Annotated in this window: 49 protein-coding genes and 8 pseudogenes (2 of these 57 cut by a window edge); 28 read left to right on the top strand and 29 right to left on the bottom strand. The window is 62.7% G+C overall.

The annotated features are described in order from the left end of the window. The 7 genes from V4R08_RS17595 to V4R08_RS17565 all read left to right on the top strand — a co-directional run. Positions 1-877, top strand: the 3' portion of a protein-coding gene (locus V4R08_RS17595) for a BilD N-terminal domain-containing protein (protein WP_498038910.1). The gene continues 509 nt to the left of window position 1, outside the view; 877 of the gene's 1,386 nt are visible here — the last part of the coding sequence; its start codon lies off the left edge, out of view; its stop codon occupies positions 875-877. A gap of 267 nt (positions 878-1,144) precedes the next feature. Beyond that, a complete protein-coding gene (locus V4R08_RS17590) occupies positions 1,145-2,413 on the top strand; it encodes a metallophosphoesterase family protein (RefSeq protein ID WP_335580646.1) in 1,269 nt (422 codons plus the stop codon). Between the two features lie 3 nt (positions 2,414-2,416). Then, positions 2,417-5,917, top strand: coding sequence for an ATP-binding protein (locus V4R08_RS17585; RefSeq protein WP_335580645.1), 3,501 nt, complete (start codon positions 2,417-2,419; stop codon positions 5,915-5,917). Between the two features lie 150 nt (positions 5,918-6,067). Continuing rightward, positions 6,068-6,634, top strand: a complete 567-nt coding sequence (locus tag V4R08_RS17580) for a hypothetical protein (RefSeq protein ID WP_335580723.1) — start codon at positions 6,068-6,070, stop codon at positions 6,632-6,634. Beyond that, the gene (locus tag V4R08_RS17575; protein WP_335580644.1) at positions 6,631-7,335 is read left to right on the top strand and encodes a hypothetical protein; all 705 of its coding nucleotides are present in this window, start codon (positions 6,631-6,633) and stop codon (positions 7,333-7,335) included. Before V4R08_RS17580 ends, V4R08_RS17575 begins: the two co-directional genes overlap by 4 nt. Positions 7,336-7,428: 93 nt before the next feature. Then, on the top strand, positions 7,429-8,073 hold the full coding sequence (locus tag V4R08_RS17570; RefSeq protein ID WP_335580643.1) for a hypothetical protein: 645 nt from the start codon (positions 7,429-7,431) through the stop codon (positions 8,071-8,073). 79 nt (positions 8,074-8,152) lie between these two features. After that, entirely contained in the window at positions 8,153-9,139 is a 987-nt protein-coding gene (locus V4R08_RS17565) for a DUF2971 domain-containing protein (RefSeq protein ID WP_335580642.1), read from the top strand. Positions 9,140-9,224: 85 nt separating this feature from the next. Here V4R08_RS17565 and V4R08_RS17560 read toward each other — a convergent pair whose 3' ends face one another. The 7 genes and pseudogenes from V4R08_RS17560 to V4R08_RS17530 form a co-directional block, all read right to left on the bottom strand. Next, complete coding sequence (locus tag V4R08_RS17560; protein WP_335580641.1) at positions 9,225-9,854, bottom strand: DUF5677 domain-containing protein; 630 nt, start codon at positions 9,852-9,854, stop codon at positions 9,225-9,227. A gap of 343 nt (positions 9,855-10,197) precedes the next feature. After that, positions 10,198-10,548, bottom strand: coding sequence for a DUF736 domain-containing protein (locus V4R08_RS17555; RefSeq protein ID WP_335580640.1), 351 nt, complete (start codon positions 10,546-10,548; stop codon positions 10,198-10,200). Positions 10,549-11,168: 620 nt separating this feature from the next. Continuing rightward, positions 11,169-11,468, bottom strand: a pseudogene (locus tag V4R08_RS17550) (zincin-like metallopeptidase domain-containing protein); the annotation flags it as partial. 112 nt (positions 11,469-11,580) lie between these two features. Then, entirely contained in the window at positions 11,581-12,576 is a 996-nt protein-coding gene (locus tag V4R08_RS17545; protein ID WP_335580465.1) for a tyrosine-type recombinase/integrase, read from the bottom strand. Then, a complete protein-coding gene (locus V4R08_RS17540; RefSeq protein ID WP_335580557.1) occupies positions 12,573-13,532 on the bottom strand; it encodes a tyrosine-type recombinase/integrase in 960 nt (319 codons plus the stop codon). Before V4R08_RS17540 ends, V4R08_RS17545 begins: the two co-directional genes overlap by 4 nt. Next, complete coding sequence (locus V4R08_RS17535; RefSeq protein ID WP_335580464.1) at positions 13,532-14,800, bottom strand: site-specific integrase; 1,269 nt, start codon at positions 14,798-14,800, stop codon at positions 13,532-13,534. The genes V4R08_RS17540 and V4R08_RS17535 overlap by 1 nt, the downstream gene beginning before the upstream one ends. Before the next feature lie 169 nt (positions 14,801-14,969). Next, positions 14,970-15,608: pseudogene (locus V4R08_RS17530) on the bottom strand (ArdC family protein); the annotation flags it as partial. A gap of 471 nt (positions 15,609-16,079) precedes the next feature. On the opposite strand from V4R08_RS17530, the gene V4R08_RS17525 reads away from it, so the two are divergent. Together V4R08_RS17525 and V4R08_RS17520 are read left to right on the top strand one after the other, a co-directional pair. Then, positions 16,080-16,868, top strand: a complete 789-nt coding sequence (locus tag V4R08_RS17525) for an alpha/beta fold hydrolase (protein WP_335580639.1) — start codon at positions 16,080-16,082, stop codon at positions 16,866-16,868. 41 nt (positions 16,869-16,909) lie between these two features. Then, a complete protein-coding gene (locus V4R08_RS17520; protein ID WP_335580722.1) occupies positions 16,910-17,980 on the top strand; it encodes a PAS domain-containing sensor histidine kinase in 1,071 nt (356 codons plus the stop codon). Positions 17,981-18,127: 147 nt separating this feature from the next. On the opposite strand, the gene V4R08_RS17515 is transcribed toward V4R08_RS17520, so the two are convergent. The 7 genes from V4R08_RS17515 to V4R08_RS17485 all read right to left on the bottom strand — a co-directional run bounded on the left by V4R08_RS17515 (position 18,128) and on the right by V4R08_RS17485 (position 22,990). Beyond that, positions 18,128-18,715, bottom strand: coding sequence for a hypothetical protein (locus tag V4R08_RS17515; RefSeq protein ID WP_335580638.1), 588 nt, complete (start codon positions 18,713-18,715; stop codon positions 18,128-18,130). Positions 18,716-19,057: 342 nt separating this feature from the next. Then, a complete protein-coding gene (locus V4R08_RS17510) occupies positions 19,058-19,429 on the bottom strand; it encodes a hypothetical protein (RefSeq protein WP_335580637.1) in 372 nt (123 codons plus the stop codon). Beyond that, complete coding sequence (locus V4R08_RS17505; protein WP_044416855.1) at positions 19,426-19,677, bottom strand: hypothetical protein; 252 nt, start codon at positions 19,675-19,677, stop codon at positions 19,426-19,428. The genes V4R08_RS17510 and V4R08_RS17505 overlap by 4 nt, the downstream gene beginning before the upstream one ends. Then, on the bottom strand, positions 19,674-19,877 hold the full coding sequence (locus V4R08_RS17500) for a hypothetical protein (RefSeq protein ID WP_335580636.1): 204 nt from the start codon (positions 19,875-19,877) through the stop codon (positions 19,674-19,676). The genes V4R08_RS17505 and V4R08_RS17500 overlap by 4 nt, the downstream gene beginning before the upstream one ends. 2 nt (positions 19,878-19,879) lie before the next feature. Further along, positions 19,880-20,752 (bottom strand): DUF7007 domain-containing protein, encoded by an 873-nt coding sequence (locus V4R08_RS17495; protein ID WP_335580635.1) that lies wholly within the window; start codon positions 20,750-20,752, stop codon positions 19,880-19,882. Then, positions 20,749-21,225, bottom strand: a complete 477-nt coding sequence (locus V4R08_RS17490; protein WP_335580634.1) for a UCP036055 family protein — start codon at positions 21,223-21,225, stop codon at positions 20,749-20,751. Before V4R08_RS17490 ends, V4R08_RS17495 begins: the two co-directional genes overlap by 4 nt. A gap of 88 nt (positions 21,226-21,313) precedes the next feature. After that, a complete protein-coding gene (locus V4R08_RS17485; RefSeq protein ID WP_335580633.1) occupies positions 21,314-22,990 on the bottom strand; it encodes a ParB N-terminal domain-containing protein in 1,677 nt (558 codons plus the stop codon). A gap of 313 nt (positions 22,991-23,303) precedes the next feature. Here V4R08_RS17485 and V4R08_RS17480 point away from each other — a divergent pair, with 313 nt between their 5' ends. Together V4R08_RS17480 and V4R08_RS17475 are read left to right on the top strand one after the other, a co-directional pair. Then, entirely contained in the window at positions 23,304-23,654 is a 351-nt protein-coding gene (locus V4R08_RS17480; protein WP_335580632.1) for an MbcA/ParS/Xre antitoxin family protein, read from the top strand. Continuing rightward, a complete protein-coding gene (locus tag V4R08_RS17475; protein ID WP_335580631.1) occupies positions 23,654-24,151 on the top strand; it encodes an RES family NAD+ phosphorylase in 498 nt (165 codons plus the stop codon). Before V4R08_RS17480 ends, V4R08_RS17475 begins: the two co-directional genes overlap by 1 nt. A 4-nt stretch (positions 24,152-24,155) precedes the next feature. Here the strand turns inward: V4R08_RS17475 and V4R08_RS17470 are convergent, their stop codons facing one another. From V4R08_RS17470 to V4R08_RS17460, 3 genes are all read right to left on the bottom strand, one after another. Beyond that, positions 24,156-29,258: a helicase-like domain-containing protein gene (locus V4R08_RS17470; protein WP_335580630.1), complete on the bottom strand. Its 5,103-nt coding sequence runs from the start codon at positions 29,256-29,258 to the stop codon at positions 24,156-24,158. Positions 29,259-29,349: 91 nt separating this feature from the next. Continuing rightward, positions 29,350-29,748, bottom strand: coding sequence for a DUF3085 domain-containing protein (locus tag V4R08_RS17465; RefSeq protein ID WP_335580629.1), 399 nt, complete (start codon positions 29,746-29,748; stop codon positions 29,350-29,352). An 11-nt stretch (positions 29,749-29,759) separates the two neighbouring features. Then, positions 29,760-30,359, bottom strand: a complete 600-nt coding sequence (locus V4R08_RS17460; protein WP_335580628.1) for a DUF1419 domain-containing protein — start codon at positions 30,357-30,359, stop codon at positions 29,760-29,762. A 293-nt stretch (positions 30,360-30,652) separates the two neighbouring features. On the opposite strand from V4R08_RS17460, the gene V4R08_RS17455 reads away from it, so the two are divergent. Both V4R08_RS17455 and V4R08_RS17450 read left to right on the top strand, forming a co-directional pair. Continuing rightward, on the top strand, positions 30,653-30,934 hold the full coding sequence (locus V4R08_RS17455) for a metal-sensitive transcriptional regulator (RefSeq protein ID WP_335580627.1): 282 nt from the start codon (positions 30,653-30,655) through the stop codon (positions 30,932-30,934). A 54-nt stretch (positions 30,935-30,988) separates the two neighbouring features. Further along, positions 30,989-31,693 (top strand): annotated as a pseudogene (locus V4R08_RS17450) (MauE/DoxX family redox-associated membrane protein). A 24-nt stretch (positions 31,694-31,717) separates the two neighbouring features. On the opposite strand, the gene V4R08_RS17445 reads toward V4R08_RS17450, so the two are convergent. Beyond that, positions 31,718-32,644, bottom strand: a complete 927-nt coding sequence (locus V4R08_RS17445; protein ID WP_335580721.1) for a DUF3991 and toprim domain-containing protein — start codon at positions 32,642-32,644, stop codon at positions 31,718-31,720. A gap of 407 nt (positions 32,645-33,051) precedes the next feature. On the opposite strand from V4R08_RS17445, the gene V4R08_RS17440 reads away from it, so the two are divergent. From V4R08_RS17440 to V4R08_RS17430, 3 genes and pseudogenes are all read left to right on the top strand, one after another. Continuing rightward, positions 33,052-34,284 (top strand): tyrosine-type recombinase/integrase, encoded by a 1,233-nt coding sequence (locus tag V4R08_RS17440; protein ID WP_335580626.1) that lies wholly within the window; start codon positions 33,052-33,054, stop codon positions 34,282-34,284. Continuing rightward, entirely contained in the window at positions 34,281-35,246 is a 966-nt protein-coding gene (locus tag V4R08_RS17435) for a tyrosine-type recombinase/integrase (RefSeq protein ID WP_335580625.1), read from the top strand. The genes V4R08_RS17440 and V4R08_RS17435 overlap by 4 nt, the downstream gene beginning before the upstream one ends. Then, positions 35,239-36,249 (top strand): annotated as a pseudogene (locus V4R08_RS17430) (tyrosine-type recombinase/integrase). The gene V4R08_RS17435 and the pseudogene V4R08_RS17430 overlap by 8 nt, the downstream one beginning before the upstream one ends. Positions 36,250-36,294: 45 nt before the next feature. Here the strand turns inward: V4R08_RS17430 and V4R08_RS17425 are convergent. Further along, positions 36,295-36,480, bottom strand: a complete 186-nt coding sequence (locus tag V4R08_RS17425) for a hypothetical protein (RefSeq protein ID WP_335580624.1) — start codon at positions 36,478-36,480, stop codon at positions 36,295-36,297. Positions 36,481-36,865: 385 nt separating this feature from the next. Then, positions 36,866-37,570 carry a DUF4336 domain-containing protein gene (locus V4R08_RS17420; protein ID WP_335580623.1) on the bottom strand — a complete coding sequence of 235 codons (705 nt, stop codon included), beginning with the start codon at positions 37,568-37,570 and terminating at the stop codon, positions 36,866-36,868. A gap of 567 nt (positions 37,571-38,137) precedes the next feature. On the opposite strand from V4R08_RS17420, the gene V4R08_RS17415 reads away from it, so the two are divergent. After that, a complete protein-coding gene (locus tag V4R08_RS17415) occupies positions 38,138-38,446 on the top strand; it encodes a transcriptional repressor TraM (protein ID WP_335580622.1) in 309 nt (102 codons plus the stop codon). A gap of 201 nt (positions 38,447-38,647) precedes the next feature. Further along, positions 38,648-39,211 (top strand): acyl-homoserine-lactone synthase, encoded by a 564-nt coding sequence (locus V4R08_RS17410; RefSeq protein ID WP_335580621.1) that lies wholly within the window; start codon positions 38,648-38,650, stop codon positions 39,209-39,211. A 299-nt stretch (positions 39,212-39,510) separates the two neighbouring features. On the opposite strand, the gene istB is transcribed toward V4R08_RS17410, so the two are convergent. Next, a complete protein-coding gene (gene istB, locus V4R08_RS17405; RefSeq protein ID WP_335578154.1) occupies positions 39,511-40,272 on the bottom strand; it encodes an IS21-like element helper ATPase IstB in 762 nt (253 codons plus the stop codon). 15 nt (positions 40,273-40,287) lie between these two features. Then, complete coding sequence (gene istA, locus V4R08_RS17400; RefSeq protein ID WP_335578153.1) at positions 40,288-41,826, bottom strand: IS21 family transposase; 1,539 nt, start codon at positions 41,824-41,826, stop codon at positions 40,288-40,290. A 149-nt stretch (positions 41,827-41,975) separates the two neighbouring features. Here istA and V4R08_RS17395 point away from each other — a divergent pair, with 149 nt between their 5' ends. After that, complete coding sequence (locus V4R08_RS17395) at positions 41,976-42,173, top strand: hypothetical protein (protein ID WP_335580620.1); 198 nt, start codon at positions 41,976-41,978, stop codon at positions 42,171-42,173. A gap of 13 nt (positions 42,174-42,186) precedes the next feature. Here V4R08_RS17395 and V4R08_RS17390 read toward each other — a convergent pair whose 3' ends face one another. Together V4R08_RS17390 and V4R08_RS17385 are read right to left on the bottom strand one after the other, a co-directional pair. Next, entirely contained in the window at positions 42,187-42,879 is a 693-nt protein-coding gene (locus V4R08_RS17390) for an acyltransferase (protein ID WP_335580619.1), read from the bottom strand. Beyond that, entirely contained in the window at positions 42,876-43,364 is a 489-nt protein-coding gene (locus tag V4R08_RS17385) for a hypothetical protein (RefSeq protein ID WP_335580618.1), read from the bottom strand. Before V4R08_RS17385 ends, V4R08_RS17390 begins: the two co-directional genes overlap by 4 nt. A 148-nt stretch (positions 43,365-43,512) precedes the next feature. On the opposite strand from V4R08_RS17385, the gene V4R08_RS17380 reads away from it, so the two are divergent. From V4R08_RS17380 to V4R08_RS17350, 7 genes and pseudogenes are all read left to right on the top strand, one after another. Beyond that, complete coding sequence (locus V4R08_RS17380) at positions 43,513-44,208, top strand: TrbL/VirB6 family protein (protein ID WP_335580617.1); 696 nt, start codon at positions 43,513-43,515, stop codon at positions 44,206-44,208. Next, positions 44,205-44,921 (top strand): VirB8 family type IV secretion system protein, encoded by a 717-nt coding sequence (locus V4R08_RS17375; RefSeq protein ID WP_335580616.1) that lies wholly within the window; start codon positions 44,205-44,207, stop codon positions 44,919-44,921. Before V4R08_RS17380 ends, V4R08_RS17375 begins: the two co-directional genes overlap by 4 nt. After that, positions 44,918-45,721 (top strand): P-type conjugative transfer protein VirB9, encoded by an 804-nt coding sequence (gene virB9 / locus V4R08_RS17370; protein WP_335580615.1) that lies wholly within the window; start codon positions 44,918-44,920, stop codon positions 45,719-45,721. Before V4R08_RS17375 ends, virB9 begins: the two co-directional genes overlap by 4 nt. 6 nt (positions 45,722-45,727) lie before the next feature. Beyond that, positions 45,728-47,074, top strand: coding sequence for a type IV secretion system protein VirB10 (virB10, locus tag V4R08_RS17365; protein ID WP_335580614.1), 1,347 nt, complete (start codon positions 45,728-45,730; stop codon positions 47,072-47,074). Further along, complete coding sequence (gene virB11 / locus V4R08_RS17360; RefSeq protein WP_335580613.1) at positions 47,037-48,095, top strand: P-type DNA transfer ATPase VirB11; 1,059 nt, start codon at positions 47,037-47,039, stop codon at positions 48,093-48,095. Before virB10 ends, virB11 begins: the two co-directional genes overlap by 38 nt. Continuing rightward, the gene (locus V4R08_RS17355) at positions 48,073-50,217 is read left to right on the top strand and encodes a type IV secretory system conjugative DNA transfer family protein (protein ID WP_335580612.1); all 2,145 of its coding nucleotides are present in this window, start codon (positions 48,073-48,075) and stop codon (positions 50,215-50,217) included. Before virB11 ends, V4R08_RS17355 begins: the two co-directional genes overlap by 23 nt. Before the next feature lie 125 nt (positions 50,218-50,342). After that, a pseudogene (locus tag V4R08_RS17350) lies at positions 50,343-50,507 on the top strand (phosphoketolase family protein); the annotation flags it as partial. A 246-nt stretch (positions 50,508-50,753) separates the two neighbouring features. On the opposite strand, the pseudogene V4R08_RS17345 reads toward V4R08_RS17350, so the two are convergent. After that, positions 50,754-51,304: pseudogene (locus V4R08_RS17345) on the bottom strand (GNAT family N-acetyltransferase); the annotation flags it as partial. A gap of 477 nt (positions 51,305-51,781) precedes the next feature. After that, positions 51,782-52,804, bottom strand: coding sequence for an IS110 family RNA-guided transposase (locus V4R08_RS17340; RefSeq protein WP_335578010.1), 1,023 nt, complete (start codon positions 52,802-52,804; stop codon positions 51,782-51,784). Between the two features lie 113 nt (positions 52,805-52,917). On the opposite strand from V4R08_RS17340, the pseudogene V4R08_RS17335 reads away from it, so the two are divergent. Next, positions 52,918-53,753 (top strand): annotated as a pseudogene (locus tag V4R08_RS17335) (IS5 family transposase). A gap of 943 nt (positions 53,754-54,696) precedes the next feature. Here the strand turns inward: V4R08_RS17335 and V4R08_RS17330 are convergent. After that, positions 54,697-54,816, bottom strand: a pseudogene (locus V4R08_RS17330) (IS3 family transposase); the annotation flags it as partial. 19 nt (positions 54,817-54,835) lie between these two features. Here V4R08_RS17330 and V4R08_RS17325 point away from each other — a divergent pair. Beyond that, positions 54,836-55,381: a Spy/CpxP family protein refolding chaperone gene (locus tag V4R08_RS17325; protein ID WP_335580611.1), complete on the top strand. Its 546-nt coding sequence runs from the start codon at positions 54,836-54,838 to the stop codon at positions 55,379-55,381. 435 nt (positions 55,382-55,816) lie between these two features. Here V4R08_RS17325 and V4R08_RS17320 read toward each other — a convergent pair whose 3' ends face one another. Together V4R08_RS17320 and V4R08_RS17315 are read right to left on the bottom strand one after the other, a co-directional pair. Next, complete coding sequence (locus tag V4R08_RS17320) at positions 55,817-56,413, bottom strand: c-type cytochrome (RefSeq protein WP_335580610.1); 597 nt, start codon at positions 56,411-56,413, stop codon at positions 55,817-55,819. 57 nt (positions 56,414-56,470) lie between these two features. Beyond that, on the bottom strand, positions 56,471-56,978 hold the 3' portion of the coding sequence (locus V4R08_RS17315) for a c-type cytochrome (protein ID WP_335580609.1). It continues 95 nt past the right edge of the window; the window shows 508 of its 603 coding nt (coding positions 96-603); its start codon lies beyond the right edge, outside the window; it ends in the stop codon at positions 56,471-56,473.

The following is a 56,978-nucleotide window of genomic DNA, read 5'->3' as shown; positions in this document are numbered from 1 at the left end:
CCTCCATCTTTCGGGTGACAGTCCCTTCGCCGGAAAGCGAACCGCCGGCCTCAATCTCTGGACCTTGTCGCGGTCGACCGACTGGATGTCGTGCGACGCGAGTGCGCCGGAGCTTTCCTATCTACCGTCCCGCCTTTGGCTCATCGGCCTCGGGCATCTCGGCCAGGCTTATCTCTGGGGACTCGGGCTTTTGCCCTATGCGACCGATGCGAAGGTTGAGGTGCTCCTCCAAGACGTCGATGTGATCACGCCCTCGACCGAAAGCACCTCGATTCTCTCGGATCGCACGATGCTTGGCGAAAAGAAAACGCGCGTTACCGCCAAATGGGCGGAGCGGCGAGGATTTGCCACCACCATTACCGAGCGGTTGTTCGATGAAACCTGCCGCCGCCACCACAATGAACCGTCAATCGCGTTGTGTGGCCTTGACAATGCCGTAGGACGACGCGCGCTCGACCAGGCCGGCTTCGATTTCGTGGTCGAAGCCGGGCTGGGTCGCGGGCATCAAGATTTCCGCAGCCTGCTGATTCACACACTGCCCGGCGAAATGTCGGCGAGCACGCTTTGGAGAGACGAAGGTAAAAACAGTCAATCAGCGGTCGATGCGGCGGCCTATCGCAAGATGCTCGAAGAGGGCTCCCTCGACCGTTGCGGCGTGACCTTGCTGGCAGGCAAGGCGGTCGGTGCTCCGTTCGTGGGTGCGGTTGCTGCGACACTCGTGCTTGCTGAGGTATTGCGCCTCCTGCACGGCGGCGCCCTGCATAGGCTGATCGACATGAACTTGATTGACATTGCATACGTTCGAGCTGTGCCTCAGCTGCGCGACTTTTCAACATTCAATCCTGGCTTCATCACGGCGGAAGGCAGTCACTCTTGATGGGGAAAGCGGACCGTCCATGAGGTCATTGCTGATTGCGAGCCGCCGCAGTGCGTCCCGCTTCCAGGATGATAGTTTCTTGGCCCAGTCCAAGACGTCGTCGATCGGCTCTGCAGTCATCACCATCCGCCCCCGGAAAGATAATGAGTTATTCGCGTGATTCTTGCGGGTAACTCGGCTTCGTTGAGTTATTTCAATATCACGCTGATTGCCCGGTGCGTAAGGTCTATCGGACGCGCAGGGGACATAAACAGGGGGTAGGAAACGGTGACGTATCGTTTTGTCCATGCTGCGGATATTCATCTCGACTCACCCCTGCGCTCGCTTGCGCTGCGCCATCCCAACCTGGCGGAGCTGATCGGCAATGCCACCCGGCGCGCCTTCGTCCGGGTGATCGACCTTTGCCTGGACGAGCAGGTCGACGCGCTCCTGATCGCCGGAGATCTCTACGACGGCGATCAGACCTCTATGAAGACGGCGCGATTCCTCGCCGAACAGCTACGAAGGCTCAGCCAAGCTGGCATCCGAGTCTTCATCATCCGCGGCAACCACGACGCACTGTCAAAAATCACCAAGGAGTTGGTACTGCCGGATTCCGTGAAGGTCTTTGGCGGGCGAGGGGAGGCAATTGATATCGATCGCGCGCCAGGTCACGTTCCTGTTGTCGTCCACGGCCTGAGCTTTGCTCAGCCGCACGCCCCAGAGAGCCTCCTCGGACGATTTCGCCCCGCGGTCGACGGCGCGGTCAATATCGGCATTCTGCACACGAGCCTCGCAGGAGCTCCGGGCCACGATCTCTACGCGCCGTGCAGCATTGCCGATCTGCAGAAGAGCGGTTTCCATTATTGGGCCCTCGGCCATGTGCACAAACGCTCGGCCATCGAGGGCGCATGCGCGATCGTGATGCCCGGCATGCCGCAAGGCCGCGACATCAACGAGGCCGGCCCGAAATCGGTGACACTCGTCACCATCGCAAACGATCGCTCGATTCACGTCGAGGAACGGATCACCAGTGTCGCTGAGTTCGAGCGGATTTCGGTCGATGCGAGCGGCTTGGAAGATTGGCGCGACCTCGTCGCGGCGGTAACCCGAGCGCTCGAAAAGGAGCGCGACGCTGTCCAGTCCGAGCACCTGGTCGCCCGTGTGCGCATAACGGGCACGACGCCGTTAGCCTGGCGGATACGCCGCGACGCGGACTTGCTCAAGACAGAGGCCGACGACAGGGGCTCCGTCATCGGAGGATGCTGGATCGAGCAACTCGAAATCGCCTGTCGCCCGGCCGAGCAGCAGGGCCAAGCGTCGGGTGACCCTATCAGAGAGCTCCATCGCCTGATTGAAGACGATGTCTTCGGATCGGAAGCGTTTCGAAGCGATCTGGTGGGCGTGGTCGAAGAGATCAGAGCTCAGCTTCCTCAGGAGTGTCGTGACATCTTCGGATCGGACGAAGCCTCTTTCAAGGAGACTATCACTCGTCTCGCCCGCGACGGCGCCGACGGCGTCATGGCGCGTCTCGAAGCTGTCGGTGAGAAAAGTTAAGTCATGCGCTTGCGTCGCCTCGACCTTACTCGATATGGCAAGTTCACTGATCGCAGCATCGATTTCGGTGAGCGGACGGACGGTCAACCGGACCTGCACATCATCTATGGGCCGAACGAAGCCGGCAAGTCCACCGCATTTGCGGCCTTTCTCGACCTACTGTTCGGGATCGGTTCGCAGAGCCCGTTCGACTTCATCCATCCATACCCGACGATGCGGATCGGTGCGGCATTGGACGTCGCTGGCGAAACGCGGGAGTTCGCGCGGATCAAACGGCCGCAGAACAGTCTCCTCGACGGAGCCGATCGCACCCTGCCCGAGGCCGCAATCCGGGCCGAACTTGGCGGTATCGAGCGCGATGCGTATCGCACCATGTTCTCGCTCGATGATGAGACGCTTGAAAAAGGCGGCGAGAGCATTCTGGCGAGCAGGGGTGATCTCGGACAATTGCTGTTTTCGGCGAGTGCGGGCCTCTCGCATCTTAGCGACAAGCTCGTCGGGTTGAAGGGAGAAGCGGACGGCTTCTACAAGTATCGTGCTCGCACGGGAGAACTCGCTGACCTGAAGGCGCGGCTTGCAGATCTCAAGGCGGAGCGCGAACAGTTCGACACGCTCGCGTCCGATCACGCCCGGCTTATAGACACGCGCGACCATTCGTCCGCGCAATATGATGAGGCTGTTGAGGAGCGGGGGCGAATCCATCGACGCAGCGATGAGATCCAACGCTATCTCGCGGCGTTGCCGCGTCTCTTCGCCTTGCGGGGCATCCACGCGCGTCTCGCGCCGCTGGCTGATGTGCCAGCGGCCCCTCCGGCATGGGCCGCAGAGCTGCCCCAGCTCCAAAAGCAAGAGATCGAGCTCGGCGTCAAAACCAGAGCGATCGCTGAGCAGATCGATGAACTAGTGGTCGAACTCGCCGAGGTCGTCGTTGACGAGGCCGCGTTGCGCCTTGAGGAGCGCGTTGAACGGTTAGCCGATTTGCGTGCGCGCCACGTGACTGCCGACAAAGATATTCCCGAGCGGCGTTTGCAATTGCGTCAGCTCGATCTCGCGATCTCTGGGATCCTGCAGCGCATCGAGCGATCCGACGAACCAGATCCCAAACGCCTCGTGCTATCTGCGGCGACCATCGGCCGATTGCGCGATCTGATTGAATCCCGCTCGGGCATCGAAGGCACGACGCGCAACGCCACGCGAGAATTGGCCGAATCGCGTCAGCGCCTCGACGAGACGACGTCGAGACTGCCCGAGAGCGAATCCGATCCTCAGCTCCGTGTCGAGCGGGATCGTGCGTTTGCCGAGCTTGTCGTCGTGGTCGAGGCGCTTCGCTCCGCCGACCACCATGTTCGGCGCCGGCTTGCAGAGCGCGCCCGCGAAGCCGCGCTCGATTTGCTGGCTGATCGACTTGCCGCCTTGGGACCATGGCACGGCACCGTCGACGAGCTTATCACTATGCAATGTCCCGCTGCCGACACCCTGCAGCGTTGGAAGGTAGCGCGAGGCGAGGCCGAGGCCGCAGTGATGCGCCACCAGGCCGAGGTCGAACGGCTAACCACGCTGGTTCGGCACTGTGAAGCCGAAGAGGCGAGCTTCGCTTCTACGACCGGCATCGTCTCCGATCACGAAGCTGCCGACATACGGGCGCGGCGCGAGCAGACCTGGGCGGCGCATCGGCGCCTTCTGGACGCTGACTCCGCCGAGACATTTGAGGCGGCGCTGCGTCAGGACGACATCATCAGCGCGAGTCGCTTCTCACACATTTCCGAATTGGCGAAATTCCATCAGAGCGGACAGGTGCTGGCCCTCGCGCGAGCGGACCGCGACCGTGCTGTAGAGCTCAGCGAGCGTTCCGCCACAGCGTTGGCGGCGATCGACGTCGATATCGCTGCAGATGTGCAGCCGATCGCCTCGCATTTTGCAAAGGCGCCATCACTGCCGGACGTCGATGCCTGGATCAACCGCCGCGAGAAGGCCCTCGAGGCGAATGCGGCCGTGCGGACCGCGGAACGGGACATGCGCAATGCCAACGCTGACGGCGCAGCTGCTGTCACGCGGCTGACGGCTGCGATGACAGTAGCCGGGCTGCCGCCCGCTTCCGATGCAAGCTTCGACGCCATGCTTGCCCGCGCCCAAACGACGCTTGATCGGGAAGCCGAACTGCGCCGTCTACGCGGCGAAGTGGATGAACGCCAGCGTGATGTCGCCTCGCGTGAACGGGCGGCAGAGCAGGCGGGATTGGACGAGCGTACCTGGGACGAAACCTGGTCCACGACATGTCGCGGGTGCTGGCTTGGCGAAGGGCAGGTGCCGGCGATCGGCGCTGCCCGCGAAGTCCTCTCTGCGATCAGCGAGCTCTCGCCGACGATCGAGAAGCGGGCAGCGCTCATTGACCGCATCGAGAAGATGGAGAGAGACCAGCTTGCGTTCAGTGAAGAAGTCGCCGCTTTGACGACGCTTGTGAAAATCGACGCCAGCGTCGCCCCAGCTCTCGAGCTGGCGCAACGTGTCGCCGAGACGGTCCGAAGCGCGGGCGCAGCCCGCGAGCGTCACTTGAATCTGACGAATCGGCTCAAAGACGCAAGGGCGCGGCAGCGCGAACTCGCCGAAACGACCGCGGTTCACGATGAACAGACCGATCGGATGACGGCGTTTTTCGAGGTCGCCTCTTTGGAGGAGGTGGCCCAGAAGCTGTCCGATATCGGTCGACGCACCGATCTCGTCGAACAGGCCCGGCAGGCGGAGCAAGATATCGTCGAGGCGATCCGCGCAGCGAATATTCAAAGTGCGGAGGTGGCACTGGATACAGCGGACCGGCCGGCCCTGGAGACCGAACTCGCCGAGTTGACGGCACGCGCGGACGATCAGGACAAGCGGTGTCACGAGCTGTTTGCTGCGAAGTCGGCGGCCGAAGATCGCGTAGAGGCGATCGGCGGCGATGCGAGAGTTGCCATTATCGAGGAGCGTCGACGCACGACGCTGCTCGAGATCGAAGATGGCGCGATGCGCTATCTGCAGCTTAGAGCCGGCATCGCGGCCACCCAGCAGGCGCTCGCGACTTATCGCGAACGTCATCGCAGCTCCATGATGACGCGCGCGTCGGAGGCATTCCGAACCATCAGCCGTGGCGCCTATAGAGGCCTCGTTGCCCAACCTGGCAGGGATGGCGATACATTGATTGCTGTCTCGGCGGAGGGTGGCTCAAAAGCCGCTGACAAGCTCTCCAAGGGAACCCGCTTCCAGCTCTATCTCGCATTGCGTGTCGCGGGCTACCACGAGTTCGTGCGAGCTCGCAGCTCGGTGCCCTTCGTCGCGGACGACATCATGGAGACATTCGATGATTTCCGCGCGGAGGAGGCGTTCCGCTTGTTCGCAGAGATGGCTCAGGTCGGCCAGGTGATCTATCTCACCCATCACCAGCATCTGTGCGAGATCGTCCAGCGGGTCTGTCCAGCGGCGCGGGTGCACCGTCTCCCGGAAGCAACATTGAACCGCAAAGTCGCCTGAAAAAGATGGTTGCGGGGTACCGGTAACATGGTGCGATGCCATTGCTGCGGGACGGAAGCCCTAAATGCGCCTTTCCAAGGTGTTTGACCCCGTCCTACAGATATGGTTGTCTGTCCGCTGTCCTAGGACTGCGGACGCGGCGTGGAGATGATGAAAAGCCAGGATTTAGTCGTTCTACTCAAGCTCGTGAGCTTGGAAGACGACGAACACAATAAGAGCCAGCACCTTGCTCGTCACAGGGGCGAGCCGGGCGATGATCCTTATTCGGTTCGAGGCCTGGAAGCGGCTCTCGGGATCAGCAAGACCGAGATCAGCGCTTCAATCAACCGCAGCTTAGCATCGGGCCTCGCAGTCAAGGACCGGAAGACTGGCCGCCCCAAGCCAAATCGGCGGCACCTGCGCGAATTCATCGTCCATGGTCTGAAATTCGTCTTTCCCGCCAAACCCGGGGCGATGCAGCGCGGGCTGCCGACGGCCTTCGCCGCGCCCGTCCTCAAGGAATCTCTCCACAGCGCAGGCGACCTCATCAGCGTGTGGCCCTACGCGCGCGGACGAGACCTCGGCCAATCGATCGAACCACTGTTCAAGACTGTGCCGGAAGCGGCCGAGAAGGACGACGGCCTCTACGCTTATCTCGCACTCATCGATGCCATACGACTTGGCAATCAGCGAGAAGCCAACTTGGCTGCAGACGCGCTCGCAAAGAAGTTGGCATGACGGTCCAGGGGCAGCTGAAAGAGATGCTGAAGACCGTCGCCGTGGCTCTTGGCGACGATCTTCGCGCGCGCCTAGTCTTCGTTGGCGGCTGCACGACGGCTCTCTATATCACCGATCCCATTACGCTCGAGGGAGTGCGGGCGACGGACGACGTCGATCTCATCGTCGATCTCGCCGGCTTCGCAGCATGGGCTGAGCTGATGGATCAATTGCGTCAGCGCGGTTTCGCGGAGGCGCCGGAGGACAACGTCATCTGTCGAATGAAGCTTGGCGAGCTCAAGGTCGATTTCATGCCTGACGACGAAGCGATCCTCGGCTTCAGCAATCGCTGGTACGCGAAGGGCATCGAAACGGCCCTCCCCACGGCGCTTGACGAAGCTCTCGTGATACGGCGCCTTACGCCGCCGCTGTTCGTCGCGACCAAGCTCGAAGCCTACCGCGGACGCGGCGGCGGCGATCTTATCGGGAGCCGCGATGCCGAGGACATCCTGCTGCTCGTCGACGGACGAGAGGAGTTGACCGGCGAGGTGGCGGCCGCTGAACCCGAGATTCGCGACTACATCGCCGAACAGATCACGGAGCTGTTCCTCGCGGATAAAAACTTCGATCATTTTCTCGCAGGCAACATTCGAGGACCAGAGGGACGTGCCGAAATTGTCAACGATCGCCTGGAAGCGCTCAGTCGCGCGAGCAACCCGTAGATGCCCTTCGAAGTTCTATGGCACTGCCAGCAGGGGACGAGAACTCCGGACAACCGTGACTGCGTTGGCATCGGAATCCGCCGAGGGTCAATTTTGGCGATCGTCCTTGATGGATCGACCGTCGGATCTTCGAGTGGCGCATTTGCACGCGAGATTGCGCACAGGATAGTGGATTGGTTTGTGATCGGAAAACCCGAGATCACGGCTCAAAGCTTGAGCGAGGAGCTTCGCCGGACACACGCGGCGCTGTCAAATGACTTCCGGGGAGACTCGGCCAGTTATGTTCTCCTGTATGTCGGCCCTGATCCGTCGGCTCTCGTGCTCCACGCGGGCGATTGCCTGGTCGGTCGGCCTGATGTGTGTGGTGGAACCTCTTGGCTCACGACGCCGCACACGTTGTCAAATGCTGTCGCATCGATGCCGATCAGTGTGTTGGCAGGGGAGGCATCGCGTCATGTCTTGACGCGCAGTCTCCGTTCGAAGCGTTTTATCACGCCTGAACTAACGTCGATTGAGCTTGATGATCGCCCCTTGTTTGTTGCGACGGATGGATTCTGGGCCGAGCTCGACGCCAGTCAACAAGCAGCCTTTCTTGAGGGGCGGTTCGGAGCAGATGATCGCGAGCGCGATGATCGCAGCATTCTCATTATCTCTCGGAGCAAGGTTCGGTCAGTGACGAAGATCGCCGGATGCCACGCTCAATCGAGCGTCTATGCCCTGAGCGCGACCGACGCTTAGCTATGATACTTTCCAGAGCATCGTAAACGCGCGTTGATCCGCCTTCTTGGCGCTGCTCTGGATACAAGCGGGAAAGTTAATGATGCAGCGTAAGCCGCCGAACACCGACAAGCGACCAAGACGGCTTTACAAGTACCGAGCGTTCAGCAATTTGACACTTGAGATGCTCGTCGAGGATAGGCTGTTCTTCGCTGATCCCAGCAGTTTCAACGATCCTCTCGACAGTCGGCCATCCCTGGACACTGATCTTACAGCGCCCGAGCTCGAACGGATCTATGTTGGGTTCGTGAAACAGCGTGTCAGCGCTGAAATGAGCGCGGCGGCCAAATCCATCAAATACAGAGGCCCGAGGACCATCGAGCACATCGCCCGACAAGCCCAACGGCTTGCTACCGAGCGCTTGGCTGACATTCGCTACAATTCCACAAATCCGGATTATGAGATTAACGATCCCCTCCAGTTTCTCCTCGGCCAATATGTCGAGGAAGAGCTCCTACGCCGCTACGACAAGGGGATCGTGTCATTCGCCGAGCGTTCAACCTGTCCACTCATGTGGAGTCATTATGGCGACCAGCATAAGGGTCTCTGCATCGGCTATTCAATTCCTCTCGACGTGACGGCGATGGTTCACAAAGTCGAGTACGATGGCGGTCGGCTAGTGCACGCCAGCAGCGTCGCGGCGATGACCGAAGGCGATGAATGCGCCCGCAGGGAAGTCGATGCGGCCGTGCTGCTCAGAAAGGCGCCCAACTGGCGTTATGAGCGCGAATGGCGATTATTCGGTCCGCGCGGTCTCCAGGATTCGGCGCTCGAGCTTGAGGAGGTCGTTTTCGGCATCAGGTGTTCGCCGGCGGTGAAATTTGCCGCAGTGAAAGCTCTCGAAGGGCGGCAACGGGGTGTGGACTTCTTTGAAATGCGGGAACGCCATGGCACCTTCCAGCTGAAAAAATTCGCGCTTGATATAGATGAACTCTCGGCGTTCCTGCCGCGTCGCTCACGCTCGATTTACGAAGCCTTCGAATCCGTCGCGCTGCCGAATAGCTTCGACGAAGAACCGACAAAGTAGGAAAGGTTTCACGGCGGCTCCGCCTTGGCAAAGGCCGGCCATAGCTGGAATAATGCTCCGCGACTATCGCGCGTACCGCGTTCCTCTATTTGGCATCGGCCCTTCGCAGCTCTTGAATTCCCTGTTGATAGAGCTTGACGTAGCGCCGGTGCAGAACATGAAACCCCTCCGCTGAGGAGATTTCGGGGACAAGGGTGAGCAGTACCCGCGTCCCATTCAACAGAGACAATGCCATTAAGGACGCGGCGTCCTCAAGCTCGTAATGGTCGATTTTGGGCTCGATCTGCAGCCTGTCGATCCCGCTCGCGTCGGGCACAACATGGCGCTGGATGGAAGTCAGAGAGATATGGACAATGTTCGCCGAGAGTTCTCGATAGGAATGGGTAAGGCGTGGTAGGGCGGTGTCGATCTCCGATACCTGTAGCTTGGACTGCCGCTTCGGTAGGCTCTCTATGAAGTCGCTGAGAGTCTTGTCTGCCTCGCGCGCCAGACTGGGATTCTTTTTACGGAAGCGAATGGCGCGCGAGCGGCGGCTTGCTATATCGTCGTCCTTTAGACGCCTGAGATAGGTCGAATCCGTTTCAGCCATTTCGAGATGCAACGCACATTCAATGATCGCGCGGCAAATCGAGTAGAACGCAAGATCTCGCTTCGCTTCGATTACAACCAGGGCGGTTTGGAGTTCACTGCGGAGGCGAGCGTAGAGAGCGAGCACGACGGATGTTCGTCGCTCATGATCAGAATGCTTGGGTATCACATGCGTCAGCTGAAGCTGGTCGATCGCGACTGTGAAGTCCGCGAGCCACCTTTGCCAAGCTAGCCGTATGGGCATTGATCGTCCTTTCCCCAATCAGAGGCCTATTCAACAGCGATGGCTTCTGCACTGTTAGCTGTAACTGGACTTGCCCACAGGGTTCCCGCCAAGGCGGTCTGCCAGCGACTAGATCGGCGTGCATCTATCGTCAACATTCTACCCGTCGGAGCGCTTTGCGAGTTCAAGTTCGCTCTCGAAAACAAGGAAAAGCCCCGCCTCGCGGCGGGGCCTTCTTCGCCGCACCTTAGTCGCGGTTCGGGCGCGACCAGATGAGCGAGTGTCCTTCCTCGCCTTCCACCTCAACCAGCGTGGCGTAGATCGGAGCCGCGAAGCTCGGGTCGTCCAGCTTGACCGAAAGGTAGTCGCGGTTCTGCTCCTGCGACTTCTTCTTCCAGGCGGCGCCGAACTCGATCGTGCCGGCGAAGATGCGGTAGTCCGGGGCCTTGTCCGACGTGCGGTCGGCTGGGACGATCTTTGCCTTCACGGTGCCGAGGGCGAGAGTCTTGACGGAGCCGACGAAGCCGTTGCCGTTGACGGAGAAGTTGCCGATGGTAGCCATGTTCGTATCCTCTTTCGGTTCTCGGGCCGCGACCACCGCGGCCTCGATGGCAGTCGTTGACCGGAGGCGATTGGACCGCACCCGGAGGGCCGGCACGCAGTAGAGGGCGGCCAGGGCGAGGCTTTCTTGCCCCGCGAGGAATGGGCGCGTAGCGGCCAGGGGAAGAAAGTGGAGAACGGCCGTTGCGGTCTTGGAATCGAGGCAGAGCGCAGCGACGACGGCCTTCGGTTAGACATGCCAATTCGAGGACGCGCTGGGCGTGGCAAGCCGACCGATAGGATGTGACTGGCGACGGGCAACTCTCCTCGGCGATGGCCGGCATGCCGCCGATGAAACGAGCCTCCCATCCGAAGGACGTCCCCCCGCGATCGATGGGGCGGCAATACCCCTGAACGCGTTTCGATGTTCGCCAAGTTGTCGCCGCTTCGGGACGACGTCGATCCAGGCAGACCCGATCACCTCGGGCTAACAATGATGACCCGTCGCCGCACTGCCAGCCACGCGTCCGGCAGTGGCGGCGAGGAAGTCTCGCCACTCCGGGACGCTGAACACGCACAGCGGTGCGGCGAAGAAGGCCCCGCCGCGAGGCGGGGCCTGGGTGAGCTCGTGAAAAGAGAGAGTGAAGGACAAGAGAGTCCGGGCGCAAGTCTTCGCGCTCACGCCGCCTCGTCGACCTCGGCCGCTTTCGGCTGGAGATCGTGCAAATACGTGACGGCGCGCTGCGCATGCGCGGCAGCGGAGAAGATGAAGCGCTTGTCGTTGGAGAGCACTTCCAGCCACGATGCAAGGTAGCTCGCGTGATCGGCGCGGGGCTCCAGCTCCGGCACGATCCCAAGATCCGCGCTGAGGAAGCAGGCACCGAGCTCGGCAATCAACTCCTCGCGGGCGCGCTCGCTGCGGTCCCTGCCGTAGCGGCTGAGGTCGCGGTCAACGCGGTGTGCAGGCGCGGTCCAGTGCGTGTTATGCCGATGTCGGCATAACGTGCATTATGCCGATCTCCGGATTATGCCGCGCCGATGTGGGTTCCCGAGGACGGGGGCGCAGACTCAGCGCGGCATGTCGGCATAATCAGAGCGCCTCCAGGAATGCGAGCAGCTTGTCGCCGGGGCGGTATCGGCCAGGCTTCGCATCGACTGGCCGTGTCCGCGCCATCGCTTTCTCTTTGATCTGCATGTCGGCGTGGATGTACATCTGCGTGGTCTCGACCGATTCATGGCCAAGCCAGAGCGCGATAACGGTACGGTCGACGCCGTTTTGCAGCAGCTGCATCGCCGCACTGTGGCGCAGCACATGAGGCGTGATGCGCTTTGCCCGTAATGACCGGCACATCTTCGACGCCGTTGTCACGTGCGCGCGCACAATGCGCTCGATCGTGTCACGACTGAGCCGCGCACCTCGGTTGCTGACGAACAGCGGATCGGTCGTCGTCCCATTGCGCTCGACAAGCCATTCTCGAAGCACCTTGAGGCTGTCCTTGCGGATGGGCGTGGCGCGTTCCTTGCGGCCCTTGCCCATGCAGCGCACGTGAGCACCGGCGCCGAGCGCGATGTCACTTGCCGACAGCGTGATCAGCTCTGTGACGCGCAATCCCGTCTGAAGCGTCAGCAGGAGGATTGCCCGGTCGCGGCGGCCGTACCACGTTGTGATGTCCGGAGCCGCGATGACTGCCTCGATCTCGTCGCGGGTCATGTAGTCGATGACCCGTTTCTCGTGGCGCTTCGACGGCATGGCGAGCACGCGTTGGCAGTGATGCAGAAGTTGAGGCTCATTGACCGCGACGTACTTGAAGAAGGACCTGATGGCGGCGAGACGCGTGTTCCGGCTCCGAGCTGCGTTGCCGCGCGTTTTCTCGATATCAGCGAGGAACTGGCCGATCATGTCGGCGTCGATGTCGGCGATCTGCAGTGTCGTCGGCGCTTTCTTCAGTTGCTCTGCCGCGTATCGCAAGAGCAGGCGGAACGTGTCCCTGTAGCTGATGACCGTGTTCGGGCTGGCCTTCAGTTGCGTGCCGAGCCGCTCCGTGAAGAAGCGCTGCAGGTAGGGTGCGAGAGCATGCGTCTTCATCGCGCACCGCCCTTCTGGGACGCGCTCGCTGCAAGGGATCGTTCAGCCCGCGCCGACGCGAGTTGCAGCAGTTCCGGCACGGCTTCGATGTACCAATACGTGTGCTCCGGCTTCACGTGGCCGAGATAAGTGCTGAGCTTAATCATTTCGCGGTCGGGATCGAGCCCCTTGCGGTACCACCCCATGATCGTCCGGACCGCGAAGGTGTGCCTGAGATCATGGATACGTGGGCCGCGCCCATGTTTACGGAAGCGCTGAGGCACGCGCAGACCGAGATCCTGGCTAACGATCGCGAAGTTGTAACGTGCGCAACAATCAGTCGGACGCTCGCCGCTTTCGATCATGAAGAACGGGCCGGTCGTGGCGCCGAGCAACCGCGTGCGCTCGACGCGGTAGGCGCGGAGCCTGGCGACCGTGCTTGACGCCAGCGGTACGAAGCGGGCCGTGCCGTTCTTGCCGCGCTTCACCGTGATCACGCCTTCGTCGAGATCGACGTCGCCCTCATCGAGCGCGATGGCTTCGTTGATCCTGAGGCCCGTGACCGCGATCAACCCGAACAGGGTTGAGCACGTCCAGCCGCGGATACCGTAGCGCGACGGCAGTTTAGCTGCGCGTGCGACGATCATCTCAACTTCGGCCTCGGGGTAGATGTAGGGCTGGCCACGCCGCTGCTTGCCGGCGATCAGCCCGGACGGCGGCACCTCGGTGCGTGCATCGTGTCCCTCCAGCCAGTTGGCGAACACACGCACCATCCCAAGCCGCGCCGACCACGTATTGTTGTCGGCTTTGCCGAAGGTCTTCTTCCAGCGCAGGAACAAGTCGACCGTGATGTGATCGGTCCCCTGCCGATCGGCGAACCTGGTAAAGCCGCGCAGCACGCGGGCGGCGAACGACAGGTCGTAGCCGAGGCTGCGCCGCACAGCAATGTAGTCATCGAGACGTTCGGTTAGCGTGATCATGCGCGCGCTCCTTGCGCCCGGCGGCTCACGGCTTTTGCGGTTGGCCAGTCCGGCGCGATCGAGCGGAGGCCGTCGACGTCATGCCGCGCATAGATTGTCGTCGTCATGCGGGACCGATGACGGAGCACGTCGCCGATCTCGTCAAGTGATGCGCCTTTACGCAGCATGTCCGTCGCGAGGCTGTGTCGCAGCAGATGCGAGCCGACGTATTTCTGCGGTGGTCTGAGGCCGGTGCACTCGAATGCCCCTTTCAATGCTGAGTTGAGGATCTGTGAGTCGGCAAAGGGCCGATACGGAACCTTGGTGGAGACGAACAGCCTCCGTGACGTGCCGCGTCGTCCTTTACGGATGTAGTCCACGATGGCGCGGCCGACGTCCTCGGGTAGCGGCATACGATCGTGCCGCTTGCCCTTGCCGCGGATCAGGATTGTGCCGGCACGCCAATCGATGTCGTCAAGCTGGATGGCAATGACCTCCGGCGCTCTGAGGCCGAGGCGTGCGAGAACCATGAGCATCGCATAGTTGCGCCGTCCGGTCGGATCGGCCGACCAGACCGCATCGAGCAGCGTCTCGACCTCTTCGGGCTTCAGATAGCGCGGCAGCGTGCTCCTCGGTGGCTGCGCGACGCGCGGGACGGATGCCGCAAGATCGCGCTTGGTCTTCCCGCTCCAGAACAGAAAGCGGAACAGATTGCGCAGATGTGACGGCGGCGTCTTATCCCGTGGCGCCTTGCCATCGCTACGGAGCTTGCGCAGGAAGTCGACGATATCATGCGGCGTGATATCGTTCAGGTTGCCGAGCGTGTCGCCGAACCGGAAGGCCATGAAGCGATTGAGGAAGCAGACGCAGTGATAGATCGTCGCCTCCGTCAGCCCGCGCTGATCGCGAAGATAGGCCACATACTCCGATCGAAGGTGATCGAGCGGCGATGGCCGCACCTTCTTCGGCGCCGGCCGCTCGGCGACGCCGGCCTCGACCAGCGCATCGATGAAGCGTTCCAAGCAGTATTGCTTCTGATCGTACTTATCCTGGTGCATCGACGCGAGCGTCGCAGTACGGACCTTCGACAGCGCCTGCCCGACCAGCTGTCCATTATGCAGCCCGCGTCGGGAGACCACCCGGCAAAGCAAAGCCGCCGCGCTGTCGTAAGTGCGCACCGTCGCAGCCGCATAACCCTGATCGTGCAGAAGTTTCAGGAACTTCAAGCGATACTGATCGAGCCAGTGCACCGACGCCGCAACTGTGTCCGTCTTTCTCTTCGTCATGATCGTCCTCTCTGTTGGATAGAGAGGAAACCTATCGGCGCACGTCGGCGCCCCGAAATCCGGGGCGCGGCAGCCTGTGGGAAACTCCGGATTATGCCGATGTCATCAGGCGTCAATCATTGCGGGGCAAGCTTTCCCGGCCGACGCACGGCATAATCCGGAGATCGGCATAATGAACGCATTCGTGCGCGAGGGTTGCCGTGTAGCTCTCGGCGTCGCGGAAGCTTTCGAACGGCGGCATCTGGATGACGTCGAGCGACGGCGAGAAGTAGGCTTTGTCGCCGCCGTGCCGGATCGTCGCACCGGTGTTGGCGAAGAATGCGTCGGCATGAGCGATGCGCTGCGCCGGCGGCACGGCCGGCGCGGCAGCCGCTGACTTGTAGTACTGCTCGGGAAGCCCGTCGATCTGGTCGACGCAGAACACCGTGTACGCGCGCAGGAACGGCACGATCCGCTCAACGTCGTCGCCGTTGTCGTTCGTGTCGGTCTTGATGACCTTGTTGGCATAGACCACCATCGTCCCGCTTTCGCCCTTGCGGATGTGGCCACCGAGTTCGAGCGACTGCTTGAACGTCATCCACGTCGAGAACGCAAAGCCACGCGCGACGGCTTCCGACCAGAGCAGCACGACGTTGATGCCTTGATATGGCATTCCATTGTGGCGCAGCGGTCGCGTGATCCGGCCGGCGGCGTTTGCTGCGCTCCACGGCCTCACCCACTGTCGCACCCCGCGCTCCAGGTCGGAGACAATGCGATCCGTGATGCGCGCGTAGACGTCAGCGCGCGGCTTCTCTTCCATCCTGCTCATTTCAGTAACCTCCGTTCGGAGGCCGCGCCCATCGCGGCCCGTCACGGCGGTCCGCTGCGAAGATCCATGCGGTTGCGCACGCTGTGGCGCTGGTCGTCGAAGTGACGGCAGGGACACGGCGCCGGAACGGCAGTGGAGGACGGCGGAGCCGTTGCGCTACCGCGTGGACCGAAGCATCGACCGAAGGCCGGTACGGGCCGTGATGGCGCGCTGTCTCAATTTCACCTTCGCGGCTCCTGGCCGTCTGCTCAGGCACTCCCAGCACGGCAAATTGCGCGCGCCTGCGATGTCAAAAGGGAGTGCCCTCGAGCCTCCTTCCAGGGTCTGTCCCGGGACACGTCTGGACCGGGACACGTCTGGACCGGGCCGCGACGAGAACCCAGTTAGGAAGTCTTTAATGAATTCTTCAGTGGCCCGGGAAGCTCGCCGATGATACGTTTGGAGCTGCCATTTCGGCACGGTGGGGGATTTGTGGGCGTACTCGAACGAAACAATGTGCATGTTCGCGGAACGGGCGCGCAAACCATGATTTTTGCGCATGGATTCGGTTGCGACCAGAATATGTGGCGTTTCGTCGAGCCCGCTTTCACGAGCAAATTCACGACCGTGCTGTTCGACCACGTCGGCGCGGGCCGCTCCGATTTGACTGCCTATGATAAGGCAAAGTATTCCACGTTATCTGGCTATGCCGATGACATCGTCGAAATCGGACGCGAGCTCAGCCTGGCTGACGCGACGTTCGTAGGCCACTCCGTCAGCAGCATGATCGGGATGCTCGCCGCGCAGAAGGCGCCGGGCATGTTTGGGAAACTGGTGATGATCGGGCCGTCGCCCCGATACATCGACGATGATAACTACGTCGGCGGTTTCAGCGAAACGCAGATTGAGGAGCTCCTTCAATTTCTCGAGACCAATCACATGGGGTGGTCAGCGCAGATGGCGCCCGCGATCATGGGAAATCCCGATCGGCCCGAGCTCGGAGAGGAACTGACTAACAGCTTTTGCAGAACTGATCCGGAAATCGCGAAATCCTTCGCGAGAACGACGTTCAAGTCCGACAACAGAGCAGATCTCGGCAAGGTCGATATTCCGACGCTGATCCTTCAGTGTAGCGACGATATTATTGCCGCGAAAAACGTCGGGGAATATGTTCACCGTTCTATCGCGGGGAGCGAGATCGTATTTCTTGAAGCGACCGGGCATTGTCCCAATCTCAGCGCGCCCGATGAAGTCGTCAGGGCAATGCAGACTTTTATTTAAGGCTACCGGTGGACAGCGGGCGCATCGACGATTTCGAGGACATGTTTGAGCGCGCGCCGTGCGGATATCTCACGCTGCTACCCAACGGACGCATTCAACGCGCAAATAAAACGCTGCTGAATTGGACTGGCCGCACCGCTGAAGAGATGGTGGGCAACCGGTTCAGCGACTTTCTGAATATGGCAGGCCGCATCTATTACGAGACCCACATAGCGCCGCTTGTGCGGATGCAAGGTTTTTTCAACGAATTCGCAATCGACATGACTACAGCGGCGGGCGAGCCGCTGCAGATGATCGCGAACGCGCTCGAGGGGCGCGATGCTGACGGCAAGGCACTATTCACGCGGCTGGCGTTAATCAGAGCTACCGATCGACGTCGCTATGAGCGGGAGCTTTTGAATTCTCGCGACGTAGCGAAGACGAGTCTGGAGAGCGAGCGCGAAACATCGGAGTTGCGAGAACAATTCATCGCAGTGCTTGGCCACGACCTTCGCAATCCTCTCGCTTCGATAAGCGCCGGCGCGCGTCTCCTGGGACGGGAAGCGAGGAGCGACAAAGATCATCAGGTGATCGCCATGTTAGAGACGACGGTCGTGCGAATGGCGGGCCTGATCGACAACGTTCTCGACTTCGCGCGGGGCCGGCTCGGGAGCGGGATCACCCTTGATCGCGATGCCAGCGCACCGCTTGAGCCTATGTTGCGGCAGGTGATCGATGAACTGCGAATGTCGTCGCCCGGCCGCCAGATTGAAACGGAATTTGCAATCGACCTCCCCGTCGATTGCGACCGGAGCAGAATTGGGCAACTGGTATCTAACCTCGTCGGCAACGCGCTCAGCCACGGCGCATCCAATAAGCCGGTACGCGTGAGCGCCAAGACGGAAAACGGGCAGTTTACGCTGTCCGTCGCGAATGCCGGCGAGCCGATTCCGGAAGCTGCCCTGGACAAGCTGTTCGAACCATTTTTTCGAGGCGAGGTGCGCGCTAGTCGCCAAGGTCTTGGCCTCGGTCTTCATATCGCAGCGCAAATAGCAAAGGCGCATGAGGGTACGCTGACGGTCAAATCAACGAGCCAAGAAACTCGCTTCAGCTTTGTGATGCCTCTTCGATGACGAAAAAGCCATTGCCGTACCTTTGGTACCGGCTGGAGTGGCTCGAACGACGATCTCACCCGGACGACATGAAAACGGCTGATCCCGAAGAGCCAGCCGTCATTGAAACGCAGGGCTGATTGGCGGGGCCGAAGCCCCGCCTGAGGCTTATTCGAAAGCCGACATCTGGACTGCAGCGGCCTTTTTCGAGACGGTTTCGCCAGCGTGCTCGACCTGCCGTTCGAAGGGCTTCCAGGCTTCGCCGATGACCTGCTCGTAGGCGGCGACGACGCCCTCGGCCGCCATGCGGAGTGCGTGCGCCTGCAGGCCCATGTCGGCCGCGAACTCGCGCTTGCGCTGCGCCTGGCTGTCGAAGCCGACGGGGCCGTCGAGATCCTCGTCGCGGGCATCGTTGGCAAGTTTGGCAGTGACCTCGCGTGCCTCAGTCACGGCGCGGGAGTAGAACTGGCCGGCGCCGTGGGCAGAGCCGACATAGGAGCCGACGATGCGCTGGAGGTGAATTTCCATCGCACGGTCGCTGAGCCCCTCTTTGAGGGCGTCGGCGGTCTCGACGACCAGCCGCGCGTGCAGGTCACGAATGCCGTTGCTGTCGAGGACAGCGAGCCCGAAGCTCTCGGATATGCGCAGCGTCTGCGCCGAGTCGGGGCAGACGAGGCGGACCATTTCGAGGGTCGTGCCGCGGCGGAGCGGGATGACGCGGGCTGCGGAGCGGGGAGAGCGGGCGGTCTTGGTCATGGTGTGATCCTTTCTCGGTTTCACCTGGGATGCGATCGGGCCTTTGCCGTCGCTCCCTCGGGTGCGGTCGACCAGAACCGGCCCCAGCGGGCCGCTTCAGGGGGCGGCGGCTGCCAGCGCGAGCATGGGCGGGTTGCGGACAAGCGGGCCTTCAGGCCTGCGAAGGACGCGGCCCCCCATCGCGAGACGGCGGCCGCCGATCGCTTCGCGACTTGCCCTTGAAGCGGACCGCGGACGGTTCAGACCGCAGCACAAACCGAGGGAGTGACGGCAAAGGGGCACCCGCCGTCGAAACCGGGAGGTCACGGCAGGCCGTACGACACACGACGCCGCCGGCACGCATCAGGTCTCTTCGCTCTCGGTCGCAATGGTGAGGTGCCTGATCTCTCCCTGGTCCGAAGCGGAAACGCGATTGCGACTCCGAAACTCGGCAATCGCCGTCTCCTGCCGGTCGAGCTTGCGTGTGAGTACGTCGATTTCACCCCGACGGGCGAGGGCGAGCTCCGCGAGGTGCTGCTGAAACAGACGCTCGTCTGCGCTCGTCCAGCTCGACGCGCTTCGGCCGTTCTGCCGACGCTTCGCCCGATCGGTGATCGTCAGTCGCTCTGCGCGTGCCGCGATCTGTCGCTCGATGACGCCGAGATGGCGTTGCGTCTCGGCCTGCGCGACCTCCATGCGCGCAAGCGCGAAGCGGCGGTCCGGTGGCCCGTTCATCGCACCGTCCCCACCGGCCACAAGGGAAAAGCGGACACGTCCGCCGTGTAGTCATCGGCGAGGGAGACACCCGCGATGGATGAAGAGAGATCGTCGCCGGCGACCGCCCAGTCGATCAGCGCCGAGTTGGCCCCGGCGTGCTTGCGCATGTCAGGCGTCAGGATGCCGTCGAGCGCGTCAGCGATGGCGCTCTCGGGATTGTGGTGCGCGTGAACCAGGAGGTTCACGGCGACGAGGTACGCTTTCATGACCGGACCTCCTTTCTGGCCGCATCGATCGGGTAACGCTCCGGCGCGCGGACGGAGACGCGCACGGCGCGTCTCCAGGCGTCGGAGCCGGTGAAGTGCCGCCTGAGGCGCGGGTGCCAGACGACGAGGAGCGGCGTTTCGCCGTCCTCGTCAGTCGCGGTTCGCCAGCCGAAGGCTTTAGCAATGAGGCACCAGGGCATGGTCACCTCCATCCGGCGAAGTCGGAGGGGCCGCCGTAGATCTGGTGGCGCGCCTCGTCGATGACGAAGCCGAAGCGACCGATGCCGTATTCATCGGACGGGACGAGGAAGCGGCGCTCCTCGGTCCCCGCGCCGCGCTTGCCGCCGAGCGTGGCAACGACCTCGACGAAGCCGGGCTCGTGCTTCGACGTAATGGCGGACGCGACAACCCAGTCCTGCGCGTGCGCCCGTTCGAAGGCGCGGCGGTCCTTCTCGTGGGACTCGCCCGGCTGCAGGACGGTGCCGAAGATCGCCTCCCAGGCATCCGGCCACGAGTCCTTGATCGTGCGCTCGGCGCAGCGACGCTCAAACGCCGTGAAGAGGTGCGGGAAGGTGATCGCGACGATCGCCCACGCGGCATCCTCTTCGTACCAACCGCCTGGTGAGCGGAGCATCGGATGGACGTTGCGGTTGCGCTCGGCCGAGAGCTTGAAGCCGCCGTGACCCGCCGTCGAATGGGCTGTGACGCCTTCGGCGTAGACAGTCACACCCTGCGAGGCGCCCCACGGCGTGCCGGGGCGCGGGCAAATCTCGTGACGACCGAGCGTGCGCTTCTCGCGCTGGTGCTCGGCATTTTCGAGCACGCGGGCGCGAAACGCGGCCTCGTCGGCGAGCTCGCCGGAGTGGCCGTAGAAATGGTTGCGGGTCCACTCGTCCATCGGACGCGAGAGACGCCAGGCGGTGACGAGATAGTGACGGTCGTCGCGCGCCCTCGCCATGGCGAAGGCGATGTCACCGACAAGCGCGACAGGCATGCCGTCGGCGCTGCGGCCGAAGGAAACCCCCGGAAATCCGGGGGTCCGGGTTTGAGGGCGAGCAGGGGAGGGTGCGTTCATGCCGCGGTCCTCCCCTCGATGATATCGGCGCCGACCTCGTCGGCCGTCACGTCTTGAAGCACCGCGCGCGGATAGCCGTGGCGCGTGAGCCATTCTCGCGCGTCGGCCTCGTTCGTTGCGAGATAGACGAGCTCGGCGTCGTCGCCGGCGCGGTCGAACACGCGGACCGATCCGATCGCCGGACGCTCGGCGATCGAGAACCGCAGCCGCGAGCCGAGCGAGAAGGTCCGGTGGACGCGGATCGCAATGACCCCGCCGGCGCCGTAGTCGGCCTCGTGCAGGGTGAAACACGCCGACAGCGAGAGGTTGCCGACGCCACGCGCGCCCTGCTTCCGGATCAGCCGGCCGCGACTGTTGCTGGTCCGCCAGGCAGTCAATTTTTTGTTGAAGCGCGCCGGCGGCTGTGGCGTTCCGTCGGACCAGGCGATCAGCGACCCGATCGGTGCATTGTCGAAGATGGTGTGCGCGGACATGGTGTCCTCCTTGTTTGCGCGAGCGTTGAAACAGAGCCGCCGCCGGCAAGGCCGGCGGCGGCGGATCGTCCGGAAGGGAAGCGCGCCGCTATTCGGCGGCCTCCTGGAAAGCTTCGGTCGCTTCGTCAGAGGCGTCGTCGCCGGTGCTGTCGGCGTCCTCTTGCGTCTCGTCGTCGTCTGCCGCGGTCACGCCAGACGACAGGAAGTCGGAGAGCTTCGCCGGGTCGGCCGCGAAGAGCGCGGAGGGGTGGACGAAGTGCCCCTCCTTGAAGTGCTCGACGAGCGCGGCGCGCGTGTCCTTCACGCGCTGGCGCGGCAGGACCGACGTGTCCTTGCACGACGCCTCAAGTGCCGGGCGCGAGAGGCAGGCGAGGAAGTCCTCCGTGCCCATGTTCGGCAGGAAGGCGTCCGCGCCGACGACCTCGCCGGCCACGCGGGCGACGATGCCGCTGTTGGTGGCGTTCTCCCGGCACGAGAACACCTCGACCAGCACGGTGCGCGCCGCGACGCGCAGCGTGTCCATGTCGAAGGCGAGCTTGCCATCGGCGTCGAACAGCACCACCGCCTTCTTCGCCAGGCGGCTGTGGCCGTAAGTGGCGCCACCGTTTCCCGTCGTCACCGAGACGTTCTGCCCGGCGAAGGCGAGGATCAGCAATGCCATCAGCGTGTCGTCCTCGATCGGCGCGCGGCCGAGCGCTTCGCGCAGCGCGTCGGTGCGGAGGTCGCCGATCATCTCGACGCCCTTGCGGGTCACGTCGGGACGCGGCTTCGACACCTCGCCGACGTCGTCCGCTGCGTTGTCCGGACCGGCCGCGCTTTTGCCCTTCGGCTTCTTCGCCGCCGGCATGCGGTAGTGCAGGGTCTGCACGCGGCCGTCGCGGTCGAGATACATCGCGGTGCAGTCCGACTTCGTCGGCTTGCCGTAGACGCGCTCGGCCTTCGGCGGCAGCTTCACCTCGCCGTAGTTCGTGGTCTCGGCGATGACGCCCTTCTTCGGCAGGTTCGCCGTCATCCACTCCTGCTGCGCGCCGAGGAAGGCCTCGACATCCGTGGTGTAGCGGCTGTCCTCGTCCGCCGGCGCGAACAGGTCCTCGACCCAGGCAATGCCGTAGGCTTGCGCGAGGTCGTCGCCGAAGCTTGCGTGCCGCGCGTACATGCGCGTCTTCTGCAGCGCCTGGGCGACGCTCCACCATGAGACCTGCGGGTCGGCCTTCGACGGCTTGTGCTTCTTCCAGACTTCCTTCTGCTCGTCGAGCGACGCTGCCGCGATGGTGCGCAGCTGGCGCTCGTCGGGCATGTCGCCCTTGGCCATGTGGTCGAGCATCGCCGGCAGCACGTTGGCGAGCAGGCGCAGCTTCCTGATCTGGCGCACCGGGAGGGCGAGCGCGACGCCGATCGCCTCCTCGGTCCAGCCGAGTGCGACCAGGCGCTCGATCGCACGCCACTGGTCGACCGGGTTCAATGCTTCGCGGGCGATGTTCTCGACCATCGAGCGCATGGCGCCGTTGTCGTTTGCCGGATCGTCGACGAGCACGTCGATTTCCGCGAGGCCCGCGGCGATGGCGAGGCGCACGCGTCGCCGGCCGGCATTGATGAGGAAGCCGTTGCCGCCGTCCGCCTGCTGCGACACGACAGGCGGCTGCACGATGCCGACGGCCTTGATCGACGCCAGCAAGAGCGCGTCGGCCTGCGGCGACGACTTGGTCTGGCGCGAATGGTCGGGGCTCTCCACCAGCGCGCGCGGATCGACCTTGATGAGTTGCATGGGAACACTCCTTTTGGGGTTGCGGACCGGCATCGCCAGCCCTTTCTCGTCTTCTTCCCGAAGACACCCCCCGGCCCGCGGAGCGGTCGGGCCGGTGCAACTGCGGCCGAGCATCCCTGACCGGCTGGACCAGCAGGGCCACAGCCCTGCGCAGGACGACGGGCCGGGATCGCGCAGGCGGCGGTTGAGCGCTAGCGCCAGCGGCCCGCCCGATCTGCGAGACGCTTTCCCTCTCTTTTTTGTCTCTTGTTTCCCACATTTTCTGACACTATATTGCGTCATAATATGCGATTTGTTGGAAAGGAGGCTGGCCATGGGTCTAGCCCAATATGCCGATGACGGTTTTTTTGCCCCGAACAAGATCGCTCACGCGCTGCGCACCACGAGCGAGGAAGTCGCGCGCACAGCGGGGCTCGGCCGGGATGCAGTACAGCGTAAGGAGCGGGTGCGGTCGGACCGCACCCAGCGGCGGCTGCGCGAGATGGTCGAGGTCCTCAACAAGCTGGAGCCGCGGTTCGGCTCGGCGCTGATGGCCTATGCGTGGTATCGGTCCGAGCCGTTGCCGGGCTTTTCGGGGCAGACCGCGATGCAGCTTGTGCGTAGCGGACGTGCCGACGACGTTCTCGACTATATCGACGCGGTCGATGCAGGCGTTCACGCCTAATGCTCTATCGTGGGCTACTCTTTCGCGCGCTCAATCCCGTTTACGCGCGAAGTCCGCTCTCTGGTGAGGGTGCTGCACTTTATGGCGGCCGCTTCAATGTAAAGGGAACGCCGGCGCTCTACGCTTCGCTGTCAGCGATGACGGCATTGCGCGAGGCCAATCGGGCTGGTTCGCTCCAGCCGACGACGCTCGTGTCCTATACGGCCGAGATCGACCACGTATTCGACACCCAAGATGACACCGCGCTTGCAGCTCATGGGATCGATGCTGCGGCGCTTGCAGACCCGACATGGCGCGATCAGATGAAAGTGGTCGGAGGGGCGAAGACGCAGGCGTTCGCCCGTCGGCTTATCGAAGCGGGCTTTGACGCGCTACTGGTTCGCAGTTTCGCACCGGGCGCGACGGCGGACGATTTGAACCTCGTGTTATGGCGCTGGAGCGACGAGGCGCCGGCCCGCCTCGTCCTCATCGACGACGAAAACCGTCTGTCACGTTAGGCCGTCAGGCGGCAATGCGGCTTCCCGGATTCTCGCTGTCGTTGGCGAGTTCGGCCTCCACCTCGGCGAGCTGCCAGCGCTTTTCGGCAAGCTCGCCGGCGAACGCGAAGTCGCCGCCGTCGCGCGACTCGTAGGAGGCGAGCCGCTTGCGAGCGTCCGCCAGGCGCCGGCTGACGCGCTCCCGCTCGCCGTCGAAGTCGTCCAGCGCGTGCTCAAGCCGGGCGACGGCGCCGAGCGGCGCGACCGTCACGGGCAACTCGATTTCGAAGTCCGCGCCGGTGCGCAGCAGCGCGGTGGCGTAGCGGTAGCCGTCTTTCCCGAAGCGCTCGCCGCTGTATTCGACGCCGAAGCCGCCGACCGAGGCGATGACGGTTTCGCCTTCCTGCTGAAGCTGCACCAGCGTCAGGATCTCCTTCAGCAGCGCGCGGCCCGCGAGCTTGCGCTCGGCGTACGTCTCTCCGGCCACCGCCATGGTGAAGGCGTCGCCCGAAGTCGGAATGCGGCGCTCGATGTCCTGCCCAATCTCACTGACCCGGCGGGTGGAGAACTCGATGTCGCGCTCCGCGTCGCGGATTTGCCGGCGCACCGCGTGCTGATCGTCGATGTGCGCGGCGCGTAGGCGCTCAAGCCGCGCGACGTCGGCCTCGAGCCCCGCTTTCAGCATCAGCCGAGGGTCGCCTGACGCGATCGCCTTGGCCATGGCGAACTGGTTGGCCTGGCTCTCGCCCATGTCTTCGAGCCGGCGGATCGAGGTGTCGCCCGAGAGCGCGGCCGCGATGAAACGCGCCTTGCGCTCGTTGTTCTGCCACATCTGCGCGTCGAGGCTGCCCTCAGTCGCGTAGGCGAAGACGTCGACCTCGTCGTTCTGGTTGCCCTGCCGCACGATGCGGCCCTCGCGCTGCTCGATCTGCGACGGCAGCCAGGGCACATCGAGGTGATGCAAGGCCTTCAGGCGGAGCTGCGCATTGACGCCGGTCCCCATCGTCTCGGACGAGCCGATCAGGAAACGGACCTTGCCGGCGCGCACGTCGCCGAACAGGCGCTGCTTCGCCTCGGACTTCTTGTAGTCCTGCATGAAGGCGATCTCGGACGCGGGCACGCCCATGCGGACGAGCTCGTCGCGGATCCAGCGGTAGGCGGAGAAGCCGCGCGACTTCTCGACGCTGATCGTGCCGAGGTCGGAGAAGATCATCTGCGCCGCGCCGGGCAGTTCGAATGGCTTTCCGTCGGAGCGGACGTAGGCGTTGTCGGCCGTCTCGCTCCAGATGCGGAATGCGTTGCCGACCAGCTGGTTCAGCTTGTTGTCGGCTTCGTTGTCATTGTCCGGGTCGACCAGGCGGAGGTCGATCGCAGCATGTCGCCCATCGGTGATGACCGACAACAGGATGTCGTCGCCAGGCTCGGGCGCGCGGTCGCGCTCCTCGATCACCTTGATGCGCTCGCCGAGCAGGGTTTGGTAGCGCTTGAACGCCGCCGACGGCTTTGCGGTGAGGATCTGCCGTTTGCCCGTCGAGATCGCGGGCACTCTCACGTATTGCCGCAGGTCCTCGGGCATCACGACGTCCGCGAAGGAGCGGAACATGGCGATCAGCTCCGGCACGTTGACGAACGTGGCGAAGCGCGTCACCGGCTTGTACTTGCCGGACGGCTGCAGTTCGAGCTCGGTCGAGACGTCGCCAAAAGTCGATGCCCAGGCGTCGAACTCGTGCAGGCCGCGCTCGCTCAGCGTCGCGTAGCCGAGGTAGCGCTGCACCGAGAACATCTCGCCGAGGGTGTTGGTAATCGGCGTGCCCGAGGCGAGCACGAGCGCGCGGCCCGGGTTCTTCGTCTCGACGAAGCGGGACTTCACATAAAGGTCCCAGGCGCGCTGCGAGCCGTTCGGGTCGACGCCCTTAAGCGTCGACATGTTGGTGGCGAAGGAGAGCTTCCTGAACTCCTGCGCCTCGTCGACGATGATCTGGTCGACGCCGATCTCCGAGATGGTCAGCAAGTCGTCCTTGCGCGTCGACAGCGACTCCAGCCGCTCCTGCAGGCCCTCCTTCAGGCGCTCGAGGCGCTTGCGCGAGACGCGGTCGTCGCTCTCCACCTTCGTGAGCAGCGTCTCGTAGAGCTCCAGCTCGTCCTGGATCATCTGCTGCTCGAACACCGACGGCACGGCGATGAAGCGGAACGCGCTGTGCGTGATGATGATCGCGTCCCAGGTCGCGGTCGCCGCGCGCGACAGGAAGCGGTGACGCTTATCCTTGGTGAAGTTCGTCTCGTCGGCGACGAGGATGCGCGCGTTCGGGTAGAGCGTCAGGAATTCGCGCGCAGCCTGCGCCAGGCAGTGGCCCGGCACGACCAGCATCGCCTTGGCGATCAGCCCAAGCCTCCGCTGCTCCATGACAGCGGCGGCCATTGTCATCGTCTTGCCAGCGCCGACGGCATGGGCGAGGTAGGTGGAGCCGGCGGAGATGATGCGCCAGATGCCGCGCTTCTGGTGGCCATAAAGAGAGAAGGCGCCAGAGGCGCCGGGAAGCTTCAGGTGGGCGCCGTCGAAGGCTCTCGGCGCGATGTTGTTGAAGCGGTCGTTGTAGACGCGCGCCAGCCGGTCGGTGCGGTCGGGATCGGACCAGATCCAGCGTTGGAACGCGTCCTTGATCTTCGAGAGCTTCGTCTTCGCCGCCTCGGTGTCGACGACATTGAGGACCCGCCGTTCGCTGTCGCCGTCCTTGATCGTGTCGAAGATCTGCGGCACGCGGCTGTTGAGCGCGTCGGCGAGCAGTTCTCCCGCGTGTCGGCGGTCCGTGCCCCACTCCGAGGTGCCTGTCGCCGTCCACCCGAGCTGCCGGGCCTCGACGGTCCATGAGGCGAGCTCCGGCATGTGGTGGATCCTGATCTCGGCGTCCATCGTCTCCTTGACGAAGGCGACGACGTCAGCGGCCGGAATCCATGGTGCGCCGAGACGCGCCGTGATGTCGGACGGCTTGAGGTCGGCAGGCTGCACGCCCTGCAGGGCAGAGATATTGCGTTCGTACTCCGGGTCGAGGGCGGCAGCGGCCTCCGCGGTCTTCAGCTTCTCGCGCACAGCGCCGGACAGGTAGGCGTCGGCCATCTGCCACGAGCCGTTCGCGGGGTCGCGGAAGACCGCACTGCCGAGTTCGGCGACGACATCCTGCGCATCGCGATGCAGGAGCTCGGCGATGTGGTCGACGTCGACGTGCCCGCGCTCGTTGAGCACGACGGCGAGCGCGTCGGCGGCGCTCGCGATCACCGGCGCCGCCGGCGGCGCAATGACGCGCTCGGTGAACAGCGGCCCGGGCTTCGCGGTGTTGGTCTCGAGGTCGTAGTCCTCGATCGAGGCGACGAGCCAGCAGTCGGGGTCGTCGAGGAAGGGCTGGATGTTCGGCCGGCGGTGCGTCTCGCGTGTTTCGCCGGTCTCGTCATCCTCCGCGATGGAGACGGTCGTGAAGTTGATCGGCCCGAAATCACGGACGAAGGTCGACCAGGCGATGCGCAGCCTGACCTGTGCATCCCGCCACGGCCGGTCGAGCTCCTGGCACTTCAAGACCTCGCGCACGGCATCGCGGATCGGGATCAGCTTGCGGATGACGCGGATGTGCTTCTCGGGAATGCCATCGGCGCCGCGGCCCTTGCGCGCTCTCACCGCAACGGGCTCGCCGTCGAGCACCTGCATCAGCCCGTGCGCCTTGTCGAAGAAGTAGCTGCCCTCGCGGACGTGGCGATCCGGCGGCAGGTCGACGTCGGCCAAATCGCTCGCATCCTCCAGATCGAAATCGATCGTCTCGGGCTCGCCGTCGTAGACCGCTTCCGGAAGGAGATTGACTGCGGCCGCAAGCGCTGCGGCGAGGTCCTCGCCGTCACGCGGCAGGCACGTGTAGGCCTCGCCGAAGGGGCCCGAGGCGAGCGCGTGCACGCCGAGCGCGAAGTCGGGGCGCCGCGCGAACCACCGGTTCACGCGGATCGCGCTCTCGTCCTCGGTCGCGGGCCGGATCTCCTCGAGGTCCAGCCACGACAGGTCGCCCTCGGCATCGCCGACCTTGCGCTTGCGGAAGAACAGGAGGTCGACCACGACGTCGGTGCCGGCGGCGAAGCGGAAGCTGCCCTCGGGGAGCCGAACGGCGGCGATCAGGTCAGCCGACTTCGCGATGCGCTCCCGCGCGGCGAAATCCGCCTTGTCCATCGTGCCGTGCGAGGTGACGAAGGTGGCGAGCGCGCCGGGCTTCAAGAGGTCGATCGCGCGCGCAATGAAGTAGTCATGCAGGCGCAGGCCCATGGAACGATAGGCACGGTCGGAGCGCACGGTGCGGTCGGAGAACGGCGGATTGCCGACGGCGAGGTCGAAACTCGCGGGCAACTCGGTGCGCGCGAAGTCGCCGGTAATGATGCGCGCGCCGGGCTGCAGCAGGCGAACGATCCGCGCCGTCACGGGATCGAGTTCGATGCCGGTGACGTGCGTGGCATTGCGCAGCCCTTCCGGCATCAGCGCCGGGAACAGCCCGGTGCCGATCCCCGGCTCGATGACGCGGCCGCCGCGCCAGCCGAGGCGCCGCAAGCCAGCCCAGATCGCGCGAACGATGAACTCCGGCGTGAAGTGCGCATACTGCGTGCAGCGCGCCAGCGAGGCGTGGTCGAGGTCGTCGACCGCGTCCTGCAGGTCCTCGCCGATCGCTTCCCAGCCTTGGCGGAATTCTGCCTCGCCGGGGCGGCGGAAGACGAAGTTGGCGAGTTCGGAAGCGCCGAAACCAAGAAAGCGGATCAGCCGCTCCTGCTCCTCGACGGTGGCCGGCCGCTCCTCGGCCTGGATGGTTGCCGCGAGGCGGATCGCGGCGATGTTGTCGCGTGCACGCTCCTTCCAGCTCTTCGCCAGCCCGCGATCGCCGACGAGGTGGAAGTTCGTTCCTCGCTCTCGGCGAGCAGTTGATCCGGGCCGCGCCACCGCCGCCACCGAAGGCGCGGGGGAAGGTGACGACGGATCGGGATTATCGTCGTCGTCGTCTTGCTCGGCGATGAGACCGCCGGCGAACGCGGTGACGCCGAACCCGAGGCCGGATGAGAGCGCCGTGTTGCCGAAAAGGTCGAGGGTGAAGGGATCGTCTTGCGCCATGGAAATTCTCCTTGTGGTGAGGGCGCGCGTCATCCTTCCGCCGATTGGGGCGGCGGCGTTGATGATCACGGTGATGCGGTTTGAAGGGGCGCTAGCGCGCGATGAGCGAAAGCGAGACTTCGGCTTCGCTCAGCTGTACGCGCAGGTGGGTGAACCGGAAGTCACGATTGATGAGAGGGAGGATCTGCTCGGCATCAAGGAATTCGATGCCGTCATCACCGCCGAAATGGCGGCGCTTGTAGTCAAACCAGTCCGGGTTGCCGACTGGATGACATTCCTCGGAATAGACGACAAGCGGGCGATTGCCTTTAGCGAGCTTACCGTTCGCCATGATGTAGACACCGCTGTCGCCGACCAGCCAGAGGCCTGGTTTCTCACCCTCGCCGGGCTTGAGGCCGTAGTAGGGATTGCGGAAGCCGCCATTGGCGGCGGCATCGGATTGACCGCGCTCGATCACCGTGCGGACGGCCGGGATGGGGAACGTGAACATCGTCACCTCCCTTACGCAGCGATCGCATCGGGCAGATAGCGCAGATGCACGGGCAGCTTCGCCAAGATCTCCGTATCGGTGAGCTGGTCGAGCAGCTTGAGCACGGTTCCCCTTTGGTAGTCGTAGAACAGCACCGTGCGCTTGCCCCACAGATGCTTGGAGAAGCGCTCGCCGGCGTAACCGCGGTAGTCGTCGTGCGCGCTCGACCAGATGTGCTCGAGCCGCTCCTCACGCGTCATCGCACGGACTGGCCGTGACTCGCGCTCGACGATCGCGGCACGCATGCAGCCTGGCGAGGCGCGATCTGACAGATCGCAATAGCCGTGGAAATAGCGGACGCAATCGTCGATCTTCAACTTGAAGAAGACGCTCGTGACGCTGCCGGTGAGGAATTCGCGCATGGCGAACATGTCGCTGCGCATCCACAGTGGTGGCAGGATGTCGAGCATGGTGTCGTGCTCGGCCTCGCCGATCTCAAACCACTCGCCGCGATAGAGGGCGCCGTCGTCCGGCGAGCGGTTCGGCCGCTGCGCGTGGCGATCGAACATGCGGAACATCTGCCGGCGGTCGGCGGTCCCTTGGAAGACCTTGCGGATCGGAGAGAGGGTCATGGGCGGGCTCCTTTCAGCCTCGTCGGGCTGGAGCGCGGCTCACCCTTTCGGCTCGCCATCCTCTTCAGCCCTTCTGACCCCTCCTTCGCGGCCGCCTCTCCGGACCGGCGGGTCAAGGGCCGCGGCACGCGGGCGAAGCCTCCCTTGACGCGCCGGCCGGGCATGCGGCACGTCATTCCTCTTTTCCTCGTTCTTCCCCCTCCCTCACCCTCCAAGCCGGCGCTCGGCGTGACGGTTGGCGGAACCACGTTGGTCCAGCAGCGTTCAACACATACTCCGTGGGAGTATTTGTGGTGGATGCAGCGAGCGCTCGGACGAAGGCGAAGGTAAACCGCTTCAATCGCATCGCCGGCCAGGTCCAGGGCATCGCGCGGATGGTGCACGAGGGCCGCTACTGCATCGATGTGCTGCAGCAGATTCAGGCGGTGAAGACGGCGCTCGCGCGCGCCGAGGGCGAGGTCCTGCGCGACCACGCGGCCAACTGCGTCGCCCACGCGATCAGCACGGGAGACAAAGCCGAGCAGAGGGAGAAGGTCGACGAGATCGTCGCCCTCTTCGACCGCGCGAGGCGCTAGCAAGGAAGGGAAGAGCAAGTGAGCGCACCGGTGCGTCAAGCCCAGCTGTTTCGAATGGTGACGGACCAGCACATCTGCCCGTTCGGGCTGAAGTCGCGCGACCTGCTCGAGCGCGAGGGATACGACGTTGACGACCACGAGCTGAAGACGCGCAGCGAGACCGACGCGTTCATGGCCGAGCACGGGGTCAAGACGACACCGCAGACGTTCATCGGCGGAGAGCGCATCGGAGGCTACGACGACCTGCTTCGCTACTTCCGGAATGAAGTGGCGGATCCGAAGACGACGTCATACCAGCCCGTCATTGCCGTCTTCGCGATCGCGGCGCTGATCGCGCTCGCCGCGAGCTGGAGCGCGTTCGGGACTCTCGCGACGGTGCGGGCAGGCGAGTGGTTCATTGCGATATCGATGTGCATCCTCGCCATGTTGAAGCTGCGCGACCTCGACAGCTTCTCGAACATGTTCCTGGGTATGACCTGCTTGCGCAACGATGGGTCCGCTACGCGTACATCTATCCCTTTGGCGAGGCGGCAGCCGGCATCCTCATGATCGCCGGCGCGTTGCTGTGGGTCGCTATCCCCCATCGCGCTCGTCATCGGCTCGATCGGCGCTGTCTCCGTGTTCAAGGCCGTCTACATCGACCGCCGCGCGCTCAAGTGCGCGTGCGTCGGCGGCGACAGCAACGTTCCGCTTGGCTTCGTCTCGCTGACCGAGAACCTGATGATGGTCGCCATGGCAGCCTGGATGCTGCTCAAGTAAGGCGAGCGATTTCCCGCGGCGCCGTCACCCCGCTTTTGCCAGCGGCTCGCTCTCGATCCGCGCGAGAAGCACCTTCAGGTCTTCGTTCCAGTCGCCCGCACGAGGCCGGGAGCGCGCGTAGCCGGCACCGGCCTCGGCCGCGATCAAGCGGATGCGGTCGGCGTAGACCTCGCCCTGTCGGTTGTTGTCGGTCGCCGCCACCAGCCGCGTGCCCGGCCCCTCTGCGAGCCGGCGGATCGCCTGCTCGCTCGCCGGCGACCAGCCGCCGCCGGTGCTGACGTAGAGTGTGTCGGGCCGCAGCACCTGGATTGCGGCGAGGCTCATCGCATCGATGGCGGCCTCGGTGACGCAGACGCGCGCCGCCGCACAGGGACCGAGGCGGAGGAGTTCCTTGGCGCCGCCGGTGGCGAAACCGCGCCACTGCGGGCCGCGCTCCTCCCATCCGAGAAGCGCGCCGCCGTGGTCGCGGTGCGCGGCCCACATGCTGCCGTGCGGCCCCTCGCGCAGCAGGTCCTGCTGCACGATGGCGGCGAGGATCGACTCCGGGATCCGGCGCTCTCCTGTCAGGTAGCGCCATGTCGCCGAGCCAGGCCGGGGCCTCGCACGGCGAGCCCAGCGGTCGGCGACGGAGTGGACGGGCGCGGGCCGGCTCGGCCGCTCCCATGCGGGTGCGGCCGGAACGAACCCAACAAGCGCGGCGACACGTGCCGAAGCGTCCATGAAGCCGTGGGCGCCCAAGTGCTCGGCCAAGTCGAACACGTCGCCCTTCGCGGTGGACAGCGGATCGAACCAGCCGCGGCCCTCGTGGATCACGATGACGATCCTCGCGTCACGGCGGTACTTCACGGCACGGCGCGTGCTCTCCTTTACGTCTACTTTCCAGCCGTCGTCTTCCAGCAGGGCGGCGCAGCCGACCCTGCCTCTCAATTCCTCGATTTCACTTTTCTCCATGCTCTTCACTACGCGGGCATCCCGCCCGGTCCTTTCCTCGATTGACGTCCCTCGCAACACCACGACGGGACGCCACCCGCCCGCCGCGAAGCGTGCCGGATGCAAGGGCGCGCTGGCAAGTCGTTGCGATGATTTCGCTTCAGCCGCGGCGCAGCTTCCCTTGCATCAGGCGCAGCGCCAGCGGCACCGGTCGCCCGGCTCAATGAGCCGGGGACCACGGGTCATATTCATGCTTATGAGGATATCCGCATAATCACAATTATGACCCGTTCGAGATTATGGATAGCTGAAGTCCGCTGACTGTCGCCGATAGAATGCGCGCTGGGCATTCATCCCGCGCGCGTTCTTTTGATCTGCACATAATACTGCGCTTCAACTCGACCTCCCAACAAACGGAGATCAGAGTCATGCACTTACCTTCTCATTTTCAGTTACGCACAGCGGATCCTGCCAATGTCCTTGCGTCCTTCCTCTGTAGCTACAACGAGTATTTCGAGGTGGCTCGATACAGGTCGAAGCAGCGCCGCTACTTGGCGAGTGTCGTTCACTTCGGGCAGTGGCTTCGGGCCGAGGGCTACGCGGCAACGAGCATTAGCGAAGCTGTGATTGTTCGCTTCCTGTCTTGCCATTTGCCTCGTTGTGATTGCCAGCGCCCGGTGCCGCTCGGCCTGATCGAGAATAGAGCGGCGCTCAACCATCTGGTCCGCCTGCTACGCACTCAGGGCATCGTCGCCCGTCCGACCGGTGACGAGATCACGCGAGAGCTTGCGCATTTCGACACGAAGATGACGGAGGTCTGGGGACTGTCCGAAGGCACACGCGATCATCGCATCCGGATCATCCGGCGCTTACTGAAGGCGCAATTCGGCAGCCGATCGATCGAGATTTCACTGATCACTCCCACCGCGATCCGCCGCTTTGTCCTGGGCGACGTCGATTGGAGTCCGAGCACGGTCCGCGTCATGGGTGGCGCCGTCCGGTGCTACTTTCGGTATCGCGAGCTGCTGGGTGACGACATTGCCCACCTGCTACAGGCCGTACCGCGGCCGGCATATTGGCGAGACACCATATTGCCAGTGGGGCTCTCGCCGGATGAGTTGGAGCAGCTTTTCGGAGCGTTCGACGCCGCCTGCCGTTCCCACCGCCGCGGCTATGCCATCGTCCGCTGTTTGGCGGATTTGGGCCTGAGAAGCAGCGAAGTCGCCAAGTTGACCCTCGACGACATCGACTGGCAGGCCGGAACGGTTACGATCGCTGCCGGTAAGGCGAGACGAGCCGACGTGCTGCCGCTGCCAACTGCAACCGGCGCGGCTATAGTAGATTATCTCATGCACGAGCGGCCGAAGACCATGTGCCGCGCGGTCTTTGTGCGCCATGTCGCCCCTCTCGGCGAGCCGGTCGGTCGGCGCGTCGTCCAAAAAGCTCTTCACGCCGCCTATCGGCGGCTCGGCTGGGATCGCACCCGCGTCCACATCTTGCGGCACACGTTAGCGAGCCGGTTGATTAACGCTGGGACACCAATGAAGCAGATCGCCGACGTGCTGCGCCATCGCAGCATCGTAACCTCGGCCACGTACACGCGTGTCGATGCCTCGCGCCTCTCGACCGTGGCGCTCCCTTGGCCGGGAGACGTGGCATGAATGGTTCGCACACCATGCTGGCGTCGGCGGAAGCCTATCTCACTGAGCGCCGTTCCCTCGGTTTCAAGTTGGACCGATCGGGCAGCCTCACATTGGCCTTTGCCCGCTTTACCGACGCGACAGGTCATACGGGGCCGCTGACCGCCGCTGTCGTGCTGCGGTGGGCGCGAGAGGAGGCACAGCACGCAGACCCCTTCACCTGGGCGGGGCGCATCAATGTGCTGCGGCCATTCGCACGTTTCCTGGCGAACCGCGATCCCGTGACCGCCTTCCCGGAGGGATCGCCCTTCGGCCGCTCACATCGTCGGATCGCCCCGCACATCTACACGCCGGCGGAGGTCGAGGCACTGATCGCCGCGGCAGGAAGGCTGTCACGAACAGGCGGCCTGACCCCGGCGACTTTCAAGACGCTGTTCGGTTTGTTGGCAAGCACGGGAATGCGGATCTCCGAAGCGCTACGACTACGCTGTGGCGACATCGACAACGAGCATGAACAGATCACTGTCCACCACTCGAAGTTCCAACGGACTCGGCTTGTTCCCCTGCATTCAACCACAGCAAAGGCTTTGCGCGCCTATTTTCGCATAAGGGCCAGATACGGCCCGACCGATGCAGACGCGCCATTTTTCCTGTCAGAGCAGACTGGCGGTGCGCTTCATTATCGAAGCGTCAGGCATATTTTCGGCCGGATCTCGGCCGAGCTCGCCATCGCCGCTCGAGGCGGCCATCGGCAAATACGAATCCACGATCTGCGTCACACCTTCATTTGTCGGCGCCTGATGTTGTGGCAGGAGAATGGCGACAACCTCGGCAATGTTATGATGGCGCTCTCGACCTATGTGGGGCATGTCAACGTCGGCGACACCTACTGGTATCTGGAGGCCGTGCCGGAGCTGATGGCGATTGCAGGCGATCGTTTCGAGGCGTTCGGCGCGAAGGCCGGGGAGGTTCATCATGATTGATCCGAACCTGCACCCATCGTTTCCGGCGCTGCTGCAGCGCTTTTTCGTTGAATATCTGCGGCAACAACGCGCTGTTAGCCCGTGTACCGTTGCGGCCTACCGCGACACATTCCGGCTGCTGCTTGCCTTCGCACAGAAGACAACTGGCAAAATGCCGACGGATCTCAAGCTCGGCGACCTCGATGCGGCGCTGATCCTCGGATTCCTCGATCATCTTGAGCGAGATCGCGGCAACAGTGCGCGGAGCCGCAATGCCCGCCTATCGGCGATCCGTTCGTTCCTGAAGTATGCCGCGCACCAGGATCTGACGGCGCTTGCCACCATCGAGCATAGCTTAGCCATCCCACAAAAACGTCATGACAAGGCCGTGCTTGGATTCCTAACCAGGCCGGAGATGGAGGCGATCATCGCGGCGCCGGACCGGCATAGCTGGACCGGGCGGCGCGACCAAGTGCTATTCGCCATCCTCTACAATACGGGCGCGCGGGTGTCGGAGGTCATTAACCTGCGGGTTGGTGATGTCGTTCTCGACGTGTCGCCGGTGGCGCACCTCAATGGCAAAGGGAGAAAGCGGCGTAGCGTTCCTCTCTGGAAAGCGACAGCTGCCATTGTCCGCCCCTGGGTTCGCCAGCTCGACAGGGCCAATGGGGCCGACTACCTGTTCCCGAATAGCTCAGGCGGAAAGTTGTCGCGTTCCAGCGTGACCCAGCGCCTGGCTTTGGCGGTTGAGATGGCCACCCGGCAACATCCGCAACTCGCCGAGCGCGCGATCTCGCCCCATACCATCAGGCACACGACGGCCATGCACCTCCTTCAAGCCGGCGTCGATATCACCGTGATCGCGCTCTAGCTCGGACACGAGAGCCCGACTACTACGCACGGCTATCTGGAGGCGGACCTCTCGATGAAGGAAGAAGCGCTCGGTCGACTGCAGCCGTTGAATGCGGTTCAAGCCCGGTACCGACCACCCGATCGCCTGATGGCATTTCTGCAGAGTATTTGATTATGCGCAGTCCCGGCCGGGTATCCCGGCCGAAGGACCGGCAGTTCAGTACGAACTATCCATAATCTCGAACGGGTCATAATCGTGCACGATGGTGTCCTCGTCGCCGTCATATTCGCTGGAGACCATCACGCCGAACGCACCGTCGACCTGAAACAGCACCACGGGCACCATCAGCGTGCGGGCCAGATCGAAGGCGTGATTCTGTGCGAGGGCGAGATTGTGCGACATCGTGAGGCTCCCGTCTTGGGGCGGGGACCATCCCCGCTCGACAGGCCCGACGCGTCCGGGCGCGGCCGCGGTCACCTCGCAGGCGAAGCCGGAGAGGTCGCACGCCTGCGTAGCGAACCCCTCGAGGGTTGATCGTGGAAGGCCGCGGCCGGACCTAGGAAAGCCCATTCGAGAGCGGGGTGGTCCTTCCCCGGACGCGTCACACGCCGAACTCCGCAGTCGCGACTGTGCTTCAGTCGCAGGCTCCGCACTGGCAAACGTGTCCGCAAACCGGCGGTGATCTCCTATCGCGGTCTACGCCGACGTTCCCTGGCACGGCCCGGGTGCGGTCTGCCGCCAACTGTCAGGCACTCGTCTCGAACGCCTCCGCGACTGGCCGCGAGGGCTATCGGCGTCCGAGGACTCCGGACCATGCTTTAGCCGCGACCTCGTGCGCGTCGTGGTCGATGAGGTCGCCGTGGGACAACACGATCCGCTCGAAATCCCAGGCCAGTATCCGCCGGAGCGACTCCGCTGCGGAGACGCGGTCGCCCCAACCCATCCGGTATTCCGGCGCCGGCTTCGGGTTTCCCCACATCCGCAACACGTACTTGAACCACAGCTTCAGCGTGCCCCCGACATTCGGCGTCTGGTCGGTGAAGTTCTCGATGAGGTCGACGAGGACCAGCGTGCGGCTGGCGCGGTGGTGCATCGCGACCTCGCGCATGATGCGCGCCCCTTGCACGAGCACCTGGTCGATTTCGCCTCTCCAGTCTGCGGGCGCGAGGTCGCCGAGGACGCCATCGTACTTCAGGCCAGGACACTTCCATTCGATGCCCGGGCAGATCCACGTCTTCGCGTCGGGGAACGCCGCCTGCGCCGAGGCAGCGTGCAAGTGGTGAAAGTTTCCCGGCACGACAATGTGGGCGACGGGTCCGAGGGCAGAGATTTCCTCGGCAATGGCCGTGGTGACGGGGCAGGGTGAATGCAGCATGATCCGCCCGGAGGCGAGGCGCATCACCGTCATGCGCGCTTCGAACCGCGTGCCCGCGAGTCGAACGGGATAAGGGCAGAGCCATATCTGGTCGTTGACGTAGCTGGCGAGGTGCATCCCGTTTCCCTCCGCGTCCGCGCGGGCGCGCGACGCCGACCATAGGGCCGGCGGTCGAACCGGTCGACGCCGGTCTTCAGAAGCGCACGCGCGAGTGGAACGCTTTGCGACAATGCTACCCGCTGCGTCAGGGATGGCCGCCCATAAGGGCGAAGACCCGCATGCGGGCTTCAGCGTAGCCACCAGCCTGGCCCGGAGGGCGATGCCCACCCTTCTGCGGCGGGGATCGACGGAGAGACCTCCCGCCACTGCACCTGATAATTCCAGCAATCAGTCATTTTACCGACGGCAGCTAGAACACCGGCCGCCGAAAGGTTATGAATCGGGCGGGGCGGTACGCGCCGCCCCGGGGCGTGGAAACCCCTACGAACGGTTTGGTGCCGGCCGTTACGGCGCCGCACTCCTTGACCTTATGGTCGGGGAGCCTGTGGCGTATGCAACAGGTTCACCCGAACTAAAGGCCATAGGGCCGTTTCGTACGGTTTCCAACTCCCCGATCACCAAGAGTCAGCGAGAGATTGTTTGCGGGGGCGTACCGCAGACGCACTCTTAGCAGGGGAGAGCGCAGTGTCTGGATTCGAAACAGCACAAGCGCGGTCGTTGGAAGCGCGAACCATCGCTGCGCAGCGAGCCTATGTGACTGCGCTGGTGACGTGGGAGCGGTCCGTTCACTCGGCGACGTGCCCGGCCTGTCGGTCGGAGCATGTTTCCGCCGAGCAGCAACAGCGCCTGTGCGACGCGGCAGAGGCCGAGAAAGAGCACTGCCGCGCCGCATTTCGCGACCTCTGCGACCAGCTCGGATTCGTGCCTACCGGCCACGCAATTGGCTTGCCGGTGGAAGATCAATCCTGTTGCCGCGGCCACTCGGCCAACTGAGACCCGATAACCTGGGACGGCTTCCGCTGGGAGACCGTGACGACGTTGACGAGCCTGACGAATGCCACCATACCGCGGTCAGAACCTTTATAAGGTGCTGCAACCGGTGGGCGCACCGTCGCGCAATGGATATTTGTGACCATACCGCGCAAACGCCGTTCATGATCAACTCGACTGGTTCCACAAGCCGAGGAGCCTTCAATGCTCATGGTCATTCCCGGCTCGGACATCAGCCGGCATGCAACGCTGATGGATCGAGTATTCGGTTTCCGTCATTCCATCCTTGTCGACGAGCAGGGCTGGATTGAACTGCGCCAGCCGGACGGCCTGGAGCGCGATCGCTTCGACGATGTTCACGCGATCCACCAGATCTGTCTGCGCGGCGAAGAGATCGTCGGGTATCAGCGTCTTCTGCCGACCACCAGGCCACATCTTCTCAGCGACGTCCTGACCGATTTGTGCAGCGCCGGCCGCCGCGCGGCCCGCACGTCTTCGAGTGGACGCGCTTCTGTGTCGCTCCTGGTAGCCGCGAGATGCAGCCGCGCGCGGACGGGCCGTTCTCGAGCTTGCGCAAGGCCTCGTCGAGTGGGGGGATGGCGCACCGGGTCGATACCGTCACGGTCGCGATCGATTGGCGTCTCATGGTGGTCGCCATGCAATTGCGGCTCTTCGTGCGGCCGCTTGGTTTTCCCAAGCGCATCGGCCGGCGACGAGGCGGTCGCGCCGCGGATGTCCTTCAACCGCTCAGACGCGCGCCACGGTTGACCAGGCGCGCGGGTGTGATGACCCAGTGCTACCGAACCTGCCGCTGCCGACGGCGACTTAGCGGCGCGCGGGTCAAGACAGGATAGGAGGAACGTCAGGTGATTCGAACCACCGATACAAAGATCGTCGCCCACGAGCTGCGCACACGATACGACCATGCACGTGCTGTGACACTCATTTGCGCATTTCGGTGATCGTGAGCGGCGATTTCACTCGATGGTGAGCGCTCGTTTCATTTGATCGTGAGCAGACATTTCAGGCGATCATGAGCAGCCGCTTTGGCCGACTTGGTGATTGGTTCAGGGGTTCGCGGCTTCGTCAAGCGTTCTGTTTCGCGCGTTCTGTTTTCGCATGCTTTCTCCGCTGAGTTGGAGGCGGTGGGCGTTGTGAACGAGGCGGTCCAGGATGGCGTCGCCCAATGTTGGGTCGCCGATGACGGCGTGCCATTGATCGACCGGGACCTGGCTGGTGACGACGGTGGAGGCGCGACCGTGGCGATCATCGAGGATCTCGAGAAGGTCGCGTCGCTCTGACGGGTTGAGCACCGACAGGCCCCAATCGTCGAGTACCAGCAGCTGCACGCGGCTGATGGTTTTGAGCAGGCGGCCATAGCGGCCGTCGCCGCGGGCCAGCGCGAGCGCCTCGAACAGGCGGGGCACGCGATGGTATTGGACCGATCGATTGTCGCGACAGGCCTTGTGGCCAAGTGCACAGGCAATCCAACTTTTGCCGAGCCCGGTTGCCCCGGTGATCAGCAGGTTCTGATGACGGGCGATCCAATCGCCGGCGATCAATTTGGCGAACACAGCGCGATCGATGCCGCGCGGCGTGCGCAGGTCGATATCTTCCACGCATGCGTTTTGCCGAAGGGCTGCGAATTTGAGGCGGGTGGTGAGACGTTTGGTGTCGCGCTCTGCGGCCTCGCGATCAACCAGCAAGCCGACGCGCTCCTCGAACGACAGCGCGTTGAGATCGGGTGATCGTCGTTGTTCCTCCATGGCCTTGGCCATGCCGGTCAAGCCGAGCGTGATCAGCCGTTCGTGGGTAGGATGTGTCAGCATAGGGATCTCCAGGGTTCAGTGGAAATAGTCCTGACCGCGGATGTTGCCGTGGCGCAGGGGGTGGTCGTCGGTTGCCTCGTCGAGGAATGCGCGATCCAGTCCGTTCTTGAGGATCGAACGGATCGAGGCGACGGAATGCGCCTTGATCAGGATGCCGCGCCGGCAGGCGGCGTCGATGCGGGCATCGTCGTAGCTCCTGGTCAGCGCCAGGATGCCGAGGCAGGTGCGAAAGCCTTGTTCTGGATGCGGCCGGGCCGCGATGACGGCCTGGAAAAACGCCGCGGTCGATGGGCCGATCTTCTCGCCGGCGGCGATCAGCCCTCCCGGCGTCCACTTGCCGTAGCGGCGATGCGCGCTCGGCATGTGGTCGGCAATTGTGGTGTGGCCGCGCCGGTTCGGCGCACGCGGGTGGCTGGCAATCCTCTGGCCCTTGTGGAAGATCTCGACCGTCTTGTCGGTGATGCGAACATCGACGAGTTCACGGATCAGGCGATACGGCGTGGAATACCAATGGCCATCGACCTCGACGTGATAATCGGGGGCGACGCGGCAACGCTTCCAGCGCGCAAAGACATAGGGCTGCTCCGGCAACTCCCCCAGCTTGGGACGGTCGACCTCGGCAAACAGTTCGGCACGGCTGGTGCCGAATCCGCGCATCTGCCGGGCGTTGAGCTCGACAACCAGGGTACGAATCGCAGCATTCAGCTCTGCCAGGGAAAAGAACCGTTGATTGCGCAGGCGCGCCAAAATCCAGCGCTGTGCGATCTGGACGGCGACCTCGACCTTGGCCTTGTCCTTCGGTCGTCTCGGCCTCGCCGCAAGGATCGCGGTGCCGTAATGACCGGCCATCTCGGCATAGGTTCGGTTGATCCCGGGATCGTAGCGATCGGGGTTGGTCACGGCGGCCTTGAGATTATCGCAGACCACGAACTTCGGCACGCCGCCGAGATACCTGAACAGGTTGGTATGCACGCCGATCCAGTCGGACAGGCTCTCGCTTGGGCAAGCCTCGGCGTAGGTGTAGTTCGAGGCTCCCATCGCCGCGACGAACAGCTTCATGGCGTGCGCTTCGCCGGTGATCGGATCGACGACGTCGATGGTGTCGCCGGCAAAATCAACGAACACCTTCTCCCCGCCGATGTGGGTCTGGCGCATCGACGGGCGCACGCGGTTCTTCCAGGCCTCGAAGGTCGTGCAAAACCAGGTGTAGCCAAAGCCGTCCGGATTGGCGGCGCGATACTCTTCCCAGAGCAGCAGGCGCGTCACGCTGCGGCGGCGAAGCTCCTTCTCGACAAAAGCCCAGTCCGGTATCGGGCGCCGGTCGCTTTGCGACGCTGACGCCGGTGCCGGGAATAGCAACAGTTCCAAGCCATCGTCGTCCATTCCTTCCGGAAGTGGCCAGGCGAGCCCCGCCAGGCGCGCTCGCCGCACGTAGCCATGGACCACGCCATTACTCACCCCCAAGGTCCGCGCGATGACCCGCTCGGTCAACCCTTGGTGCCTCAAACGTAAAACTTCTCTGATCCGGCGCATCGACAATCTCTCGGTAGGCATCGGGCTTCCTCATCGGTTGAATGAGGAACCCGTAACCCGGTTGAGTTTGTCGGCCGAAGCGTCAGGCACCCGCGAAAGGGGTGCTCACGATCGCCTGAAATCGCTGCTCACGATCCCGCGAAATCCCTGCTCACGATCATCTGAAATCGGTGCTCACGATCCCGCGAAACACGCAACTCATTGGACGAACGCTGCAGAAAGCATTGTTCGCAGGCCGCTCCGATGAGGTCGTCTTCTGGGCCCTTGTCCATGCGCACTACCGCGGCGGCGATCTTTGTGATGCGACGGAAGAGCAACTGCGCGCTTTCGACGATCTTATCATTCGTGACCCTGCGGAAATGAATTGAGGGAAGGTCCCGCCTACACGTCCGTCGGCGCCACGACGATTGAAGCGCTGACGGGTGTCGGCGGATTTGCGGCGATGCCAGTCGACGTCGGAAAATCCCCTGGCCCGGTCGGCGTCTGCGCGCAAATCACGGATTGCTGGCCGGTGAAGCAGGAAGCGTCATACCCGGCGCCGCGCACCAAATAGGTGCAGACGCTGACCCCGTTGCCATCTTTGACGTTACGGGCATTGCAATCGCCGCTCGCCATGTAGTTGGCGAGCTTTCCCTTTGAGCCGCAGCCGAACTGACATGCCATGAGAATTGCCGACTGGTCGATGGTGGTACATTGACCCCCCGAACAAACCTGCTGGCCGACAAGCGAGGTCAACCCGTTCTTTTGGGCCTGGCTCCAGGAATCCTGTTCGTACTGTGTCCAGGCCACTGTTTGCGCTGATGGGCTGTTGAGGAAACTCTGCGCGCTTCCACTATAATAACGTTCGAAAGTGCCAGGGCAGAACTGGAAGGCGCCGAGGCAGCCATATTGATTGGTGGTCCCGAAATTACCTTCGCTGCTCGACACCTTGGCGGCGAAATCGGCGCAGCTCGACGGGATGCCGGCGGCCGTGAGGCTCGCCGCGGATTGCCCCGCGAAGGCCGCGGCGGCGGAAAAGCACAACAGGAGCCCCGCGTCGACCAGCGCCTGTCGGATTGCTGTCGGAACCTTCACGGCTTGGCCCCCGCGATCTCGAATTTGTAGTCGCCATTCAAAAGTGTCTTGCCGTCATCGCTCAGCAGGAACGGATGTTGTGCAAACTCAGTCTGCATCTTGGTCGCCGATGAGCCGGAAAATCGCGGATCGTTGGGCGGCACGATCTGGTGCATCATGTCGTCGACAACGATCACACGACGCCCATCGGACCCTATCTGGATAAGGCGTGTGGGACATGTGCCCGACGAACAATCCTCGTTCCAGATTTGCGAGATCAGCCAGTCGCCGTGGGTCGTGTGAAGCTGGTACTCGTGAATACTCACCGTGCCCTTCGGATTGGGCGCGAGTGCATCGCCAGTCCAGATATTGTCCGGATCCTTCGCGACATTGCGATACGACGTTTTGTAGACGAAGGCGGTTTCGGCGGCGACCGCCGCCACCGGGCTCGCGGCTATGGCGAGGATGCAGGCGCCAAACGTCCAAAGATATCGAAACGTCCTCATCGATGGTCTCCGTTCCAGAAGCGGGTGACGTGGCGCGCGCGAAGGCTGTGAAGCGGAGTCCGGGCGGGTGGCCTGGCTTGCGCGGTCACGATCTGACCCTTCATTGGCGATAGAGCGGAATGTCGAGCGAGCATCCGTCCACGGCCTTGTGGTTGACAATCATTCCGGTTTTTACACCAATTGGGGGCCCTATATCTTTGCCGCCGTTTTCTATGTGGTGATGGCGATCCTGATTGGCTTTGCAATCTTCCTCATCGTGTTGTCGAAGATGTTCATGTGGCTGCTGTTAGCGCTGGCACCCTTGTTCATCATCCTGCTGCTGTTTGGCGTCACGACGCGGTTCTTCAGCGGGTGGATGAGCGCGCTGGTCCAGTATTTCCTGGTACAGGTCCTCGTCTATGCATTTCTGGCCTTCTACGTCTCGCTGATCCAGCAGACGATCGACACGCTCAACGGCGTTGCCAATTCCAAATCGGCGACCTGGGCCACCATCGGCCCGGTCATGCTGCTCGCGATCATCGGCATTCTGCTGCTCAGCCAGATCAACAACATGGCCGCGGCCATCGCTGGCGGCGTTCCGATCTTCGCGCCGCGCATCGGCGCTGTGCTTGCGACCGCGAGCGGTTATCGGCTCAGTACGGCCGCGAACCGCGCGCGCCTTGCCTTCCGCAATCCCCTCAGTCCCGCCTCGATGTCGCGGCGTGAGGAGCTGGCGTCGCGTCAGCGTGCGCGCGTCGGCTTGCGCGCCGCATCCTGGGCGCAGTCGGCGGAATTCCGGCGCCTGGCCGACCAGCTCCGCAATCCCAGCGTTCCGCCGGCGTCGAGCGGGGGAGGCCGGCCATGACGGAGACGACAGCCTCGGAGTCCGCGCGGGTCGATCCGCGCTACTACGCCGATGGCGCCACCTGGGAGCGCGATATCGCGCGCCGTAACCGCAATTCGCGGGCGCTTGCCTGGATCGTCGCCGCGGTCATGGCAATCGTGGCCCTCGGCGCGCTTGGCACCTTGGCTTTGCTGGTGCCGCTCAAGACCTATGAGCCGTACATGGTGGTCGTCGACAAGACCACCGGCTTCGTCGAGGTGAAGCGGCCGATGGCGGAGGGTCCGCTGACCCAGGACGAGGCCGTCACGACATTCAATGTCGTCCGCTACATCAAGGCGCGGGAAACCTATGACCCCAAAGCCCTGAAGGACAATTTCGATCTGGCGCAGTTGCTCGCGACAGGCGACGCGGCGCGCGAGCTGACCGAAATCTATTCGCCAGCCAATCCAAGCAATCCGGTGAAGCTCCAAGGCGCGAACACGGTGATCGCGGTGAACATCAAATCAGTCACGTTCCCGAATAACCGAACCGCACTCGCCCGATTTTCGACCGAAGAAAAGTCCTCGACCAACATCATCACCCGCAATTGGGTGTCGCTGGTGCGCTTCCGCTATACCTCCGCGCCGATGCGCAACGAGTGGAGGTTCGACAATCCCCTCGGCTTCCAGGTGCTCGAGTATCGACGCGACCAGGAGACAGCCCCCTCGCCGGGAACGGTAGGTGCGCAGCAATGATCAAGCGTTGCGTTGCCATCAGTCTCATCCTGTCCGTTGCCATCGGTCCCGCCTTTGCCGAGGCGCTTCCGCGACCGGGTCGCGTGGACACCCGCGTGCGCGACGTCGTTTACAACAAGGATAACGTGACGGCGATCGACGCGAGCTACGGCACCTCGACGATGATCGAGCTGCAGCCCGACGAGAAGATCGAGACGCTGGCGCTCGGCGACTCGATTGCCTGGAAGGTCGAGCCCAATCGCAAGGGTGACATTATCTTCGTCAAACCGGTCGACAAGAATGCTCAGTCGAACCTCAACGTCGTCACCGACAAGCGTATCTATTCGTTCCTGTTGCGATCGAACACGCGGCCGCCGGGAGGACAGATCTACGCAGTTCGATTCCGGTTTCCGGATGACGAGGTCAGCGCGAAGCTCTTGGCTGAAGCCAAGCAGCGCGCCGCCAATCCGAACCTCAAGGATCTCAACATCGCCAACGCCAACAGCGATTACGGCTACAAGGGCTCGTCGGTGAACAAGCCGGTTGCTGTGTTCGATGACGGCACAAAGACCTGGTTCCGCTTCGAGGGCGAGACACCGGCGATCTACATCGTCGATGCCGAACGCAACGAGATCCTCATCAATTTCCGGACCGAGGGGCCTTACGTCATCGTCGACAAGGTGTCGCCGCAGTGGACCCTGCGCAATGGCCAGGAATCGACCTGCATCTTCAACCGGCGGCTGACCAATGTGCACGAACCGAACGGGCTCGAGCCCTATGCGCCGCAGCGAATGAGCTCGGCCACGAATTTTGGGGGTTGACCCGTCATGCCGAGCGCAGACGACTATCGCTCGTTGGCACTGGAAGCGGCGGCCGCGACCTCCGTCGCGCGCGGGCGCACCGCGCTCGGTAGCTTCCTGAAATTTGGGGTGCCGATCGGCGCTCTCCTGGTCGCAGCATGGATGATTTACGGCTCAGTGGCGCGGCGCGCGCCGACGCTAACGACGCCCGACAAGGAAGAGTTCACAACGACACAGTTTCCGGCACCCTCGCTGTCGTCGCCGCGGACCCAAACCAACCAGGGCACGATCGTCATCCCGCAGGCGCCGGCCGAACCCGCACCGCCGCCCCCTCCGGTTGCCCCTCCCTTGGCACTTCCAGCACCACCACCACCTGAACCACCGCTCGCCGCAGCGCCCCCGAACGACGACGAGGCGCGCCGTCTCGCCGAACTCGAGCGCTTGCGTCAGGAAGAAGAGAGGCGGAAATGGGAACGCCTGCGCGCGCCCCAGGTGATCGCTGACAATGCGGCCGCGGCGGCCGCAAGAAATCCCAAGGACGGAAGCCAGGCGGCGGCAGGTCTGGACGACGATCCTAATCGCCGATTTCTGGCCTCGGTGTCGGCCGCAGGCGTCGAGGTCTCGCACGCCACCAGAAACAATCGGATCGATGCACTCGTGGCGCAAGGCACGATGATCCGTGGCGTGCTGGAGACGGCCGTCCAGAGCGACCTGCCTGGCATGGTGCGCGCGGTCGTCACCGAGAATATCTGGTCGTTCGACGGACGGCGCGTGCTGATCCCGGCCGGCAGCCGTCTCGTCGGCGAATACAAGTCGGGCATCACCCAGGGTCAGACCCGTGTCTTCGTGGTGTGGACGCGCATGCTGCGATCCGACGGGGTCTCTGTTCAGCTCGGCTCGAATGGCACCGACGATCTCGGGCGGGCCGGCAACGCCGGTTTCGTCGACAACCATTATTTGGAGCGCTTCGGTTCGGCCATCATGCTGTCGGTCGTTGGTGGGGCGTCGCAATTCCTCAGCGCCTATGGCCAGAACACCAACACCAACGGCAATGGCTCCACCATTACAACGACTGACCCAGTGACCGGGATCGTCACGCAGACGCAAACCGGCGTGAATCAAAACCAGCTCAGCCTGCAGGCGCGCGCGATCGCCGCGCAGAACGTCTCTCAGACCCTCACCAATATTGCCCAGCAGGCGCTGCGAAACTCGATCAACATCCCGCCCACCATCTACCTCGACCAGGGCACCCGGATCATTGTTTTCGTGCGGCGCGACCTCGACTTCTCCGCGCTCTATCCCGACCCGGTCAAGCAAGCCTTGAGGGAGCTGAAACGTGAACGCATTGGCGCGAAGCCTGACGGTCTTCATTGATCGGGCGCTTGAACCGATCCGGCCGTGGCTCGCGGATGATCAGGTCGTCGAGATCTGCGCCAATGGACCGGGTGAGGTCTGGGTCGAGCGGTTTGGCCAGTCGGCGATGGAACGCCATGACGTCCCACACCTGACGGAGCACGCGCTGCGCCACCTCGCCGAACGCGTTGCCGGTCATTCAGGCCAGAGCATCAATGAGGACCATCCGCTGCTGTCGGCCGCTTTGCCGACCGGCGAGCGCTTCCAGGGCGTAATGCCCCCGGCGACCACCGCCGGGGGCGCGTTCGCGATCCGCAAGCAGGTCATCAAGGAGATGCGGCTCGACGATTACCGCAAGCTTGGCTCTTTTGAAAAAGTGACGACGGCCGGAGAGGGCGCCCTCTCCGAAACCGACCGCCGGCTGTGCGAACATCTCGATGCTGGCCGGATCGAGGACTTCATCCGGTTGGCGGTCGCCAACCGCTATTCGATCCTTCTGTCGGGCGGGACGAGTTCCGGCAAGACGACGTTCTTGAACGCGATCCTGAAAGAGGTACCCGTCGACGAACGTATCATCACCATCGAGGATACGCGGGAGGTCAATCCGATTCAGAAAAACTACCTGCCGCTGGTCGCCTCCAAAGGGGACCAGGGCGAGGCGCGTGTCACGGTCGAAACCTTGCTGCAGGCCTCGATGAGGTTGCGGCCGGACCGCATCTTTCTCGGCGAGATCCGCGGCGCCGAGGCCTACTCGTTCCTGCGCGCCATCAACACCGGACACCCGGGCAGCATCACGACCGTGCACGCCGACAGTCCCGCCGGCGCGTTCGAACAGCTCGCCTTGATGGTGATGCAAGCCGGGCTTGGCCTGCGGCGCGACGAGATCGTCGGCTACATCAAGTCGGTCCTGCCGATCGTCATCCAGCAGACAAAGGTCGGCGGATGGCGCGGCACGTCGGCGGTGCATTTCTCGCGCATGGCGGAATGGCGGGAGCAGCGGACCGGAGGGAAAGGCCGTCATGGCGCGCGTCGTCGCCTATAGGATCGGCATCGCGATCTTGGTGCTGCTCGCCTTCTGGCTGTTGTGGAGCATGGCCTACGAGGTTGTCGTGGCTCTTCGCTGGGCGCCGAGCCGGTTTCCCAGCGAAGGCGCATCCCGCTGGGCTCTGTTCCGGATGCAGAACGCCGATCGCTCCGTCGACTTCTTTCTGATCGCTTGGCGTCATTTTTACGACCGCCTGCTGTTTCCAAGCACGCGCCTCGAAGCGCTGATCCGCGCCGGCTATGCCGTGGCCGCGGTTGGCGCGCTCGCCATCGCCGGCGTGCTGTTCGCAGTCATCAACCGCCGGCAGATGCCCTTCGGCGCAGCGCGTTTCGGCACAGTGATGGAGGCAGCCAGGCAAGGCCTCACGGCGAAGCAGGGCATCGTCCTGGGGACATTGGGTGGGGCGACCATCCGCTCGGACGAACCGGCACACATTCTCGTCGTCGGCCCCTCACGGTCGGGCAAAGGCACTGGCTTCGTCCTTCCGAATGGCTACCTCTGGCAGGGCTCAGCCGTGTTCTTCGATCCCAAGCGCGAGAACTTCGACGCGCTGGCCAATCATCGTGCGGCCATGGGCAACAAGGTGTTCATGTTCTCGCCCGGCTCGAACGACACCCATCGCTACAATCCCCTCGACTTTGTCCGGCGGGATGCGCGGATGGCGACGGACTGCCTGGTGGTGGCCTCGTTCGTGATCCCGGAGAAAGCCGACGACACCTGGGCCGGCGCCGGGCGTCTGCTTTTGTCGGCGCTGATTGGCTACGTCCTGTCGTCGCCCTTGATTGCCGGCGCACAGCATATGCGCACCGTCGCGCGAATGACCACGACGGGCAAGGACATTTCATCGGTCTTGCGCGCCATCGTGAAAACCGAATGTCAGCATCTTCCGACCTGGGTCGTCGACAGCTTTAACCAGTATATCGCGCTCGAGCCGGAGACCCGCAACAGTGCGGTGTTCAACGTCAATATGGCGACGTCGCTGTGGAACAACGGGCTGATCTCGGCGGCGACTGAGACCTCCGACTTCGACATCCGCGAACTGCGCCGTCGGCCGATGACCATCTTCATCGGCTGCACCATCGCGGAGCTCTCGATCTTCCGGCCGCTGATCCGGATTCTGTTCCAGCAGATCCACGACCTGATGATGGTGAAGATTCCGGGCGCGGACGAACCACACCAGGTGCTGCTGATGCTCGACGAATTCTACCATGTCGGGCGGATGGATTCTCTGATCTCCAAGATCACGATCAGCGCCGGCTACGGCTTTCGCATGGCGATTGTCATGCAGGATATCGCGCAGCTCGATGAACTCTATGGCAAGAATATACGCATCACCACGGTATCCGGCTCGCAGATCAAACTCTTCATCCAGATCAACGACCTCGAAACCTCAGACTTCGTGTCCGAGATGCTCGGGGAGACCACGCAAGTCTACAAAACGCCGATCCAGCGGCCAGGGCAGGGGATCTTCGCACCGCGCGTCTGGGCGCCGCATTATACGCCCCGGCCGCTCCGCAGTCCGCTCGAGCTTCGGGAAATGTCAGCGCGGCTCTCGATCCTAATGGTGAAGAACTCACGATCGTTTGAATTGACGAAAATCCGGCACTACGCCGACAAACCTTACCGGCCGTTCTATGAAAAGGCCAAAGCCATGCCTCCCGTTCTGCCCGCGCTGCGTGACTGGCAGGACGAGACTTTGGGAGGCGTGATCAGTCCGGCACTGGATCAGCCAAACGAGGCCGCGGAAGTTGTCGCCGCTCCTGCGGCGATCAAAACACCGACAACGCGCAAGGCCCCGGTGAGGCTGCCACCCAGGAAGAAGGCCGAGAGCACGAAGCCGTCAAAGATCACTCCAATCTCAGCCGCGCCGTTAACACTAATCGCCCGACCGGAGCTGCAGAAGCCAGCGCGCAAGGCATTGTCGTTAGGTGGAGCGCCCCCAGCGCCCGCAGGAGAGAGTTGCGATGTGCGTCATATCCTAGCGTCGGCACAGGCCGATCAGAATGAAGATTTCGACGCAATGATAGACATTTTTCGCGGCCCGCCGGAGCAAAAGGTGCAGAAGGCGGTTGATGCTCTCAATGCCTTGCATCGGTCGTTCGGCGAAGAGAAAAAGTAACCAGACGCAAGTCCGTAACAGCGATGCCCAACAGCAGTAGGTGCCGTTGATCTCGACCGAGGTGGACCTCGACACGGCATATCCAAGCTCTTTGCGTGAGCCAGGGGGTAAAACTTGATTGCACCTTCCAGCCGGCACTAGACGCCATCCGACGCGCATTCCCCCGGTTGAGCAGCCAGGTCGAGAAGGCGACAGCGCTTTACTGGACGGACCTGGAGCGCCGCAAGCTCTATATCAGCGAGCATGGCGACGACATGCCGGAGGTCCGGGACTGGCGTTGGGCGGCGTGATTGGGGATGTCTCCGCCCGAGGTCAAATCCAGCCTGTTGCCCCGCAGGCGGCCCATTGCGCGGCGCGCATTATCGCCTCACACGAGGACTAGAGCGTTTTCGAGCGAAGTGGATACCGGTTCGCGTGAAGAAAACGCGTCAAATCAAAATCATAGAGCCTGGCTTCTGATTCCATCAGAAGCGAAAAGGCTCTAGCAGATCGCTCGCCATACCCGGGCTTTGGTTCGGCGCGATCTGTGCCAGTGGTTATGATAACCCCTTGTCTGCACCCGACGGCGTCAGCACAAGCAACACGTCGTAGAGGCCACGATCCTGCGCGCCGGTTTTGACCTCAAAATCCAGTTCACGGCACATCTTCAGCATGACCGAATTGTCGTGGAGGATCTGACCGGATATCCGCTTCAGCCCCTCAGATTTGGCGTATTCGATGATCATTTGCATCAGAGCCCAGCCCTATCCCTTCCTTTCAGATCCGATCTCAGCAGGATCGCATACTCGCCGGTTTCTTGTTTTGAGTCAGCATGCAGCCAAACGACACCAAGGATTTCACCGCTACCTTCATCGAAACCGACAAACGCCATCGCTTGCGCATAATCGAGTTGGGTCAACCTGGCGAGGAACAAGTGGATGAATTCTTTGATGGAGTCGAAGAACCGAAGCCACATATCTTCCTTGTTGACGTGGTGTAACAACCCAAGAAGCAGCGGCTCGTCGTCCGCCCGAATTGGACGCGTAAAGATATGCCAGCAATCCCTGAGAACGAGACGCCGTTCCCATTGAACCGGATAGGGAAGAACACGGAGAACATCTCGGTTATTTCAAAACCCAGATAACATTCGAGGAGATCGAGCGGGAGTTTTCGCACTTATATTAGTAGCCTGGCTGCAGCCGTTAAACGAATATTAGGGGACACAATGAGTAGAAAGCAAAAATCTAAAGGTCGATGCGGAAACGTGTTCGCGCTTATTCTTTCCCGCTAAGAGCCCATCCGGAGAGTTCTTGAATCGGATGAATCACATGTGATTCATATGTGGACGCCCCCTATGGCAAGGGCTTTTTGTCGGGATGGGTGTGATCGGTTGCTTTCATATGTCCGGCCTGTTTATGCGGCGCTGTGATTGCCGCTGGCCTTGATGGAAATCCGCCGGTGAGGTCCCTTATCAAGATGCCGCGCTTATGAAGCGCATTGAATCACACGGGTTGGTCTCACCATTGGCTCGATCGTTACACATCATCGACTGCCGTTACCAATTAGGGTTGCCTGGGGCCTGTGCTCAGGCTGTCAGTTCATAGGGCCGATAGGCTTCCTTTCGCGTCAGCACGACCCATGCGATCCGGGCGAGCTTATTGGCCAGCGCAACGGAGACGAGCCTGAACGGCTTCTTCTCCATGAGCTTTCTGATCCAATTAGCCATGGGCGTTGGCTTGTCCTTTGTGTGGCGGATCACGGCGGTGGCGCCGACGACGAGCAAGCGGCGCAAGTATCGGTCTCCCTGCTTGGAGATACCGCCGAGCCGGGTCTTGCCGCCGGTGGAATGCTGCTGCGGCGTTAGACCGAGCCAGGCGGCGAACTGTCTGCCCGAGCGAAACTGATCGGGATCGGTGACGGTGGCAGCAAGAGCCGTGGCCGTGATCACGCCGAGGCCGGGGATCCCGGCGAGTCGGCGACTGGTCTCGCTCTCGGCGTGCCAGGCCATGAGTTGCTGATCCAGCACCGCGATCTCATCGTTGAGCACCATGATGTGGCGGACAAGAATCCCCAAAGAAGTGCGAGCATAAGCTGGCAAAGTGTTTTCGTCGGACAGTGCCTGTTCAGCCAGCTTCGCCAGATTGGCGATGCCGGGATTTGCGACAAGGCCGAGTTCGGCCAGATGCGCGCGCAAGGCATTGGCGATCATGGTGCGTTGGCGCACCAGCAAGGCTCTGGCGCGATGGGTCATGAGAACGCTCTGCTGCTTGACCGTTTTTACCGGCACAAACCGCATCGTCGGGCGCTGTACGGCTTCGCAGATCGCTTCGGCATCGAGTGCATCGCTCTTGCCGCGCTTGACGTAGGCCTTCACGTAAGACGGTGGAATGAGCCGAACCTCGTGCCCTATGGTGGTGAGGGTGCGCGCCCAGTAATGCGCCGTTCCGCACGCCTCCACTCCTATAAGACAGGGCGGAAGTTTCGAGAAGAACAGCAGCATCTGTTTGCGGTGCAGACGCTTCACCAAAATCGTCGCGCCGCTCTCATCAACGCCGTGCGCTTGAAACACGCTCTTCGCCAAATCCAGCCCAATCGTCGTAATCGTCATCGTAAACGCTCCTCTTCCTGCTTCGGTGTCCGGTCAACACCATAGAGGTTGCCGCGGGTGCGGGGGCGTCCACATCATCAAGAGAGGCGATCTGATTCTGGAAGGGATCGCCGATGTGGACGATGGAAAATCGCGGGCGCTACAACCGAAGCAAGCTTCGCTACCCCAGCGATCTGACGGATGAGGAATGGAAGCTCGTCGAGCCCTTGATCCCGCCGGGCAAGCGCGGCGGCGGTAAGCGCACGGTTATCATGCGCGAGGTCGTCAACGGGCTGATGTATATTTTGAGCACGGGTTGCCAATGGAGCGCGATTCCGAAGGACCTTCCGCCGAAAAGCACGGTGTACGATTATTTCGACCTGTGGAGTTGGGATAGCACGCTCAATCGTGTGCATGAGGTTCTCTACGTGGAGTGCCGGGAACGGGCCTCGCGCGAGGCCAGCCCCACCGCCGCGATCATCGACAGCCAGAGCGTCAAAAGCGCTGAAAAAGGGGGTCCTACGATCCGCCTGGATACGATGCAGGCAAGAAGATCAAAGGCAAGAAACGTCACATCCTCGTCGATACGCAAGGCTTGCTGATGCACGCCGTCGTGCATGCCGCCGATCTGCAGGATCGCGATGGCGGGGCCCTTGTCATGGCGACCCTGTTCGGTCTGTATCCGTTCCTGCTGAAGCTCTATGCCGATGGCGGTTATCAGGGCCCGATATTCCGGCGCGCCATGAAGAAGATCATGTCGCGCGTGAACGTTGAGATCGTCAAGCGCTCCGATACGGCGAAGAAGTTCGTCGTGTTGCCGAAGCGATGGATCGTCGAGCGCACATTCGCGTGGCTGGGACGATGCCGTAGGCTCGCCAGGGATTGGGAGAATTTCAATCAGAAAGCGCTCGCGTTCCTGCGTCTCGCGTCGATCCGCCTCATGCTGAGAAAGCTATGCAATCCCGCATAATGTTTCCGGATAGACTCTAAAACTTTATCGGTCGAGGTCTTTAATCTCAGATTTGAAAACCTTTGTCGAGTTACTGGGCTCGATGTTGAATTGAAGCTTTCTTTCGATCGTCGCAACTCAAACCTAAAAGCCCTCCAGATGAGTGACCGGGGACGAATGCGCCACCCAAGATATGGACACCGGCAAGGGGTCGTGGTCGGCCGAAGTTCGCCGAACAGTTGGCGGTCAAGTTCGGCGAGCGCAAGTGCGTCCAGGCGATCCATCGAAGTTATCTCGAAAAAGTTTATTGCTGCATGCCACCGTAGGCAATTCATCGAACTGCGGCTATTGGGCACCTCGAACAATGACGTTTTTGTCGTTGGATCTCCCGCCGCTGTGGCGTGACGCTCGTTTTCACTGTTGATTTTCCGGGGAAGCGGTTGCGTTCACGCGATCTGCGTCCGGTTTTATGCGTACCGGGCAGACGGCTCCCTCATGCGGCGGCCATTCGCTCCAGCGCGACAAGACGGCGGATGTTGTAGACGATGTCCTGGAGGCCGATTTTGGCTTTCGCCCGAGCAATGCCAATCGTCCGAATTATCCGACCACCCGGAGAGGTATGTTTCGAGTTTCAAAGGATCGGCGCGAAAGTGGTCCGTTGATCTGCCTCAAGGAACGCTTGTGAGCAATGTTGTAGTTGAAGATCAATGTAAAAATGAGCACGTCAGGAAGGAGCGGTGTGCGGCGTTTTAAAAGCGGCGCCCGCACCCAGACCCGGTGAGGAGATAAGTGATGATGTGGGGATATGGCCACGATTGGGGCATGACGAGTGGATGGGACGGCGGAGCATTTAACATGATCATCTGGCCCTTGGTTCTCGCCGCGGTAGTCATAGGTGTGATTTTGTTCGTACGGTCGCCCTCGCATGGAGGCGTGAGCTGCACCCGGTTCGGTTGACACCGGCTTAAGCTAATCCAGTCTGCCTCTCGAACTCCATAGGGCTCAGATAACCAATCGTCGAGTGTCGACGTTTCGGATTGTAGAAGCGTTCGATGTAGTCGAACACGTCGGCCTTGGCATCGTTGCAAACAGGGAGATCGAGCATGTCGAAACGAACAATTTTTGCTATCGGGCTTGCCAGCGCTATCGCGATTGCGACCTCAATGATCTCTTCTCCAGTTAGCGCTCAAATGGGCAGAGGCGGAAATGAGTACGGCCCCGAAATGATGTATGGGCAAGGCCATGGACCCGGCATGATGGGTCCTGGCTATGGTCCCGGAATGATGAGCGGCTGTCCAACGATGGGAAGCACCCCTGACGGGCAGGTGGCTACCTTCGCGGAGGGGCGTATCGCCTTCCTCAAAGCGGAGCTGGGCATTACTGACGCTCAAAGGAGCGTATGGGATGCTTACGCAGAGGCGATCAAGGGCAATCTGCAAAACATGCAGGGCATGTGGCAGACAATGAAGACCGTATTCGAAGCCAAGACGCCGGCCGATCGCCTTGATGCGCAAATTGCCGCAATGGACAGCCGGCTTGCCGCGCTTAAGGAGATTAAACCGGCGCTTGCGAAGCTCTACGCTGCACTGAGTGCGGAACAAAAGAAGAAGGCAGATGAGGTGCTTACCGAGGTGGGTTGCATGATGTGACGCGGCTCTGGTGAGCGCGCGACGGATATTGAGCCTAAAATAGCCGAACCGGAGCATCGCCTACGTCGTTTACAATTCGGCTGGGGGACTATCGGAAATTCTGTGTTTGAGGCGGGGTGGACCATCTTGCGTTGACGAAACGCTTGTTGAACATGATGGCGAATTGGGTCTTCGCCTCGGAACATTCGCGCGGTGGGCGCTTCCACTCAGCCGCGGCGCGGTTGAGTGGCCATACTGGTGAACTCCGTGCCGTTGTTGCTGACGATCATCAACGGACGACCGCGACGGGTAATGAGGGTGTCGCGTTCACGCCCCACTCGTGCACCACCCGTTAGCCAACGGTGGCAAGATGAAGACCATCCGCTACTCGGCACCTAAAACTTGACTCGGTAGTGCGGCCCATGGCTGCAATCGAAGATGCATTGAAACAACTGACTACCTGACGAAGCTGATATAAGAAGCCAACGCTTCAATTTCGTCCGGGCCCAAGGAGCGGGCAACGACCGGCATCGGCGTTCCCATGCCCGAATGATAACCTTGGCCCCACTGCACGAGCCGGGACTTGAGATAGAAATAGGAGAGCCCCCCGAGGCGAGGAATATCTCGCACACCTTCGGCGTTAGGACCGTGACAGGCATAGCACGAGGCGATATTGGCCTCGGGAATTCCGTCCATGTAAATCGTTTTTCCCTTCGCCGTGAGAGCGGGATTGCCGTCGTTTGCAGGCTTCGGATGGATCGTCGCGAAGTAGGCTGCCAGGTCGCTTGCCGCGCGAGGACCAAGTGCTGCCACTGCACCCCACATGTACTGCCTGGAGAAAGGATTGTCTCGCGAGTGATCGCGGAAACTTCTTATCTGGCTTTCGACATAGGCCGGCCGCTGCCCGGCCAAGCGGGGCGCGACCGTATAGCCCTGCCCTGATGTCCCGTGGCACCAAGTACAATTGTGAATACTAGTGCCGTCCCAGGCCGCGGCGGGAGCAATCGAGGCGAGAATCACCAGCAGCGCTGCTTTCAGTTTCATGCCCGTCATGACCTCAGGCTCTCACGTGATTCGATAAGACCAACAGCATGGACAAAATCGCGGAACTCATTGCAGATAGCTGACATATGCAGCCACCGCCTCAATCTGTGGTCGCGTCATATTGCGCGCCGTCGGCGCCATAATCGCTGAAGTGTCGGCCGCCGATCCCTGGCCTCTCACCCTTGCCCAACCCGAGAGCTGGCCGACGGTGTACTCATACAATTGACCTGCCAGCCGTGGAATTTCGTTCTGCCCTTTGCCGTCGGATCCGTGGCATGCAGAGCATGCTGGCACGTTGGATTCAGGAAGCCCTTCTTCATAGATGCGCTTGCCTGTAGCCATAGACCCTCTCGGCGCGCCTCCAATCGGTCTCGGATCCAGTCTCCTGAAGTGCGTCGCCAGCGCCGAGACCATTGATGAGCTCAGTACGTGGGCGACGTTGGCCATGATCGGATTGGTACGCCGCCGCTCGATGAAGGCCCGCAATTGGTTCTCGATATATTGGGTATTCTGTCCCGCCAGCCGCGGCATCGGAAAGTAGCCGCGATATCCCTGAGCCGACAGGCCATGACAT

Source organism: Nitrobacter sp. NHB1 (assembly GCF_036964665.1).
Classification (GTDB): domain Bacteria; phylum Pseudomonadota; class Alphaproteobacteria; order Rhizobiales; family Xanthobacteraceae; genus Nitrobacter.
Note: the sequence above shows the minus strand (reverse complement) of the source record. Positions and strands in the feature narration are given on the sequence as shown.

Excerpts from the sequence above, each read along its gene's own strand:
- V4R08_RS17585 (WP_335580645.1), top strand. The coding sequence starts at position 2,417 with ATGCGCTTGCGTCGCCTCGACCTTACTCGATATGGCAAGTTCACTGAT.
- V4R08_RS17580 (WP_335580723.1), top strand. The coding sequence starts at position 6,068 with ATGAAAAGCCAGGATTTAGTCGTTCTACTCAAGCTCGTGAGCTTGGAA.
- V4R08_RS17575 (WP_335580644.1), top strand. The coding sequence starts at position 6,631 with ATGACGGTCCAGGGGCAGCTGAAAGAGATGCTGAAGACCGTCGCCGTG.
- V4R08_RS17565 (WP_335580642.1), top strand. The coding sequence starts at position 8,153 with ATGATGCAGCGTAAGCCGCCGAACACCGACAAGCGACCAAGACGGCTT.
- V4R08_RS17545 (WP_335580465.1), bottom strand. The coding sequence starts at position 12,576 with ATGAAGACGCATGCTCTCGCACCCTACCTGCAGCGCTTCTTCACGGAG.
- V4R08_RS17535 (WP_335580464.1), bottom strand. The coding sequence starts at position 14,800 with ATGACGAAGAGAAAGACGGACACAGTTGCGGCGTCGGTGCACTGGCTC.
- V4R08_RS17520 (WP_335580722.1), top strand. The coding sequence starts at position 16,910 with ATGTTTGAGCGCGCGCCGTGCGGATATCTCACGCTGCTACCCAACGGA.
- V4R08_RS17515 (WP_335580638.1), bottom strand. The coding sequence starts at position 18,715 with ATGACCAAGACCGCCCGCTCTCCCCGCTCCGCAGCCCGCGTCATCCCG.
- V4R08_RS17510 (WP_335580637.1), bottom strand. The coding sequence starts at position 19,429 with ATGAACGGGCCACCGGACCGCCGCTTCGCGCTTGCGCGCATGGAGGTC.
- V4R08_RS17505 (WP_044416855.1), bottom strand. The coding sequence starts at position 19,677 with ATGAAAGCGTACCTCGTCGCCGTGAACCTCCTGGTTCACGCGCACCAC.
- V4R08_RS17500 (WP_335580636.1), bottom strand. The coding sequence starts at position 19,877 with ATGCCCTGGTGCCTCATTGCTAAAGCCTTCGGCTGGCGAACCGCGACT.
- V4R08_RS17495 (WP_335580635.1), bottom strand. The coding sequence starts at position 20,752 with ATGAACGCACCCTCCCCTGCTCGCCCTCAAACCCGGACCCCCGGATTT.
- V4R08_RS17490 (WP_335580634.1), bottom strand. The coding sequence starts at position 21,225 with ATGTCCGCGCACACCATCTTCGACAATGCACCGATCGGGTCGCTGATC.
- V4R08_RS17485 (WP_335580633.1), bottom strand. The coding sequence starts at position 22,990 with ATGCAACTCATCAAGGTCGATCCGCGCGCGCTGGTGGAGAGCCCCGAC.
- V4R08_RS17480 (WP_335580632.1), top strand. The coding sequence starts at position 23,304 with ATGGGTCTAGCCCAATATGCCGATGACGGTTTTTTTGCCCCGAACAAG.
- V4R08_RS17475 (WP_335580631.1), top strand. The coding sequence starts at position 23,654 with ATGCTCTATCGTGGGCTACTCTTTCGCGCGCTCAATCCCGTTTACGCG.
- V4R08_RS17470 (WP_335580630.1), bottom strand. The coding sequence starts at position 29,258 with ATGGCGCAAGACGATCCCTTCACCCTCGACCTTTTCGGCAACACGGCG.
- V4R08_RS17465 (WP_335580629.1), bottom strand. The coding sequence starts at position 29,748 with ATGTTCACGTTCCCCATCCCGGCCGTCCGCACGGTGATCGAGCGCGGT.
- V4R08_RS17460 (WP_335580628.1), bottom strand. The coding sequence starts at position 30,359 with ATGACCCTCTCTCCGATCCGCAAGGTCTTCCAAGGGACCGCCGACCGC.
- V4R08_RS17445 (WP_335580721.1), bottom strand. The coding sequence starts at position 32,644 with ATGGAGAAAAGTGAAATCGAGGAATTGAGAGGCAGGGTCGGCTGCGCC.
- V4R08_RS17440 (WP_335580626.1), top strand. The coding sequence starts at position 33,052 with ATGCACTTACCTTCTCATTTTCAGTTACGCACAGCGGATCCTGCCAAT.
- V4R08_RS17435 (WP_335580625.1), top strand. The coding sequence starts at position 34,281 with ATGAATGGTTCGCACACCATGCTGGCGTCGGCGGAAGCCTATCTCACT.
- V4R08_RS17425 (WP_335580624.1), bottom strand. The coding sequence starts at position 36,480 with ATGTCGCACAATCTCGCCCTCGCACAGAATCACGCCTTCGATCTGGCC.
- V4R08_RS17420 (WP_335580623.1), bottom strand. The coding sequence starts at position 37,570 with ATGCACCTCGCCAGCTACGTCAACGACCAGATATGGCTCTGCCCTTAT.
- V4R08_RS17410 (WP_335580621.1), top strand. The coding sequence starts at position 38,648 with ATGCTCATGGTCATTCCCGGCTCGGACATCAGCCGGCATGCAACGCTG.
- istB (WP_335578154.1), bottom strand. The coding sequence starts at position 40,272 with ATGCTGACACATCCTACCCACGAACGGCTGATCACGCTCGGCTTGACC.
- istA (WP_335578153.1), bottom strand. The coding sequence starts at position 41,826 with ATGCCTACCGAGAGATTGTCGATGCGCCGGATCAGAGAAGTTTTACGT.
- V4R08_RS17385 (WP_335580618.1), bottom strand. The coding sequence starts at position 43,364 with ATGAGGACGTTTCGATATCTTTGGACGTTTGGCGCCTGCATCCTCGCC.
- V4R08_RS17375 (WP_335580616.1), top strand. The coding sequence starts at position 44,205 with ATGACGGAGACGACAGCCTCGGAGTCCGCGCGGGTCGATCCGCGCTAC.
- virB9 (WP_335580615.1), top strand. The coding sequence starts at position 44,918 with ATGATCAAGCGTTGCGTTGCCATCAGTCTCATCCTGTCCGTTGCCATC.
- virB10 (WP_335580614.1), top strand. The coding sequence starts at position 45,728 with ATGCCGAGCGCAGACGACTATCGCTCGTTGGCACTGGAAGCGGCGGCC.
- V4R08_RS17355 (WP_335580612.1), top strand. The coding sequence starts at position 48,073 with ATGGCGCGCGTCGTCGCCTATAGGATCGGCATCGCGATCTTGGTGCTG.
- V4R08_RS17340 (WP_335578010.1), bottom strand. The coding sequence starts at position 52,804 with ATGACGATTACGACGATTGGGCTGGATTTGGCGAAGAGCGTGTTTCAA.
- V4R08_RS17325 (WP_335580611.1), top strand. The coding sequence starts at position 54,836 with ATGTCGAAACGAACAATTTTTGCTATCGGGCTTGCCAGCGCTATCGCG.
- V4R08_RS17320 (WP_335580610.1), bottom strand. The coding sequence starts at position 56,413 with ATGACGGGCATGAAACTGAAAGCAGCGCTGCTGGTGATTCTCGCCTCG.